The organism is Nonomuraea sp. JJY05 (genome assembly GCF_043496855.1).
Classification (GTDB): Bacteria; Actinomycetota; Actinomycetes; order Streptosporangiales; family Streptosporangiaceae; genus Nonomuraea.
Map to the genome: position 1 here is coordinate 57,672 of NZ_JBIEIS010000042.1, position 54,606 is coordinate 112,277.

Consider the following 54,606-nt stretch of genomic DNA (forward strand, 5'->3'; position numbering starts at 1 on the left):
GTTGACTATCTCCGGCCGCGAGATGTGCTCGGAGAGCGTGTCGCAGTCCAGGTGCCGGTCATAGTTGATGACCGTCGAGTTGTGCGGCTTGTTCTTCGACAGCGCCATCTCGATCATGGCCTTGCTCCAGATCTTCTGAGCCTCGTCGGGCTCGTAGAGATCGAAGGGGCCAACGTAGCCGTTGTCCTTGAAGAACTGGACCTGCTCGGCCGTGAGGCCGTCGGTCAACGATGTCATCTGCCTGTGCCCTTCTTGTCGAGGAGCCGTTTCGCGTTCTTCCACATGAACAGGTCGCGGTCGGCCTGGGTCATCTCAGCCGGGAAGGCTCCTTCGGCCGTGAGTCGTTCCACGAAGTTCGTCTGCTTGCCCTGCAGCCGGAAGATCGGCCAGTCCGTTCCGAACAGCACCTTGTGGTTGATGTTGCGGCGGAAGAACCGGTTGAGCCCGGCCACGCCGTCGGGGGCCTCGTAACCGCTGGCGTCGATGTAGACGTTCGGCCGGTTGTTGCAGAGCATCGCGCACTCGTCGGGATAGTGGACGCTGCCGTGCGCGAGCACGAAGTCCACGCCGGGGAAGTCCCGCGCGGGCCGGTCCACGTAGATGGGCAGCGCGATCTCGAAGTCGAGCGCCGGGGAGGTCGCGCCGATGTGCGACAGCACCGGCAGCCGGTGCTGCGCGCAGATCTCGTAGAACGGGTAGAGCGCCCTGTCGTCGAGGCGGTAGCCGCACGGCGGGTAGAGCTTCATGCCGTCGAAGCCGTACTCGACGACGGCCCGCTCGAACAGCGCGATCCCGTCGGCCCCCCAGCGCGGGTCGACGCCGGCCAGGACGCGGAAGCGGCCGGGATGCCGGTCGACCACCGCCTTGTGGTGATCGATGATCTCCTCGATGGAGTGCGTGCTGTCCTTGAGCGCGTAGGTGAAATCCGGCAGCAGCAGCACGGCCTCGTCGATCCCCGCCTCGTCCATCTCCTTCACGAGCTGGTCGCACAGCGGGTCCTGCAGGGTCGCGTCGTGCATGCGGCGCAGCCGCTCCTTCGTCGCGGGCAGGCCGCGCGCCTGCATGGCCGCGGCCATGTTGTCGAGGACCCCGTCGCGGAACGAGGGCGGGAAGCACATCTCGGCCGCGACGTGGCAGTGGAAGTCGATGATGGTCATGAGCCGGCCCCCAGGCAGATGCCGACGATGTCGTGCACGTACTCGGCCTCGATGAACTCCCCTATGTGGCTCATGGTGTCGATGCCGGTCTGCTCCTCAAGGACAAACACGATGCTCATGAGCCCGATCGAGTCGATGCCGAGGTCGTTCCTGAGGCTCATGGACGGCGCCACGTCGCGGCCGGGCAGAACGCTGGCGATGATCTGGCAGAGCGCCTCCTCGGTCACCTGTCGCCACTCCCCCAGACGGCGCGCACGACCGCGCCACGGTCGATCTTGAAGTTCCGGGTCAGCAGACCGCTCTCCACGGTGAGCTCCTCGGCCGGGCGGACGAGAGTCGTCGCGATCCGGTGCGACGGCTCGCGGTCCGCGTTCAGCTGCTTGATGTACGCCTCGATCTCGGCCGCCCTGCCGGCATCTTCGATCCAGACGACGCAGGCGAGCAGCGCGGCGCCGTCCGGCAGGGCCACCATGGCGCGGACGCCGGGAAAGGCGCGTTCGATGTCGGCCTCCAGCTCCGTCGGGTTGATCTTCACGCCACTCCGGGTGATGATCACGTTCTTCTTGCGGCCGGTGAGCCGCAGGAACCCGTCCTCGAGGACCCCGAGGTCGCCGGTGGCGATCCTGCCGTCGGCGAGGAAGACCGCGTCCTGCGTCTCGACGCCTTCGTACACGTACCCGACGACCTGCGGCCGTTCGGCGCGCACGACGACCTCGCCGTCGTCGCCGAGCTCGACGGCGATGCCGTCCACGGGCCGTCCTGCCGTGCCGGTCCGGGCCAGACCCGGTACGTTCATGGCGATCCAGCCGATCTCGGTGCTGCCGTAGAGCTCGTAGAGCGGCGCGCCGAGCTCCTGGAACATGGCGACCATGGCCGGCGGCACCGGCGCGGACCCGGTGTACATGAGCCGCACCCGCGACCCGTACATCGACAGCCACCCGCGGCCCCTGTCCAAGCGCTCGGCCGGGTCGGCGGCCATGACCCGGTTGTAGAGCAGTTCGTAGAAGGACGGCGGGCCGAGGATGATCGTGGGTTCCACGGCCTTGAAGGCCTGGAACATGATCTCCGGCGGGACGACGGTGGCCGCGCAGCCCGTCCAGATCGCGAGGTAGGTGAGGTAGCGCTGCTGGAAGTTCGAGTACGGCATCACGATCACGATGTCGTCGTCCGGCGTGACCTGCCACGCGCGGGCCGACAGCTCGACGGTGTTGGCGATGCCGTCGTCGGTGAGCAGCAGGCCCTTCTGCGTCCCCGCGGTCCCTGAGGAGAACGCGATCGTGCGCACGCCGGGCGGCAGCGCCGGAGCGTCGCCGTGCCGTACCGGGTCGAGCTTGACCGGCCGGTTCGTCAGGATCGCGGTGGCCGCGGGCAGGCCGGCCTCGTCCGGGAGCGCCCGGGTCACCAGCAGCGCGGCCAGCCGGTACGTGTCGACGAGCGCACCGATCTCCGCGGGATCGTGACGGTTCTCCGCGGGGATGGCGACGGGGACGCAGCCGAGGGCGAGCAGCGCGAGGTCGGCGAGGATCCACTCGTAGGAGTTCGGGCCGAGCACGCCGACGAGGTCACCCGGGCCGAGGCCGCTGTCGCGCAGCTCGGTCATGAGCCGGCCGGCGTCGTCGTGGATCTCGGCGTACGTCCTGACCAGCGTGCTCCCGTCCCGCGCCAGGAACCGCATCCGCTGCCCGGGGTGCTCGGCGAGCCTGTCCACCAAGGAGTCAACGAACATGGAGGTGTTCCTGGACGTACTCGACGGACTGCATGGGCCTGCGGCGTAACTCCTCGACCAGCGGTTCGAGGGGGCCGAGGCCGGCCGGGCCGTACGCGGCGTGGAAGGCGAGCGCGGGCCCGGGATCGGGCAGCAACAGGGTCTCGGCGAGGACGCGGGCCAGCGAGCGCAGCCCGGCGAGCACCGCGTCCGGCTCGCCGACGAGGACGGGACCGTCGAGCGCGAGCGCGCCGAGTTTCGCGAAGTAGGACAGCTGGAGGAACATGCCGTCGCTGTCGGGGAACGTGCCGAGCCCGCGGTCCACGTAACGCAGGCATTCGGCCAGGTAGTACGCGATGACGTCGGCCTGGTCCAGCCCGAGCGGCCCGGCCCACACCTCGGCGAGGACGAGGACGCCGAACACGTCGGCGGCCGTCTCCTGGAGCACCCCCACGACCCACGGGTCGGCCGTCCACAGCGGGGTGAAGTCCGTGGCGGGCCGGTGCACGAAGTGGCCGAACTCGTGGCTGAGCACGCCGAGCGTCGGAATGCCCGCGAACCGCTCGGCCGCCGGGTCGAACCCGTTGCCCACCCGCGCGTACCGGGCGGAGAGCGGCCCGGACACCGCGTCGAGGACGGCCCGGTGGGTGTTGCGGAAGTAGTAGGTCTTCTTGTACGGCGACTGGTCGACCCCCTCGTCCTCCGGCAGGAAGTACGCGATGTGTTTGGGGTGCAGGTTGCCCTCCCCCGCCATGAAGAACAGCCGGCTCGCGCCGAACGCCGGGAGGTCGCCGAGCCGCAGGTCCGCCATGAGCGCGGCAGGTACGGCTCGACCTTGTCCCGCTCGGCGAGCGCGGCGGCCACGTACTCCTGCCCCACGTCATCGCGGCGGCAGGCGAACGCCGTGGGCAGCCCGCCCGGGTCCTTGCCCGACCAGGTGCCGAGATGGCCCGCGACGAGCGTCACGTCCTCACGCAGTTCCGCGAGCTCGCTCAACGCCTCGGGCGGGTAGCCGTGCTCGACGGCATCGGCGCGCAGCGCGAGCGCGCGCCGATCGGCGTCGCCGGGCAGGTGCTTGGCGATGTCCCGCATGGCGGAGGCGACCAGCGCCGGGGCGTGGAAGCGCCGCCTTTCCCCCGAGTCCTCGGGCGGCCCCGCCGTCTCCTTGACCCGTTGCCAGTCGGCGTCGACGGCCGCCCGCAGCGTGGCCAGCCCGGCGAGGAAGCCGTCGCCGAGGTCCGGGGTCTCGGCCGCGAGGTCGAGGCAGGCCAGCTGGTAGCCGCCGGACGGCGGCCAGAAGGCGCTGCGCCAGTCACGGTAGGTACCGACGGCGGCGAGATTGCGTTCGTAGTCGAACCTCATGCGTTCTCCAGGGAATCGGCGATAACGAGCGCTGCGCCTTTTTCGCCGATCATCATGCTCGCGGCGTTCGTGTTGCCCGAGACCATGGTCGGCATCACCGAGGCGTCGATCACGCGCAGCCCGGACAGGCCGTGGACGCGCAGCCGGTGGTCGACGACCGCCATCGGGTCGGCGCCCATCCGGCACGTCCCCACCGGGTGGTAGGACGTGTCGCCGTTCTCCCGCGCGTAGGCGACCAGCTCGTCGTCGGTCCGGACGTCCGCCCCCGGGATCAGCTCGAACGCGCGGTACGCGTCGAGCGCGGGATCCTCGACGACGCGGCGCGCGATGCGCATCCCGGCGACCAGCCGGGCACGGTCGGCCTCGGCGGCGAGGAAGCGCGGCCTGATCGCGGGCGGCGCCATGGGGTCGGCGGAGCGGATGTGGATGGACCCGGCCGACTCGGGCCGCAGCGGATAGACGCCGACGGTCATGCCGGGAGCCGTGTCCAGCCGCCGGGTCGCCCCCGCGCCGTAGCTGGCCGGGGCGAAGTGGAACTGCAGGTCCGGCCGCGACTCGGCGTCGGACGAGCGGACGAACCCGTGGCCGAGCGCGATGGGCAGGCTGAGCAGCCCCCGGCGGCGCGTCACGTACGCCACCACCTCGCGGGCCAGGCGCGGGCCGCGCGAGCGCTCGTTGAAGGTGATGGGACGGCGGACCCGCCAGCGCAGCCGGGTCGCGTAGTGATCGCGGAAATTCTCGCCGACGCCGGGCAGATGGCGCACGACCGGCACCCCGGCCGCGGCGAGCACGTCGGCGGAGCCGATCCCCGACAGTTCGAGCAGCTGCGGCGACTGGACGGCTCCCGCGCTGACGATCACCTCGCGCCCGCAGCCGGCCTGCCGGGCCCGGCCCTGGTGGCGGAAGCTGACGCCGACGCAGCGCGAGCCCTCGAACCGCAGCCCGGTGACATGCGCGTCGGTGAGCACGAGCAGGTTGGGCCGCCGCAGCGCACGGCGAAGATACGTCCCCGCGACCGACGAGCGGCGGCCACGGTCGTGGTTGACCTGGTAGTAGCCGAAGCCCTCCTGGTCACCGGAGTTGTAGTCGGGGTTCTCCCGGTATCCGGCCTTCTGCGCGGCCAGCAGGAACGCGTCGCACAGCTCGTCACGCTCGCGCGGCAGGCCGACGCTGATCAGCCCGTCGCTCCCCCGGCTCGGCCCGCCGATCCCCGTGCTCTCCAAGCTCCTGAAGTACGGCAGGACGCCGGCCCACGACCAGCCGGGGTTGCCGAGGCGCTCCCACTCGTCGTAGTCCTCGCGCTGGCCGCGCACGAAGATCATGCCGTTGATCTGGTTGGATCCGCCGAGCAGGCGCCCGCGCGGGATGCGCAGGGTCCGGCCGCCGATCGTCGGGTCGGCGTCGGTCTCGAAGCACCAGTCGTACCTGGGGTTGCCCATGAGGATGGTCTCCGCGGCCGGGATCGACAGCAGCGGGCTGCGCCGCCGCGACCCCGACTCCAGCAGGAGCACCCGCGTGCCGGGGTCCTCCGACAGCCGCGACGCGAGCACGCACCCCGCCGCGCCCGCCCCCACGATGATGTAGTCCGCCCGCATCTAACCGGCCGCCGCGAGGGTGGTCCGGTGCATCAGGCGCCGGTGGTTGACGTGGTCGTAGGGGGTGGCCCGGTGCATGGCGCTGCGGTTGTCCCACAGGACGATGTCGCCGGCCCGCCACCGGTGGCGATAGGTGAACCGCGGCATCGTGGCGAACTCCTGCAGGAACGTGATCAGCGGCCGGCTCTCGTCCTCGGACATCCCCTCGATCCGCCACGGCACGTTGCCGCCGACGTACAGGGCCTTGCGTCCGCTCACCTCGTGCACCTTCACGATCGGGTGCGCGACGTCCGCCCACTCCTCGCGTTCCTTCGCGGTGGGCGGCGGCCGGTCCGGGTAGTTGTAGGGCCGGGACCGGACCCGGCTGATGATGACCTTGAGATCGGCGATGCGGGTCTTGACCTTGTCCGGGAGCGCGTCGTAGGCGGCGAACATGTTGCCGTACCACGTGTCCCCGCCGACCGGCGGCACCTCGCGCGCGTACAGCATCGACCCCGCCGGCGGGGAGGTCAGGTACGCGCCGTCGCTGTGCCACACCCGGCCGCTGTACGCCGAGCCGATCGGCTTGCCGTCGCGGGTCAGATTCGACAGGACGAGGATCTCGGGATGGTCGTCGGCGTTGAACTGGGACCGGGTGTAAGTGACCACCTGACCGAACCTGCGGCTGAACTCCACCTGTTCGCCCGGAGTCATTTCCTGGCCTCTGATCAACAAAATCGTCGTGTCGATCCAGGCGCGATAGATGCGCTCGAAATCATCGTCGGAAATGTAACCGGTGACATCGATCCCACGGACTTCAGTGCCAATACCCGCCGTGATGGGAATCAACTCAAGCACGGCCGGAGCATACGGGGCGGCCGCCGCGCGGCGCAAGGAGCCGGGAAACTTTCATTTGCCGTAATCGGCCCGGCGAGCGGCCCTAATAAGTGTTGCGACAAAAACCGCACACCGGCACTGAACAGCGAGTTTACATGTTACAAACTTCTCACACCCAGCCGATCGGCGTGCGCCCGCTCCCGATGCGACCGGAATTGGACAGAAGCCTTTGCCCGCCGTCGGCCGCGTGTTACGCTCCTGCCGCTTGTCCGACGGCCGGAAACTCAACGGCGAGAAATCCGCCCCGCCGGCACGGCTTTGACACCGGTCAACCCAGGGAGGGAAAGGGTGCCGCAATCCAGACCGGAGCTGGCGAGCATTCACGACTATTATTGTCTGCCCCGCTCCGTCGGCTCCGCCTCGCAGAGCATCTACGACATTTGGGAGAGCGGTGGCGCTTTCAACGACTCCATCACCCCGTCGACCTACGTCCCCGAGTACCGTTCGCACATCGTCCTCAAGATCCTCATGCTGACCGCGCCCGAGGCGGCGGTGCTGTCGCTCGGCTGCGGCAACGGCTTCGTCGAAGGCGACCTCGCCGCGCACGGCTGCGACGTGCGCGCCATCGACTGCAACGCCGAAGCCGTCGAGCTGACCAGGAAGAAGGGGGTCGACGCCCGCACCGTCGACTTCTTCGACCTGCGTCCGGTCGACACCGCCGACGTCTCGGCCGTCTACGCCGACGGCCTGCTCGGCCACCTCTTCGACGCGGCCGGGGAACTGGCCCCCGCCCTCGGCAAACTGCGCGACCTGGCCCTGCGGCCGGGAACGTACCTGGTCCTGTCCAACGACGCGCCCCGCGACGCCAAGGCCGACTTCGCGCCGCACGAGCACGTGGCCGGGTTCTGGTTCATCGCCAAGGACTATCTGCACAAGAGCCTGATTTCTTTCGGCTTCGAACCGGTGGAAAGCTATTATTTTCCGTATCTGCGGCCGGTGAGCGGAATACGCAACCGGACGATCTGCGTCGCACGCGTACCATGAGGATCGGATCCCGCCGTGCCGATGTCGGCTGAATTCTCCGAGCGACTGCTGCCGCTGCTCCCCGATCTCGTCGCGGATTTCGGCACGCCATTCCACATCTACGACGCGCGCGGCATCGTGGCCACCCACGAGTCGATGGTGCGCGCATTCGGCGACGCCTCGTACCGGCAATATTTCGCGGTGAAGGCGTTGCCGAACCCGAATGTCCTGGCGTTGCTGCGCGCCGCCGGAAGTGGTTTCGACTGCTCGTCGGCAGTGGAAGTGCGCCTTGCCGAGACGGTCGGCGCGCAGGCCGGCGACATCGTGTTCACCTCCAACAACACCGCGCTGCCCGAATATCGGCGGGCCCGCGCCGCGGGCGCGCTGATAACGTTCGACGACAGGTCGTTCGCGGAGAAAGTCGACGAACTTCCCGGGACCGTCGCCTTTCGCATCTCCCCCACCGGTCTCGCCGCCGGTTGCGCGCTCATGGGCAACGCGGCGCACAGCAAGTTCGGCGTGCCCGTGCACGAGCTCGCCGGCGCGTACGAGGGCGCCGTCGCCCGTGGCGCGCGACGGTTCGGCATCCACGGCATGACCTGCGCCAACGAGCTCGACACCGGCCGCGCCGCGCGGGCGGCCGCCGACGTCATCCGGCACGGCGCGCGGGTCGCCGAGGTGGTCGGGATCGAGCTCGAGTACGTGAACGTCGGCGGCGGGCTCGGCATCCCTTACCACGAGGACGACAAACCCATCGACTTCGCCGCGTACGCGGACGAGATCCTCGCCGCCCGGGAGGAGTTCTTCGGCCCCGGCGGGCCGCGCATCCTCACCGAGATCGGCCGGTACGTGACCGGCCCGCACGGCGTCCTCGTCACCCGCGTCATCAACCGCTGCCGCAAAGGCCACGAGATCGTCGGCCTGGACGCCTCGATGTCGTCACTGATGCGGCCCGCCATGTATGGCGCGTACCACCACATCTCCCTCCCCTACGCCGAGGGGAGGGAGCTCGGCAGGTTCGACGTCGTCGGCGCGCTCTGCGAGAACCTGGACAAGTTCGCCGTCGACCGCGAGCTGCCCGAGCCCCGCGACGGCGACATCGCGCTCATCCACGACACCGGAGCCCACGGTCACGCCATGGGCTTCACCTACAACGGCCGCCTGCGTCCCGCCGAGCTGATGCTCACCGACGGCGGCGACGTGGTGGAGATCCGGCGGGCCGAAACCTACGACGACTACATCGCGACCGTCCGCTGGGGAGTGTGACCTTGAACAGGAGCTTGGTCGAGAGCGCCTTCGAGCGGCGGGAGTCGTTGTCCGAGGACGAGCTGGCGGCCCTCGCGCCGCACGTCGCCGCCGGACTCGCGGCCCTCGACCGGGGCGAGCTGCGCGCGGCGCGCCCGGAGGGGCCGGAGTGGGTGGTCGACACGTTCGTGAAGAAGCTCATTCTGCTGTCGTTCCTGATCAGCCGGAACGAGGTCGGGTCCGGCGGGGCGCGACGGCCGAAGAGCTTCGACAAGATCGCGCTCAAGTTCGAGACCTGGGACGACGCCGTCTTCCGCGACGCGCGCCTGCGCGTGGTGCCCGGCGCAGTCGTCCGCCTCGGCGCGTACGTGGCGCCCGGGGCCGTGCTGATGCCGTGTTTCGTCAACGTCGGCGCCTACATCGGCCCGGGCACGATGATCGACACGTGGGCCACCGTCGGCTCCTGCGCGCAGATCGGTGCACGCTGCCACATCTCCGGCGGAGCCGGTATCGGCGGCGTCCTCGAACCCCTCGGTGAGCAGCCCGTCATCGTCGAGGACGACGTCTTCGTCGGCGCGCGCTCGGAAATCGCCGAGGGCGTGGTCGTACGGCGTGGCGCCGTGATCGGCATGGGGGTCTTCCTGGGGAGATCCACCCCCATCGTCGACCGCGCCACGGGAAAGGTCACCTACGGCGAGGTCCCCGAGAACGCGGTCGTCGTCCCGGGCTCCCGCATCGACGCAAACAATCCCGATATATCGGTGTATGCGGCGATCATCGTCAAGCACGCCGACGACCGCACCCGCGGCAAGACGGCCCTCAACGACCTCGTCCGGGACTGAGCCCCTTCCTTCATGCCATCGACTCGATCAACCTCGTCGCCGAGCGCCTTCGACCGGCTGCGCGCGCTCCTGGCGGGAATCCCCGCACCCGCCGGCGTCACCCCGATCCCCCTCCACCTCGGCGAGGCCCGCCTCGTCACGCCGCCGGTGGACGGCCGGCTCCTGGGTGACGTGGCCGGCTGGACGCGATACCCCCCGCTCGGCGGCACGCCCGAACTCCGCGCCGCCTACACGGGCTGGCTGGAACGCCGCTTCGGCAGCCACCTCGGCGCCGCCGTACGCGAAGGATCGCTCGCGATCGAGCCGTCCCCCGGCACGAAGCAGGCCGTCGCGGCCGCCATCGCCCTGGCAGTCTCCGCGGACATGCACTCGCCCGCTCCGGCGGTCGTCCTGCCCAATCCGTTCTATCCCACCTACCACGCGGCGGTGGAGGCGGCGGGAGGCCGGGCGATCTTCTACGGCGACGCGTCGGAGGTCGCCGCCGCCGTGGCCGCGCGGCGGGACGTCGCGGCGGTCGTCGTCTGCTCACCGGGCAATCCGCGCGGCGAGACGCATGCCCCCGGCAGGGTGCGCGCGATCAGCGCCGCGACGCGGGCGGCCGGTGCGCTGCTCATCGTCGACGAGTGCTACATCGACCTCGTCCACGGCTCGGGCGCGGGCGGCGGATTCCTGACGTCCGGCAGGGCGAGCGACGCGGGACGCTTCCTGGTGCTCCACAGCCTGTCCAAGCGATCCGGGATGCCGGGCCTGCGGTCCGGGTTCGTGATCGGGGATCCGGCGAGCGTGGCGGCGTACGCGAACCACAACCGAACCTGCGGCGTCTCGCCGGCCGAGCCGGTCTGCGCGGTGGCGGCGCGGTTGTGGGCGGATGACGCGCACGTCGCGCGCCTGCGGTCGGCCGTGAGCGCGAACTGGGATATCGCGGATGAACTGCTCGGCGAGCTCACCGGTTATGAGCGGGCCGAGGCGGGCTTCTTCCTCTGGTTCCCCGTACCGGACGACGAGGAGGCGGCGCGCCGGCTGTGGCGTGAAGAAGCGGTGACGGCGATGCCGGGGCGCTACCTCGGCGCGGCCACCGACTGCGGGGCCAACCCCGGCGCGGGTCACCTGCGCATCGCGCTCGTCCACGCGCCGGAACGCACCCGCGAGGCACTGACCCGCGTACGGCGGGTGCTCGGACCTACTACGACTGCAGGGGAGCTGACCAGATGAGCGGCGGTCTCATCGGATGGATCGACCTAGGACGCGATCTCACGGAACGGGCGGACGTCGTGCACGCCATGACGGACACGATGCGCGATCGCGGGCCCGACGGCGGCGCGGCCCACATCACCCGGCACGCGGCGCTGGCCCATCGCCGCCTCACGACCCCGGGCACCGCCCAGGGCCGTCAACCGGCGCTGTTCTCGCCGCGCCGCGACCTCTCCTCGGACGAGGAGAGCGTCATACTCGTGTACGACGGCGCGATCTACAACCTGGCCGCTCTGCGCCGCTCCCTCGGCCTGCCCTCCGTGGCCACCGACACCGATGTGCTGCTCCACGCCTACCTGACGCGCGGCGCGGACTTCGTCGGCCGCCTGGTCGGCGCGTTCGCGATGGCGATCTGGGACGGGCGGGAGCGGCGGTTGCTGCTGGCACGGGACCACCTGGGGCTGAAGCCGCTCTACTACCACCCCTATCCCGGCGGGATCCTGTTCGCCTCCCTCCCGAAGGGGATCATGGCGAATCCGCTGTTCACCCCGCGTCTCGACCGGTCGCTGATGACGATCGCACTGCAGCCGCGCCTGACGCTCGCCGGTGAGACGCCGCTCGTCGGCGTGCATGAGGTGAAACCCGCGCACGTCATCACGTACACGCCCGATCACGGGCCGGTTTCGCGCGCGTACTGGCGGCTGACGAGCGAGCCGCACGACCACACGCCCGCCGAGACCGCCGAGCGCGTGCGGGAGCTGTTCCATGACGCCGTGGCGGGCCAGTTGCCCGCGTCGGGGCCGTGCGGCGCGATGCTGTCCGGCGGCGTCGACTCGACGTCGGTGGCGGCGCTGGCGGCGCGGCTGCTGCCGCGCACGCTCGATACGTACTGCGTCGAGTTCGACAGCGACAAGGCGCACTTCGCGCCGACCGAGCTGCGACCGGACGTGGACGCGCCGTACGCCGCGGCGGCCGCGGAGTTCATGGGGAGCAGGCACACCACGCTCACGGCGACGATGCCGGACCTGCTCGCCGTGATCCCGGCGACGCGCCGCGCGCGTGACCTGCCCGGGTGGGGGCAGTTCGACGCGTCGATGTACCTGCTGTTCCAGCGGATGCGGCAGGACACCAAGGTGGCGCTGTCCGGCGAGGCGGCGGACGAGTTCTTCGGCGGGTATCCGTACCTTTTCAAGACCGAGCTGATCCGGCGCGACACCTTCCCGTGGCTCGGGGACGGGCCGAAACTCGCCGACTTCCTCGTGCCGGAGCTCGCGCGGGACGGCGACGAGAAGGCGCGCTACGCGCAACTCCTCGGCGAGGTGCCGCGCCTGCCCGGTGAGGAGGGGCTGGACGCGCGGATGCGGGAGGTGCTGTATCTCGGGATGGCCGGGCCGCTCGCCGTCGTGCTCGACCGCAAGGAGCGGATGAGCGCGGCCCAGGGACTGCACGTGCGGCTGCCGTTCTGCGACCACCGGCTCGTCCAGTACGTCTGGAACGTCCCCTGGTCGATGAAGTGCGCGGGCGGGTTGAAGAGCCTGCTCAAGGACGCGATGGCCGACATCCTCCCGCCGACGACGCTGACCCGGCAGAAGAGCGCGTACCCGCACGTCCAGAACCCGGCTCACGATCGGGCGCTGGTGCGCGAGGCGAAGTGGATAGTGAACGCGAGCGAGTCGCCGCTGCGTCCGATGTTCGACACGCCGCGCCTCAACGGCCTGCTGAGACAGATCGCCGGCGGCGAGCTGCACGCGCAGCTGCCGGGCGGGGCGAGCGCCGCCCAGCTGCTGGTGCAGCTTGTGGAGCTGAACGCGTGGGTGCGTGAATATCGCGTGTCCGTATCCTGAGGGCCCACAGGGTCACCCGCCAGAGCGCCTCGAAGAGGACACCACCGCTCATCTTGCTCGCCCCGCTCGTACGGTCGACGAAGGTGATCGGCACCTCCGCCACCGCGCATCCGTGACGTACGGCTCGCAGCGTGAGGTCCACCTGGAAGCAGTAGCCCCGCGACTCCACACCGCCGAGCAGGATCTTCCTGAGCGCGGCCGCCCGGTAGACGCGGAACCCGCCGGTGGCGTCGGCGACGGGAAGCCGGAGCGCCACCCGTACGTAGCGGTTCGCGAGTCGTGAGAGCAGCTCCCGTCTGCGCGGCCAGTTCGCCACACGGCCGCCGGGCACCCAGCGGGAGCCGATGACGAGATCGGCCCGCTCCGCCGCGTTCAGCAGGGCGGGGAGCCGCTCGGGAGGGTGCGAGCCGTCGGCGTCGATCTCCACCAGCAGGTCGAACCCCCGGGCGAGTCCCCAGCGGAAGCCCGCCACGTACGCGGCGCCCAGCCCTTCCTTGCGGTCCCGATGCAGGACGTGCACGCCGTCGAGTTCGGCCGCGAGCCTGTCCGCGATCGGGCCCGTCCCGTCGGGGCTGTTGTCGTCGACGACGAGAACGTGGGCGGCGGGTACGGCTGCGCGGATCCTGCCGACGATGCCCGGGAGAGTGTCTCGTTCGTTGTAGGTCGGCGTGATGACCAGGACGTTGCTCATGATCGCTCCTCAGCTCGCGTGCCGGAAGTCGGGCCAGGCGGTCTTCCACGAAGTCCGCGGCGCCGAGCAGACCGTGATGGGCAGGCCCTGCTCCTCGTTCGCGACTGCGGTGCCGTGATCGATGACCCCGGCGGATTCACAGCGTGCGAAGCGCTGCCGCAACTGCTCCGGCGGCAGCCCCACGGCGACCACCGTCTGCGCCGTTTCCGGCGGCGGCCCCTGGTACCACAGCTCGTTGTGGCCGCTGTAGACGGCAATGTCGGGCGCGAACCGGTCCAGCGCACCGGCCTCGCCGTAGTTCGAGGTGAGCACGACCGTTCCGGACGGCAGCGCCCGGTACACCCCGGCCACCTGGGCGGCGAAGCGCGGCCAGCCCACCGACTCCCTGGACACCTCGTTGGGCGAGGAACCGAGCGCCGGCAGCGGGAGCAGCGGCAGCGCCACGGCGATCCCGATGAGCGAGCTACCGAGCAGTCCCCACCACACCACTCGACGCCGGGCGGCCCGGCTGTCCATCCACGTGGCGGCGGGCACGCAGCCGGCCACGAAGGCGAAGATCACGCTGCCGGCGACATAGTCCGCCCGGCCTCCTGACGCCCAGCCGAGCAGGATCGTCATCAGGGCCGCGATGGCCAGCGGCCGGGTCTGCGGCCGCTTGCGCAGCCAGAGCCACCCGACGACGGCGATCGCGAACGCTCCCATGCTGAGCAGCGCCACCAGCATGGGCACGAACATGATCCGGTTCACGGACTCGCTGAGCGTGGCCGCCATGGTGAGCTGAGGCCAGCCGTTGGTGGCCTGGTAGAGCAGGTTCGGAGAGGCGATGAGGGCCGCCAGGAACGCCCCGGACCAGAACCACCTGTCGCTGAAGACGGCACGCGGCCCCTTCACCGCCATGCCGACGGTGATGAGCAGGCCGGTGGCCAGCCCGGTGATCAGCAGGACGATGAGATGCTTGTTGAACGTGGCGGCTCCCGCGACGGCGCCGGCCGCCATCCACCATCGCCCGTCGCCGCGCAGCAGGGCACGCAGCACGAACAGGATGCAGACCGTCCAGAACACGAAGTCGGCCGACTGGGTCAGCAGGGTGTGCCCGGCGAGCAGGGGGAACATCCCGGTGCCGAGACCGGCGGCGGCGAGCGTCTGCGCGTTCGCGCGGCCGCCGAGTTCGCGGGTGATCGCGGCACCGATGAGGATCAGCAGTCCCGCGCACAGCGCGGGGACGACCCGCAGCCCGACGATGGTGTCGCCGAACAGCTCCGTGGACAGCCGGGCCAGGAGCGGGGTCAGCGGAGGCTGGTCGAAGTACCCCCAGGCGGGAGTCTGACCGAGCATGCGGAAGTAGAGCTCGTCGCGGTGGTAGCCGTACCACGGGCTCAGCACCAGCAGGGTGACCACGACGACGCCCGCGATGGGAGCGATCGTCCGCCAGGCGATCGGCGGAAGCGAGGGAGCGGTGATCCGGAGACGGGGGGCTTGAAGAAGCATGCCTCCACGGTTTCCGATGGCGCCGCCGCTGTCGTCTGGCCGGGAACAGAACCTGGAGTCAGACCCCAGGCATAGGCGGCGACTCCCCGGGGCGGACCACACCGTGGTCGAACGCGAAGACGACCGCCGCCGCCCGGTCGCGTACCGCCAGCTTCGTGAAGATCCGGCCGACGTGGGTCTTGATCGTGCCCTCGCCGATCACGAGCCGGCGGGCGATCTCGGCGTTCGTGAGCCCCCGGCCGATGAGCTTGAGCACGTCGAGCTCGCGGGAGGTGAGGTCGCCGAGCCGCCGGACCGCGTCGGGGTCGGTCACCGGATCCGCGCGGTAACGCCGCAGGACCCGCCCGCAGACGCCGGGATCCAGCCAGCCGTCGCCTGACGCCACCGCCCGGACGGCACGCTGGATGTCCTCGGCCGGAGCGTCCTTGAGGCAGAATCCCGACGCGCCGGCCCGCAGGGCCGCCGCGAGAACGCTGTCCTCACCGAACGTGGTCAGCACCAGGATGCGGGACGCCGGATCCGCGGCCAGCAGCGCACGAGTGGCCTCCACCCCGTCCATCCGCGGCATGCGGATGTCCATGACCACGGCGTCGGGCCGGACGCGCGCGACCTCCGCCAGCGCGGCCTGGCCGTCGGCCGCCTCGCCGACCACGTCGAAGCCGTACGGCTGGCGCAGGATCGTCCGCAGTCCTGCCCTGGCGAGTTCCTGGTCGTCCACGAGCACCACCGAGATCATGCCGGCAGCTCCGTCCGCACGACCCACCGGTCGTCCTCGACGCCGGCGGTGACGTGGCCGCCGACCATGCGCACCCTGTCGGCCATCGCGCGAAGTCCCATGCCGCCATTGTGCCGAGTTGGGCCGTCGGGCAAGGAATTGGTGACCGTGGCCCGTACGGCGCCCTCCTCCGATACGCGCAGCCGCACCTCGACGGAGCTTCGCGGAGCGTGGCGGCCGGCGTTGGCCAGCGCCTCCTGAACCAGCCGGTAGAGCACCATCCCGGTCGTCGGGCTCACCGCCGTCAGCTCGCCGTCGACGCTCGTGTCGAGTTCGAGGCCCGCCGTCCGGTATTCCGCGAAGAGCTCGGGAAGGCGGGGCGCGGTGGGCTGGGGGGCGACCACCTCGGAGCCTTCTTCCGCGAGGACCCGGACCACCTTTCGCAGCTCCGCCATGCTCTGCCGGGCAAGGCGCTCGGCCTCGGCGATCCCCGCCGCCGCTTCCGTGGGATCGTGCTCCAGCGCCAGCCGCGCGCCCCCCAGGTGCAGCACCGTCACGGCGAGCGTGTGCGCGACGATGTCGTGCAGATCGGCGGCGAGCCGCTGCCGCTCGGCCAGAGCGGCGGCAGCGGCGGCGGCGCTCTCCGCGCGGTGCAACCGCTCCCCCACCTCGATGCGGTAACGCGCGGCCCAGCCGCTCCAGAAGACCAGCGTCACGGCGGCCAGCCAGTTGGGCCACCCGGGGTCCGGCGTGGTGAACGCCGCCGCGACCACCACGGAGAGCGAGGCGAGCCACATGACGACGCCCGGCCAGAGTCGCAGGTTCAGCGCGACGAACGCGATGTAGATCACCAGAACGAACCAGCCGATGCTGTTGACCGCGAGCCCCGTGAGCGCCGCTATGGCCGCGGGAGCCAGGAGACCGGCCACCTCGGCGGAACGGCCCGGCACCGTACGCACGATGACGAGGCAGAGAGCGATGAAGGCGCCCCCTCCGGCGAACGGCCACACGCAGTCGCAACCGAGCATGATCGTTTGCGCCCACGACAGGCCGACCAGCAGCATCAGCAGCCCGAGGCCGGCCGGTAACAGCCAGCGGGGAGTCACCACCACCCGCTCATCGTAGGAACAGCCGGTTCCACCCGCATCCACCCGGAGAGGGACCCGCCATCTGCCCACGGTCAGAGCGTGGATCCGGCAGGCGGTGTTGCCGCGGCCATGAAGTCACGCGGGTGCCGTCAAGGGCTGAGCGCCGCGGCGCCCATCGCGTTGCGGACCGCGGCGAGAAGGTTCGCGGCCCTCAGGTCCGGGACGCCTTCCACGAGGCGGTTCATGACGTAACCGAACGCGAGGCCGGTCGCCGAATCGGCGAAGCCGAGCGACCCGCCGCGGCCGGGGAATCCGAAGGCGGCCGGGGAGTACCAGAACGCGTCCGGGGTCGGGAGGCCGAAACCGGTGCCTATGCGGACGGGCACGCGCAGGATGCGGTCGATGCCACTGGTCTGTTCCGCGGTCGCGGCGGTCAGGGTGCCGGGGGCGAGAATGCGGTGCCCGTCCACCTCGCCGATGAGCGCGGCGTAGAAGCGGGCCAGCGCGCGGGCCGTGCAGATGCCGTTGGTGGCGGGCATCTCGGCGGCCTGCTCCTCCGGTCTGTTGTGGTCCAGCGGGGGCGTGACGACGGCGAGCGAGCGCCTGGTCAACGACGTGGGGTCGGCGAAGGCCGCCATGACCTCGCGCATGGGTTCGGGAAGGGCGTCCAGGTCGATGCGCGCCATGGCCTGGAAGTCGGGCGGGGTCTCGATGATCCGGCTGACCCGGTGCCGCTCGGTTTCCGGCAGCCCGATCCACAGGTCCAGTCCGAGCGGTCCGGCGATCTCGTCGGCGAGGAACGTGCCCAGGCTACGGCCGGACACCCGGCGGACGACCTCTCCGACGAGCCAGCCGTAGGTGAGCCCGTGGTAGCCGCGGTCCGTACCCGGCTTCCAGTACGGGCGCTGGGCAGCCAGCGCGGTCACCACGGGCTCCCAGGCGATCGCCTCCTCCGGGGTGACGGGGTGGTCGATCGCGGGTAACCCGGCCTGGTGAGTGAGCAGCCAGCGGACCGGGATGCGGTCCTTGCCGTTGACCGCGAACTCCGGCCAGTACTCCGCCACGGGCGCGTCGAGGTCCAGTTCGCCCCGCTGGGACAGCAGAAGGGCGCAGGTGGCCGTGACGGCCTTGGTGGTGGAGTAGACGAGCTGCAGGGTGTCGCGCTCCCAGGGGCGGCCGGTGGCGGGGTCGGCGGTGCCGCCCCACAGGTCGACGACCTTCCGGCCGTGCAGGTAGACGCTGACCGCGGCGCCTGTCTCCGGCTCGCCGGCCAGGTCGGCCGCGAACGCCTCGCGTACTGCTTCGAATCCCGGTGCGGTGTCTCCGCCGATCTCGGGCATGCGTCATCGCCTTCCGTGCTGATGAGGTTTCAGCCGCGCCATTTCCCGACGAGCCAGGCGCAGATCTCCGGCTCGGTCATCTCGGGGAACTCTTCGGCGAACGTGGCGAGCGCGCGGATGGCCTCGTCCCGGGTCAGGCCGCGCACCCCTGCCTCCTTGAGGTACTCCTGACGTGCGAGGGAAGGACGGCCCCCGCCCGCGCCGCGGCCGGGCAGCCCCTCACGCCACTGCACGATCTCCGCCAGCCGATCGGAGCGCCAGCCGGGAGCTCCGTCGACCTCGACGTCGGGCAGGGGGAACGGGTGATCGGAGTCGTCCGCATAGCGGCTGCGCCACTTGTGCACCGCATGACGGCTCACGCCCAGGGCCTCGGCGAGGCCGAGGACACCGAGGTAGCGCTCGGTCATGGGTGCACCTGCTTGTCTGTACGGCCTCCTTCGCGGATGTCCAGTACTACCACGACCGACGCGGAGGTCTCTCAACGTCGTCTCCAACGAAGACAACGTTAGCGCGCGAGAGAAACCTCGTCTACAGGCGAGACAAACTTTCCCGCCTTGCTGACGCCGCTGCCCCCCACGTGCCGGGTGTGCGGGGGCAGCGGCGTCGGTCCGGGCGGTCGCCCGGGAGACGCGGTCGAGACGCGTCAGCCCGTGATGACCGTGAGGTCGAACGTGCCCTGGTGCGGGATGCGGAGGGCGTGGAAGCGGCGGGCGCCGTCGCGGAAATACCGTACGGTGCCGGCCGCGACGGTCGCCTGCAGCGGAGCGCCCCATCGCAGGCGGATCGTGGTGCGGCCCCGCCGGAGGTCGAGGCCGTCGGCGGTGGCGGTGGTCGTGCCGCCGAACGCGACCGGGGTGCCGTCGGTGAAGGTGACGACGTCCGTGGGATGGAGGACGAGCGGGATCTGCTCGGTGGCCGCGGCGTTCGCCGTGACGGTGCGCCGGACCGTCCGGCGGGTGACCAGGACGTCCGTGGTGACGTTCGCGTTGCCGTAGCGGATGCCGAGGGCGGCGGGGGCATGGCCGCCGGTCCACTCGCGGCCGCCGGGGGCGCCGTGGAAGTAGGTGGCGGGCAGGGAGCCGTTGGAGTCGGGCGCCTGGCCGGGGAAGACGGTGGACCAGCAGCCGTAGTTGTTGTCGTTGAGGCCGCAGATGATCGTGCCGGCGTCGGGGTGCCACAGGAAGGTCAGGCCGGTACGGGCCCGGGAGGCGCGCGTGCCGAAGTAGCCGCCCAGGTACAGGCCGGGCTTGCGGACGTACAGGAAGTCCTGGCCGCCGTCCCTGCGCAGCTCGGCGAAGTCGTTCGAGCGCAGGTAGGGCAGGTCCGCGATGGCGGCGGCGCGCTGCCGCCTGCTGGGGAACCGCTCGCCGTACAGGCCGTGGGTGAGGATGCGGGGCGAGGTGTCCTGCTTGGCGAGCGGCGTCACCGGCTCGGTGGACGCCGCCCAGGCCGCGCGGGCCTCGGCCAGGTCCTCGCGGGCGGTCATGAAGGCCGACAGCAGCGGCACGTCGCGGATGAACGTCCAGTTGAGCGCGGTCCGGTCGGGGTCGGGCCGGACCTCGTCGTACCAGCGGGTGCTGGTGCGGGTGGAGGGGGCGACGTTGACCATGTATCCGGCGCCGTCGGGCTCGCGCAGCAGGTTGTAGGCCAGGAAGCCGGTGAACGCGCGGGCCATGTCCACCAGGTGCGGGTCCCGGCTGTGGTGGTAGGCGTCGGCCAGCTCGGGGAGCATGACCTCGAAGTTGTAGTTCATGTCGTGGCCGCCCTCCTCGTTGAAGAAGCCGGCGGGGCTCTGGCCGACCGCGGGGAGCCGGGCGAACGCCTCGGTCAGGCGGGTGGCGAGCGCGAGGTCGGGGTCGAGCCGGAGCGCGAGCCCGGCCCCCGCCAGGCCCGAGGAGGTCTGGTTCGCCCAGGTGAGGCGATCCTGCCAGACGACCCGGTTGCCGGGGTCCAGGAACCAGGTCATGGCCGTCCGTAACGCGGTGGTGAGCTGGGCCTGGCGCGCGGGCAGCGCCCCGGTCGCGCGCAGGATCCGCAGCGTCTTGGCCAGGTAGCCGATGCCGAACCCGGTGGGCGCCAGGCCGTGCTGGTCGCGGCTGTACTCGGGGAAGGAGCCGTCGGGGTGCTGGAGTGACAGGTAGTGGCCGAGCGCCGCGTCGAGCGCGGCCAGCAGGTTGGCGTCCCCGGCGTACGGGTTCCACGGGCGGGCGTTGGCGTGGAACCAGGCCAGCGTGAAGACGTGCTCCTGCACCCGCGCGTTGTACGGCGCCGCCGGCGTGCGCCACCAGCCGCCGGCGAAGAAGCCGCTGTCGGCCATGTCGTTGACCATGGGCGCGAGAGTGGCCAGGTACGGCGCGAAGCGCTGCTCGTGGGGGGCGAACGACGTGCGGTCCAGAGCCGCCGGCAGGGAGGGGATGGTGGCGGCGGAGGCGGTGCCGGGCGCGAGCACGGGGACGGCCGGGATCAGGGCGGCGGCGCGGAGCAGGGTGCGGCGGGAGAGCAGGGGGGAGTGCATGGTCAGCCTTTCAGACCGGTGTGCGCGAGCCCCTCGATGAACTGCCGCTGGGCCAGCACGAAGACGACCAGGATGGGCAGGGCGGTCATCGTGGCGGCGGACAGCTGCACGTTCCACAGGGGCGAGCCGTAGGCGTCGACGAACTGGGTGAGCGCCTGCGGCAGGGTGAACTTCGACGGGGTCGACAGGAACACGATGGGTTCGAGGTAGAGGTTCCAGGAGTGCAGGAACGTGAAGATGGCCACGGCCCCGAGCGCCGGCCTGGCCAGCGGCAACGCCACCCGGCAGAAGGTGCCGAAGCGGCCCAGCCCGTCGACCCTGGCGGCCTCCTCCAGCTCGCCGGGCAGCGTGATGAAGAACTGCCGCATGATGAACGTCGCCAGCACGCTGGGCGCGCCCAGGATCGGCACCAGGATCAGCGGCCAGTGCGTGTCGGTCATGCCCGCCGTGTGGAACATCTGGAACAGCGGGACGATCGTCACCTCGCTGGGGATCAGCAGGCCGACGAGCACGACCAGGAAGAGCACGTTCTGGCCGGGGAAGCGGATGCGGGCGAAGGCGTAGCCGGCCATCGCGGCCACCGCCATCGTGCCGACGGTCACCATCGCCGCGATGTAGAGGCTGTTGAGGTACTGCTGCCCGAACGGCTGCAGCTCGAAGACCCGGCCGTAGGTGGAGAAGTCGAACCTGGAGGGCACCAGCGCGGGCGGGAAGGCGAAGATGTCACTGATCGGCTTCACCGACGAGGTGACCATCCACCAGGTCGGGAAGACGAACGGCACGCACAACACGCACAGCAGCGCGTACAACGCGAGCTTGACCCTACGACTCATGGAAGACCCACTTCCGGCGCAGCCGCCACTGCAGCAACGTCAGCGCCGCGACGATCAGGAACAGCAGGACCGACAGGGTGGCGCCGTAGCCGAGGTGCCGGAACTGGAAGGCCTGCTGGTACAGGTAGTAGACGAGGACGGTGGTGGACATGCCGGGCCCGCCCTGGGTGAGCACGGCGATCTGGGCGAACACCTGCAGCGACCCGACCACGGTGATGATCGAGGTGAGCAGGATCGTCGGGCTGATCAGGGGCACCGTGACGCGCAGGAACCGGGTCCAGGCGCCGGCGCCGTCGAGCTGCGCCGCCTCGTACAGCTGGCGCGGCACGCCCTGGAGCGCGGCCAGGAACAGGACCATGTTGAGCCCCACGTTCTTGACGACCTGGACGACGACGACCGACAGCAGGGCGGTGGTATCGCCGCGCAGCCAGTTGGGGCCGTCCACGCCGGCCACGCCGAGCAGGCCGTTGATGCCGCCGTCCTGCTGGAGCAGGAACTGCCAGACGATGGTCCAGGCGACCAGCGACACCAGCACCGGCGAGAAGAACAGCGTGCGGAAGAACGTGGTGCCGCGCAGCCGCTGGTCGAGCAGGATGGCCAGGGTGAGGGCGAGCGCGAGGTTGAGCACGACCAGGCCGACCGAGAAGAGCGCGGTGCTGGTCAGCACCTGTCCCATGTTCGGGTCGGCGAGCAGCTTGGCGTAGTTGTCGCCCCCGACGAACTCGAACGTGCCCGCCAGCACGTTCCACTCCTGGAGGCTGTAGTAGACGACCAGGCCGAGCGGCAGCAGGACGAACAGCGCGCTTCCGGCGAGCTGCGGCGAGATCAGCAGGTAACCGACGAGGGCGTCGCGCCGGGGAATGGTCCAGAAGTGGCGGGACCGGGTGGCGGCGCGCTCGGCCACCCGGTTGCCGAGATCCGTCACCGTCACGTCATCCGCCCAGCAGCGGCTGGATCTTCGCGCACACGCCGTCCAGCACCGCCTTGACGTCGGCGTCCGGCTCCCACAGCGGGTCGAGCGCGGCCCTGGCGGTCTGCGCGAGCTCGGCCTGGCCCTTGTGGCTGGGCTTGACCACGCCCTTCTCGATGCCGTCGATCACCACTTTCTGGAGCTGATCGCCGTTCAGCATGGGGCTGGTCTTGGCCATCGTGTCGGCCGTCAGCAGAGAGCCACGCGCGGGCGGGAAGTACGCGGCGAGCTTGGCCGAGTTGGCCACGTTGGTGAAGTAGGCGAGAAAGTCGGTGGCCTGCTCGGCCCTCGGCGACTTCTTCAGCACGCCGATCCCGGCCTGGCCGATGACGGCGTACTCGCCCTTGGGCCCGGCGGGCAGCGGCACCAGGTCCCACTTGAACGTCGCGTCCTTCAGCATGGCGGCGCGGGAGATCTGGGCGACGGCCATCGCGGTGTCGCCGGAGAAGAAGTCGACGGCGGTGCCCGGTCCCGGCATGGACTTGTCGGCGAAGATCGCCTTGTGCATGAACGTCATGGCTTCGACCATCTCGGGCGCGTTGAACTGGCACGTGCCGCCGTCGTCGCTCCACGCCTTGGCTCCCCAGCCCTGCCAGACGGTCGCGAGGTTGTCCCAGGCCTTGTAGTCGAAGTTGAGGATGGTCAGGCCGTTCTTGCCCTTCGCCGCCACGGCCTTGTTGACCTCGTTGGCGTGCTCCCAGTCCCACTGGCCAGCCTTGATCAGCTCGCGCGGCGTCTTCTGGCCTGTGGCCTTGACCAGGTCGGTGTTGACGAAGACGCCGAAGGGCGAGGTGGAGAACGGGTAGGCGTACAGCTCGCCGTCGCGCTCCCACAGCCGGGTGGCGGCGGGGACCAGCTCGCCCGCGTTCTCGACCTTGCTCTTGAGCGGGACCAGGGCGCCGGAGCCGACGAAGTCGGGGGCGGAGTTCTCGAGGATCCATGCCAGATCGGGGGCGTTGCCGCCGGCGATCTGCGTGGTCAGCGTGGTGGTGTAGTTCTCGAACGGGATCGGGTCGAAGGTGATCTCGCCGGCCGGCGGGTGGGACTTGCGGTATTCGGCGGCGATCTCCTTGAACAGCTTCAGGTGAGCCTCGTTGGAGGTCCAGATCGACATGCGCAGCGGCTGCGGGCCCTGCGCGGCCGGCGCTTCACCGCCGCCACAGGCCGTGACCGTAAGGAGGGCGGCCAGCGCGAGGGCTGCCAGGGGTGCTTTCATGGGGGTACTCCTTCTGGCGTCAGTAGCCGGTGACGTCGGGCCAGCGCAGTTCCACGCCGTCGCGGACGAGCCGGTGCTGGTAGTCGGCCAGGAGCCGGCCGTCCGCGTGCACGGCGTGCGGCGTGGTGGCGCGGTCCAGGCAGAAGGCGGCGAGCGCGCCGGCCGCCTCTCCGACGTTCCACTCCACCGGGTGCAGGCGGTAGGCGCCGTTGGTGATGTGGGTGGTGCCGATGTTCTTGCAGGCGGGCAGCAGGTTGCTCATCCGCTGCGGGATCAGCGCCCCGAGAGGGATCTCGAACGGGGAGCAGGCGACGTCGATGTAGTTGTCACCGCCGGTCGACGGGTGCAGGTCGATGCGGTACATGCCCACGCCCACGGAGTCGTGATAGGAGACGGCGCCCTTGTCGCCGCGTACCGCCACGGACAGGTCCTGTTCGGTGACGGTGGTCACGGCCCGGACGCGCCGGGACTCGCGGATGTAGGGGGCCTGGGCGAGCCCGTCGGCGCCGCCGGTGACGTCGCCGCGCAGCCGCAGGCCCGGGTAGCCGGTGCCGCCGTCGTGGCGGGGGGCCTCGGTCTGCAGCCAGTACAGCACCGACATCGACAGCTCGCGGGCCGCCGCCACGTGCCGGTCGGCGTCCGGCACGTCGATGACCGGCCCCTCCAGATAGTCGATCATCGGCCAGTTGACCAGCGCGATGTCGCTGCCGTACGCGCCGGGCACGAAGTTGTCACGGGCGGCGATCCTGCGGAACGTCCACAGGTTGCCGTCGCCCGGGTTGACCCGCTGGTCGGCCGCCACCAGGCGGGGGTCGTCCCCCGGGTTGGGGGTGAAGGAACGCTCCACGATCTCCAGCGTCCGCGGGCTCGGGCAGCGCCACGACAGCAGCCGGTCGCCCCAGAAGGGCGGCTGGTAGGCGCGCCAGAAGTCGTACGAGGCGGGCTTGTCCACGGTGTGGTCGCCGTCCACGTGGTCGATCGCGAAGCACACGGACACGGCCTGCATGTTCATCGGCTGCGCCGTCGCCGGGGCGCTCGGCTCGCCGGTGTCGCCCTGCGCCTCGAACCCGGTCACGTACTCGGTCCCGGTCAGCGGCAGCAGCTCGCCGGTCTCGGTGGCGTCCAGCACGTACGGCGCCACCGCGAGGATCTCGTCGCCCCCGTCGCGGTGCGCGAGCCGCACGGCCGTGACGCGATCGCCGTCCACCTCGGCCCCCACCGGCCGGTACGGCTGGAGCACGCGCAACCTGCCCGACCCCCGGTACGGGGCCAGCATGGCCTCGATGACCGCGACCGCGACCCTGGGCTCGTGGCACAGCTTGCTGACGTGCCCGGCGCCCGGGTTCAGCTCCGGCCACGCCCGCGCCCGCTCGGTCAGCGGGTAATGGTCGCGGTAGTAGCGCCGGATGCCGTCGCGCAGCGCGCGGTAGCTCGCCGTGACGCCGAACCGCTCCACCCAGGTGTGCTCGTCCGGCGGCACCGCCTGGCTGGTGAGCTGGCCGCCCAGCCATTCGTACTCCTCGGTGAGCACCACCGATCGCCCGGCCCGCAGCAGGGCCAGCGCGGCGGCCACGCCGCCCAGCCCGCCGCCGACGACGAGGGCGTCTGCCGATATCTCAACCACGTGGGGCTTACCTCTCCTCATGTACGGGTGCCAGGGTCGATCCCTCGACCAGCTCGCACACCAGCAGTTCCTGCGGGACGCCGCCGCGTTCCAGCACCTGGGTGAGCAGCTCGACGGCCCTGCGGCCCATCTCCCGCCGGGGAATGCGGAACCCGGCGAAGTCGATGTCGGTCGACACCGGCCTGGTGGGCGCGCCCAGCGCGACGATGGACAGGTCGCGCGGCACGTCCAGCCCGCGGGTCCTGGCGGCCTCGGCGATGGCCACGCCGTCGGCCAGCTCCTCGGCGAACACCACGGTCGCGCCGCAGTCGAACAGCCTGTCCGCGGTGGTCAGGTGCAGCCCTTCGACACCGGTCGCGGCCACGCCTTCGGAGAAACCACGCAGCCGGTCGGCGTAGGACTCCGGCCCCTCCCCCGCTCCGACATAGGCCATCCGCCGGTGCCCGAGCGCCGCCGCCCGCTCGACCAGCGCGCGCACCGCCGGCGGGTAGTCCGCTCCGACGTACGGCACCGGCCCGCCGGCGTCGTCGCGGCGGCCGACGGAGACGAACGGGATGCCCTCGGACAGCAGCCTGGACAGATCCTCCCGGTCGATCGTCCGGCCGAGCAGGACGCATCCGTCGGCCAGCCGGATCCGGCTCTCCGCGCTGAAGATCCGCCGCCGCTCCCCCTGTTGCACCTTGGCGCTGGTGAACAGCAGCAGGTCGCAGCCCGCCTCCTCGACGCATTCCTCGATCCCCACCAGGAAGGGGTGATAGAAGTCGGCGCTCTCCGCCGGGAAGACGGCCTCGTAGGTGAACACGCCGTAGATGCGGTTGCGCCGTTCGACGAGCCGGCGGGCCGCGGGGTCGGCCACGTACCCGGTCTCCCTGATCACCTGAAGCACCCGATCGCGGGTTTCGGGCGAGATCCGCACCTCGCCCTCGGCCCTTCCGTTGAGCACCAGGGACACCGTCGTCTGGCTCACTCCAGCCATGCGCGCGATGTCCTGCTGCGTCAGCCGCCGCCCTGAAGCCGTCACAGTGCGTATCACCCGTCGTGTCGATAATGCGTATTAGTTCGGTCATTCTGGGACGGGCCAGAACGGGGCGTCAAGAGATAATCGCTGGGTAATTCGTATTATCAGGTGGTATGGCTTCCTCCGTGCATGGCAACATACAGTGACGCCGGGGGACGGTCGTTCGAAGACCTGGCCGGCCGCACGGCGTCCATCGCCTTACGCGACCAGGATCGGAGGCAGGTTGACCATCCATCAATCAGGCCGGGACTCACGTCCGCTCACCCGGCGCGGAGTCTTACGCGGCGCCGCGACTCTGGGCGCCGTGACCACCGCCGGCCTCGTCGCCCGGCCCGCCACCGACCCGCGCTCGCGCTACTACCTCTGCTACGCCCCTCACGAGAACCCCGGCGGCATCTGCGTGGCCTACAAGCGCAACGGCACCCAGGGCGGGGTCGAGTACATGTTCTACAAAGCCGGCCCCCGGCTGCAGGCTCGCATCTGCATCGCCCGCGCCGTTCCCGCCTGACCTGTCGGGCAAGCCGGGCACTCACCCTCCTGCCCGTTGACGACCTCGCTGTCAGGCCGGGCTCACCGCCGGCTCCCGCCCTGAGACGACCGATGAGGGTCGGTCCGTACGTGCGAACGCACCCCTTGCAGGCCGAACAGGATGAGAAGCTCGACCGCGCCGCCATCGGCGCTGCCCAGCCAGTGCGGCAAGGACGTGTCGAACTCGGCAGCCTCACCGGGCGGCAACGTCAGGTCGCGCTCGCCGAGCACGAGCCGCAGGCGACCGTTGAGCACGTAGAGCCACTCGAAGCCTTCGTGGGTCTGCGGGGTCGGTTCGAGTGGCTCCGGCCGGGCGGGGATGATCATCTTGAACGCGTGCACCCCGCCCGGCCGCCGGGACAGAGGCACGAAGATCATCCCGAACCGCCTGATCGGCTTGAGATGTATCCGGGGGTCGCCGGTGCGTGGGGCGCCGACGAGGTCGTCCAGCGGAACGTCGTAGGCGCGAGACAGCGGCAGCAGCAACTCCAGGGTCGCCCGGCGCTGCCCGTTCTCCAGCCGGGACAGGGTGCTCTCCGAAACGCCGGTCGTCGCCGCGAGGTCAGCGAGGGTGATGCCGCGGTCACGACGCAGCGCACGAAGCCGCGGCCCCACCGCGTCCAGCACGTCGTCGTCCGTCCTGCGATCCACGAGGCCATCTTGCCAGAACAGCAAGATTTCGTGCCAAATCATGGCACGTCCGGCAAAGCTAAGCGCATCCCGACAGATGGAGTCTTGATGAGCACCACCAATGCGGTCACCTTCTGGGACGGCGTTTACGCGGCCCGACCGGCAGCCGCCGACCCGCAGCCGAATGTTCGCCTCACCGAGACGATCACGGGCCTGCCGCCCGGCGACGCGCTGGACCTCGGATGCGGCGACGGCGGAGACGCGTTGTGGCTCGCCGGCCAGGGGTGGCAGGTCACCGCCACCGACCTCTCGGCCGTGGCGGTCGAGCGGCTTGCCGCCCTCGCCCGCTCACGCGGCCTGGGCGACCGCGTCATCACCGTGCGGCACGACCTGCACGAGTCCTTCCCGCAGGGCGTCTTCGACCTGATCTGCGCCCACTACCTGCACACCCCCTTCGACCTGGACCGAGCAACCGTCCTGCGTTCCGCCGCGCACGCGCTGCGCCCGGGCGGGCGGCTGCTGGTCGTCGACCACGGCTCGGCCGCGCCCTGGTCGTGGAACCAGGATCCCGGCGCCCGGTACCCGAGCCCGCACGAGGTCGCCGCCGGTATCGATCTGGACCCGGCCACATGGGCGGTCGAGCAGGCCGCCACACCCCGCCGGATCGCGACCGGACCGGGCGGGCGCACCGCCGAGGTCATCGACCACGTCCTGCTCATCCGCCGCACCGCCTGACACGGCGGGCCGGCGGCGCCCCCGACGAAGTGAGGAGACCCCTGTGCCCAGCACCAGCCCCAGTACGAGTTCCGGCCCCGGTCCTGGCACCAGCACCGGCCCCGGCACCACGCGCCGCAATCGCAGCGGCGACACCCCGCCGCCCCGGACCGGAAGCAACGAGACCGAGGTCCTGCGCGGGTTCCTCGACTACCTCCGGACCTCGATCGCCGCGAAGGTCGACGGTGCCCCCGAACCGCAGGTGCGAACGGCCGCAGTGCCGTCGGGCACGAACCTGCTCGGCCTGCTCAACCACCTGACCTTTGTGGAACGCTCGATCTTCCTCGGGGACGACGTCACCGACTGGCCGGCGACGTTCCAGGCCGCACCGGCGGACAGCGTGGCCGACGTCGTCGCCCGCTACCGCGAGACGGTCGGACGCGCGAACGACGTGCTCGACGGGTGCACCGATCTCGGCGCCCCTGTCCCTCGGCCGCGGCCGGGACGCCCCGCTCCCAGCATCCGCTGGGCACTCACCCACCTGATCGAGGAGACCGGCCGCCACGCGGGCCACGCGGACATCCTCCGCGAACTGATCGACGGCACGACCGGCCGCTGACCCCGCCTGCCGGCGGCCCGCCGGCACCGCTCAGCGCAGTTCGCGGGCCTCGAAGTGCCTGCCGTCGAAGGTGCCGGACAGTGCGGGCCGTTCCTGCGCGGTGAACGCCTCCCATGCCAGCTCCACCCCGTACGCCCGCCCGTCCGGGGAGCCGGCCGCCAGGACGGTGAGCGAGGCCGTGGCCCTGCCCTGCGGCGTGAGCGCGATCTGCCCGCTCACCGCCACCCTGGGGACGAAGGCGGCCTCGTCCAGCGTGATGGTCCCGTTCCCGAAGGTGACGCGCCCGCCCCGCAGCCCCGGCTGCTCCGTCAGCCGGCCGTGGAAGAGGTTGTACGGGTTGCGGCGGGCGACCGCGTCGGCGGCGGTGGCGAAGGCGGCCGCGAGCACCCGCCGCCGCCCCGCGTCCAGCCCTGCGGCGGGCACCGGCGCGACCTCGGCCAACGACAGGGAGAACGCCCCGAGCGCGCGGTAGTTCTCCGCGGTGCACCGCCCCTGCGGCACCCGGCGATCGGTCACGAACGACCGCAGCGCCGCGCGCACACACTCGCCGGCCTCGCCGCCTCCCCAGGCGAGACTGTGCGTGCCGAAGGGGACCCGTACGAGCGTCGCGTCGGGGAAGACCCGCAGCGCGGCGCCCACTTCCGCGGGCGTGTGCGTGTCGAAGTCGCCGCCGACCACCATGACCGGCACGTCGGGCAGAGCCGCGCCTGGCGGCAGCACCGGGCTGCGCCGTGGCGTCGGCCAGTTCACACAGAATTCCAGGCTCTTGCGCACGTCCAGCCCCAGGTCGGCGGGCGTGTACGGTGCCAGCGGCCGCTCGCGCAGGTGGTACCGCTCGAGCTGGTCCAGCCGCTCGGCCGGGTCCGCGTCCCGGTCGAAGGGGAAGCTTCCGTCGCCGCATCGGTAGGCCAGGTACCCGGCCCACTCCGCGCCCTCGACGGGCTGGCTCGGCGCGCCGGCCAGCACGCGGGCCAGCCTCCGCAGCGGCTCGGGATCGCCGGCGAGGTACGCGGTGGCGGCGGCGTTCACCTCCCGGCCGAACACCGGCTCGTTCACCCGCTCCACGCTCCTGAGCGCGATGAGGGGCACCTCGGGGTCAGGGTGTTCGCGCAGACGCGCCACCAGCCGCGCGTAGGTGCGGCGTGCGTCACCCGGGAGCGCGCGGCAGGCCCGCGACCGGTCGCAGACAAGGCCGAGCAGGTCAGGGCGCGACCGCATGGGCCACAGCGCGTACCCGTCCGCCGAGGTGACCATCGTGCTGTCCAGGAACGCCGCGGCCAGACCCTCAGGGTGGCGGGCGGCGTACGCCTGGGCGAAGGCGGTGCCGTACGAGTTGCCGTAGAAGGTGACCGGGCCTGCGCCGAGCGCCCGGCGTACCGCCTCCATGTCGTGCACCGCCTGGTCGGCCGTGAAGAAGCGAGCACGCGAGCCGAGGTGGGCCGAACAGGCCGCGATCGTGTCCGGCTCGGTGAGCTTCAAGCCCGGGCAGAGCAGCGGGGAGGACTCGCCCAGCCCGCGCGGATCGACGACGAGGAGGTTCTGGTGGTCGAGCACGGGGTCGAGCACCTGCTGGATGCGCGGCACGTCGGGCAGCGCGGGCAGAGGGCCGCCGGGGTTGGCCAGGATCGTGCCGGTCGCGCGTTCGGCGGCCGGGATCCAGGCGAAGGCGACCTCGATGCGCTCGGAGGAGGAGTCGCTCCAGTCCAGTGGCACCGCCAGCGTGCCGTCGCACCGGGCCACGGCGCGGGCGCACTCATGCGGCTCCTCCGGTGAGGATCGGACCTGGACGCGTTCGAGTGAAGATCGGGCCTGGACAGGTGGAGCGGCGGGCAGGAGTGTCGCGGACAGGGCGAGACTCGCGACCACGCCTGTGAGGGTGGCGGAGATCATGGCTCCACCCTCGCCCGCGGAATCCGGCGGGTCTTCCGCCTGAGGGAGGAATCCGCCTTGGGAGCAGGGTCCTACTGTCCTGAGTAGCTCCGCCCGCGACGGGGAGTTACCGGGTATGGATGGAACCATGATCTTTCTGAGACGGACGATCCTCGTGGCCGTGCTCACCTTCTTGGTCCTTCCGATCACCGCCATCCCGCGCGGGGCGGCGGCCGACACCCGCCAGCGGCCGCAGGCCGAGGCCGGTGCCGCGCTCGCCCGCCGGATGTTGTCCCAGTTGAAGGTCGCCAAGGCATTATCGATGCGCGGCTATGCCCACCGGCGCTTCCTGCCCCGATGGGCGCACCACAGGGGTAAGTGCGACACCCGGGAGACGGTGCTGGCCCGCGACGGGCGACGCGTGCGCAGGAACACGGCCTGCCACCCGGTCAAGGGCCTCTGGTACAGCCCGTACGACGGCAAGTGGCTGAAGAGCGAGAAGCATGTGGACGTCGACCACGTCGTACCGCTGTCGTACGCCTGGCGTTCGGGCGCCAGCAGATGGAGCCAGGCGCGCAGGCGCGCCTTCGCCAACGACCTCGCCCGGCCCGAACTGATCGTCGTCAGCCACTCCGCCAACATCGCCAAGGGTGGCCAGGGGCCGCAGAGCTGGCGTCCGGCACGCCGCGCCTATTGGTGCCGCTACGCGACCTCGTGGATCACCGTGAAACACCACTACCGGCTCTTCGTGACAAGACAGGAGAAGAAGGCTCTGCTCAACATGCTCCGCACCTGCCGGGGACGCTGACACGTCGTCCACGACCTGGCCCGCTGCCGGCGTCCGCCGGAACGACGCCCGGGCCGCACCGTGGGGATCCGAATGAACGACGTGTTAGCCGGCGCCCTCACGGCCGGCGGGTGGGGCGGTGCTCTCCCGGACCGTGAGGGTGGTGGCCAGTTCGAGCCCGGCCTGGTAGACGCCGATCGCCTGCCGGTCGTTGCAGGCGAAGATCGCCGAACGGCGCGAAAGTTCGGCTCCGTAGTCGTACGCGCGAGGCCCAGGAAGGCGTCCCGGTCGGCGAGGAACGAGGGACCTCGGTCCGGTGGTGCGCGCGCCGATCATGCCCAGCCCTCCGGTGGCGAGGATCAGCGGACCACCTCGTAGTGCAGGTGGGTCACGCCCGGTGCCGGGACGGCCTCCCGCAGACGGAGGTGCACATGCTTCGGAAGCTCCTGGAAGAAGCTGCGACCGCCGCCCAGCAGGACGGGCACCTGGTGGAGGATCACCTCGTCGACGAGCCCCACCTTCAGGGCCTCGGTCGTGACGCCGCCGCCCATGAGGCCGACGTCCTTGCCGTCGGCGGCCTCGCGAGCCGCCGCGATGGCGTCCTCGATGCCGGTGGTGATGAGGGTCTGCCGTTCGGTCATCTCCGGCGCCGCCCGATGGCTGAGGACGAACAGGGAGGCCGCCGGGTGCGGGCTGCCGCCTCCGAAATGGTCGGAGTCCTCATAGGTGTTGCGGCCCGCCACGACCGCGCCCGCGCGGCCGGCGAGGGCGTCGAAGACCCGGGCACTGGGCTCGCTCAGCTTGAACCCGTCGAACACCTGACTGGGCGTGTCGCCGTTGAAGTACCAGTCGAACAGCATCGTTCCCTCACCCAGCCCGCGCCCGGCGCCCGGGTCGCGGCCGGTGATGTAGCCGTCGACCGACACGGCGTGGGCGGCGATGACCTTGCTCATCTCGACGATTCCCTTCTCGAGTTCCTTCAGGAGACTTCACGACCATAACGCTCGGAGTTTCTTCAGGGAACCCCAGTTGCTAGACTGATCTCATGCAACGCACGAACTTCGGCGAGATGGCCTGCTCCATCGCACGCACCCTCGACGTCATCGGGGAGCCCTGGTCGCCCCTGATCCTGCGTGACGTGTGGGCCGGCATGACCCGCTTCGACCAGCTCCAGGCCGACCTCGGGATCTCGCGCAAGGTGCTGACCGAACGGCTCAACCACCTCGTCGACCAGGGCGTGCTCGAGCGCCGCCCCTATGACAAGCGACCGCGTTACGAGTACCACCTGACCGTCAAGGGCGCCGATCTGGTCGACCTGCTCATGGTCATGGCCGGATGGGGCGACAAGTGGCTCGCCGGCGAGGCCGGGCCTCCAGTGCTCTACCGCCACCACGCGTGCAACGAAATCAGCCATGTCGACCTGCGCTGCGCCCACTGCGGCGAGCCGATGCACGCGGGCGACGTCGACCTGCTGGCGGGCCCCGGCGCGGCCACGTGATCGCCGGAAGGTCTCGCGTCGTCGCCGCTCGACCGGCAGCTGCCGATGTGGACTGTCAGCGGTGACGAACGCCGTCGCGAGCGCTGTTCCCGGAGGCCCGCCGGCGTAGGGCCGGCTCGGCACTTCCGAGAGTGGCGGTCAGGCGGCAGGCGGGAACGGGGCTCAGCGGGGAGTCCGGCCGGTCGGGTGGAGGCGGACGCAGCAGTGTTCGGGGGCGGGTTCCAGGCGGGCGGTGACGCCTGTTGCGGCGAGACCTTCGAGGAGGCCGGTGAGGAGGCAGAGGTTCATGCCGCAGACCAGTTCGGTGTGCTGCCGGGCCAGGCTGTGGAAGGGGCAGTTGACCAGGGTGATGGTGTCGCCGGCGGCGCGGGGCTCGAATCCGAGGGTTTCCAGGGCCGGCATGACCCCGGCGCGGGGGTCGGTGGCAGAAGAGGTGGGGCGGGCCGCCCGGCCGAGCTCCCTGCCCAGTTCGCGGGCGCGCCGGTCGAGTACGACACGTGGGGGCTCGCCTGAGACCTGCGCTTCCTGAAGAGCGTCGGCGAGCAGGTGGGCGGCGGTTTCGTAGCGCCGGTCCGGCAGGGAGACCGTGATCTGCCCGGGCGCGCGCCGGTAGAGCTTGGACGGGCGGCCGGCACCGGGGCCGGTGCGGCCGGTGCGGCGCTGGTAGACGGCTTCGAGCAGCCCTTCGGTGACCAGTTTGTCCAGGTGGAACGAGACCGTGTTGCGTGGCGCCTGCACGGCGTCGGCGGCCTCGTCGCGGCTCACCGGCGCGGCCTGTCTCACCACGAACTCATACAGGCGGCGCCGGGTCGGCTCGTCCAGCGCCGCGACGGCGGAGACACGTGCCGGCCATGCCTCGTCGACCTCGCTCATTCTAAAACCCATTCCTGTTGACTAAATCGGGGAGCTCCTTCTAATGTTAACGAAAGTTGTCAATAGAAGGAGGGGTCCATGATGCGGTGCGCATCCGACGACTGCGGGCGGCCGGCATGAGCGAGTCCGTGGCGCAGCCGACCGGCGATTCGTCTTCCGCCGTGTCGTCAGAGCACCAGCAGCGACGCTTGCGGGTGGTCCGCGGACGCGGCGGTGTGGATCTGGAGGCCGCGCAACGGGCGGTGACCGACCTGCTGATCGCGCTGGGCCGGGACGCGGAGTCCGAGCACCTGGCCGACACGCCGAGGCGGGTCGCGAACGCCTATGCCGAGTTGCTGGCACCGCGCGAGTTCGACCTGACGACCTTCCCCAACGAGGAGGGGTACGACGAGCTCGTCGTGGCCCGCGACATCCCGGTGCAGTCGCTGTGCGAGCATCATCTGCTGCCGTTCCAGGGTGTGGCGCACGTGGGCTATCTGCCCGGCGACCGCATCCTGGGGTTGTCGAAGCTCGCCCGCGTCGTCGAGCTGTTCGCCCGCGATCTGCAGGTGCAGGAACGGCTGACCAAGCAGGTGGCCGACTGGTTGCAGCGGCACCTGGCGCCCAAGGGCGTCGGCGTGGTGATCGAGGCCGAACACCTGTGCATGTCGATGCGCGGCGTGCAGGCCCGCGGGTCCCGCACGGTGACCTCTGCCCTGCAGGGGCTGCTGCGCGAGGATCCGCGCTCCCGCCAGGAGTTCTTCGCGCTGGCCGGGGTCCACGCCTAGCCCCTCGTACGAACCCCTTCTTCCACCGACCCGTTGCCGAACGAGCAGACAGGAGACTGACGATGCCGCCACCAGCCACGTTCGTGATCGCCGGAGGCGGCCTGGCCGCCGCCAAGGCCGCCGAGGCCGTGCGCGCGGAAGGGTTCGACGGTGCGATCGTGCTGGTCGGCCGGGAACCGCACCTGCCCTACGAGCGGCCCCCGCTGTCGAAGGCCTATCTGCAGGGCGGCGACGAACGACAGAAGATCTTCGTGCACGACGCGGGCTGGTACCACGACCACGCCGTCGACCTGCGCACCGGCGTCGCGGTCACGGAGATCGACCGGACCGCTCATCAGGTGACGCTGTCCGACGGTGAGCGGCTCCACTACGACAAGCTGCTGCTGGCCACCGGGGCCCGCCCGCGCCGCCTGACCGTCCCCGGTCACGACCGCGACAACGTGCTGTACCTGCGTACCGTCGACGACTCCGACCGCCTGCGCGCCACGCTGTCCGCCGCCACCAGGATCGCCGTCGTCGGGGCCGGCTGGATCGGCCTGGAGACCGCCGCCGCGGCCCGCGCCGCCGGCGTCGAGGTCACCGTGGTGGAACAGGAGCGGCAGCCGCTGCTCGGCGTCCTCGGCCCCGAGCTCGGCGCCGTCTTCGCCGGCCTGCATCGTGACCATGGCGTGGACCTGCGGCTCGGCGCCCGCCTCGCCGCGGTCACCGAGGCCGGCGTACGGCTGGCCGACGGCACTCGCATCGACGCGGACGCCGTGGTGGCCGGTATCGGCGCCGTCCCCGACGCCGATCTGGCCGCCGCCGCCAGGCTGACGGTCGGCAACGGCGTCAAGACCACAGCCGACCTGCGCACCAGCGATCCCGACATCTTCGCCGCCGGCGACGTCGCCAACGCCTACCACCCCCGCCTGGGCCGGCACCTCCGGGTCGAGCACTGGGCCAACGCGCTCAACCAGCCCGCCGTGGCCGCCCGCGCCATGCTCGGCCGGCAGGCCGCCTACGACGAGCTGCCCTACTTCTACACCGACCAGTACGACCTGGGCATGGAGTACTTCGGTCACGTTCCGCCCGGCCTCGCTCACGACGTCGTCATCCGCGGCGACCTGGCCAAGCGGGAGTTCCTCGCCTTCTGGCTCCGGGACGACACGGTGATCGCGTCGATGAACGTCAACATCTGGGACCAGACCGACCAGCTCAAGGCACTCGTCCAGGCCGCCTCCCCGGTCGACCGTGCCGCACTCGCCGATCCCGCGGCCCCGCTGGACCAGCTCATCCGTTCCTGACCAACCCGGTCACAGCCGCTTTCGACTCGTTCACCGGCTCGGCATCGCCTGGCAGAACATCGGCTACAGACGATCCCCCGCATACGAGTTTCTGCCCGGGCGACAGATGGCACACCTCCCGGCTGAATGCATTCAATTCTGGGCGCCTCCGCGCCCACTCCCCCACTTTCTCCGGAGAGACTGCGGCGGCCCGCAATCGTGCTGCTGGCGGGGCCCTCACGCCCCACCTGCTCCGGGGGCATTTCTGAACCGCCGGCCGATTGCCCTGCACTGTCCATGCAACCATCTGACTGGCCGCTTGACACGATCGCCATCGATATTTAAGGTCGCGTTGCAAGGCGACGTGAAACGTTTTTATCGAGGTCAAGACACGCCTGGTGGCAAAACGCGGCCGCCATCTCCCCACCCCGTCAACGGGAGAAACCATGCGTATCAGCAAAGCGCCGACCGCCCGCATCGCGGTGACGCCGTCCGCTCGACGGCCGCGTTCGGCCGCACCACCGCCGCCGTGACGGTCAGAGTCACCGGCCAACACCCACTTCTCCGAGTACGGCGCCGCCAGGATGGCGGAACTCGTCCCGCAAGGCGTGCGCTCGTCCGCCCCCCTGCGCTGAAGGCGCCGGCCGATGCCGTCACCTGAATCGCGCCACCGCCAACCGAGCACCCCCGCGGAGATCCCATGACCACAGCCACCACCGCTGCGCCACGCCCGCTCAAGGGACAGTGCCGTCGTCTCACCCGCATCGTCGCCGCGCTCGCCATCCTGTCGGCCGGCGCCGGGGCCGGTGTCGCGCTCGGCCCTCCCCCGGCGTCCGCCGCCGCCTGCGGGGAGGGCACCTTCCAGTCGCAGGTGACAGTCAGCGGCAGCACCTGGACCGCCCGCAACAGCGCCGGCAGCAGCGTCTACACCGGCACCGACTTCCGGGCGGCGGTCCAGGCCGGCATCGGCAGTCTCACCGCCGGACGTACCTCGATCCAGCGGGTGGTCGTGCGCGGCAACGGCACGATGAGCGCCGGCAGCCGGATCTCGCTGCCGAGCTACACCTCCCTGTCGGTCTGCGGCACGATCAACGTAACCGGCTCCGGCTCCGGCGACTACGCGCCGATCTACTCCCGCGGCACCTCGAACATCGAGGTCCCCTACCTCAACGTGACCGGCACCCCGATCTACGGCATCTTCCTGCGCAACGTCACGAACGTCTGGCTCGGCCAGATCGACATGCGGCTCGGCGCGGGCCTCGGCGTCCGCATCGACAACCGCGGCGACACCAGCCAGTGGACCCGCAACGTACGGGTCGACACCGTGTACGTGCAAGGAGCCAGCTCGCACGCGATGGAGACCTACGGCGTCGACGGCCTCACCGTCGGCACCGTGACGGCACGCAACGTCGGCGAGTCCGGTCTGCTGCTCAACCAGACCATCAACGCGACGGTCGGCACCGTCGACGCCGACAACGCCGGCACCGGCACCGGGTACGCGGCCTTCCGCATGGCCAACCGCAACGGCCGGGTCGGCAGCGCCTACCCGAACAACATTCGAGTAGGCACCGTCAAGGCACGCGGCGGTGGCCGGGGCGTCTTCTGCGTCTCGGAGAGCGGCGGCGCCACCATCGACCGGGTCGACATCGCCAATACCGGCAACAACTCGGTTCTGGTGGAGAACTGCTACAACGTCGTCATCGCCGGAGTGTCGGGCACGATCAGCGGGGGCGGCGAGGTCCGCATCGCGGCCCGTACCGAATTCGCGCCGTCGTCGGGCATCAGGTTCCAGAACCTGACGGTCACCAACACCAACATCAGGTGGAGCCCCTGCACCGGCAGCAACAACACGATCAGCAACGTGACCCGGGTCAACTCGACGCTGACCTGGTGCTGACCCATCCGCGGTGATCGGCCCGGCCGCCTGCAGCGCGCGGATCGTCGCGGTGGCCACCACCGCCGCCGCGACCACGACCACGACCGTCTGGCTGGCCGGCGGCTCGACCATGGCAAACCCCCTGGCTCTACGAGGGGAACGTCACATCGACCATCGGCTCGGACGGCGAGTGCGTCGGCAGCGCCGGGTCGCGCGGGATGGCGCAGGTCGTCGCCGGTCCACAGGCCGTCGAAGCCCGCCCTCCTCGGCGATGGAGTGTCAGTGCGCGGCGTCGAGTCTCGCCCGCTGTTCCACCGTCAGCTCCAGGTCCGCCGCGGCCAGGCTCTCCTCCAGTTGCTCGACGGAGGAAGCACCGACCAGCGGGATCACCGGAATCTCGCCGCCTATCAGCCAGGCGAGCACCACCTGGTTGACGGTCGCGCCCGTCTCCTTCGCCACTTCCCGCAGCGCCGCAAGACGCCGAGGTGTGCCCGGATGGTCGAACGCTGCGTCGAGCGGCTTGTCGTCACGTACGTAGCCGCCGCCCAGCAAGGGCGAGTAGGCGACCAGCGTGAGCTCGGGCTCGGCTCGCAGGTAGCTGAGCAGGTCCCCGCCGACCACGCCGAGGTTGCCGTCCTTGGACCGCAGGGTCGGCAGATCGGTGCGCGGTCGCAGGTAGGAGTGGTGATACTGCAGGACCTCATAGCCGGGGAGCCCGGCCGCGGCCGCCAGGTTCCTGGCCCTCTCGAGCCGCCACGACCAGTGGTTGCTCGCTCCGAGAAGACCGACGGTGCCGTCCTCCACCAAACCCGCGAACGCCTCGACGGTCTCCTCCAGCGCCACGTTGGAACCCTCGAGGTAGACGTGCGCGTACAGCAGGTCCAGCTTGTCCACACCGAGCCGCTCCCTGCTCCGCTCCGAGGATTCGCGGATCACCTGGGCGGACAAACCCTCAAGGTCGTGGCTCAGGCCGGTCGCCGGAGCGTTGGGCCGCCCTCCGAGCTTGGTGGCGATGACGATCTCGTCGGTGATGTTGCGGCTGCGTCGCCAGCGGCCGAGCAGCGCTTCGCTTTCACCTCCCTGAGTGCCGTTGACCCAGTAGGCGTAGTTGTTGGCGGTGTCAATGAAGGTGCCGCCAGCCTCGACGAAGCGGTCGAGGATGGCGTACGACGTCGCCTCGTCCGTAGCGGTGCCGAACAGCATCGCCCCGAGGCTCAGCACGCTGACTTCACGGCGAGTCTTCGAATCGCTGCCAATCATGCGGTACTTCATGCGGAATCCTTTCCTGCCCATCCCTGTCGGGCGTCGGGCGGAAGGATTATTCAACCTAGAGTCGACTCGAGGTCAACCGGGCGGCCGCCTTGTTTGACGCGGTACCGGCCAGATAGGCGCCGCCGCGGCTCATCGCACGACCCGGGCGAAAGGCATTCGAGGGCACTCGACACCCACTCAACACATACTCAACACGCTCCGCCTTACCTTCTCGTTCAGAAGCAGAAAGGTCAGGGCCCAATACATTCCGTTGAACGGAGGAACAGGGTGAACCGCCCCAAACGCGCACTCCTGGCAGTGGTGGCCGCCGGCCTGCTCACCTCCTGCGGAGGAGGCTCGGGAAGCGATGATCCGGGAGCGCCGCACGGGCCCCGCACCGGCACGGCAACGCCGTCGCCGTCCACTTCTCCTGAGCGGGTCACGCCGAAAACACAACTGTCGGTGCCCAGCGTCTACGACACCACCCGCGGCTGGGAGTCAGACCTGCCGGGGACCCAGATCCCCCTGCCGCATTCCGGGGCGGTCGCCGTCTTCCGGGAAGGCGGCAGGAACGACGGCACCTTCACTGTCTTGGACGTGACCAGCGGCAAGACCTTGTGGAAAAGCGAGGTGAAAGGCTTCGGCCTCGTGTCGGCGTTCTCGGTCACCGTACAGGGAAAGGACTATCTGGTCGCCTCCGCGTCCGGCGCCAAGGGCGCCGACATCGTCAGCAAGGGCCGGGAGGTCACCACGATCGACATCTTTCCCGCCCGTGCCGCCGGTGACAACGTCACGCCCGCACACCATCTCGAACTGGACGGCGAGGGCGGGGTCAGCAACGGCGGCGGCGGACTGCTGGCTCATTTCGACGAAGACGTGGTGATGACCGTGGATCCGGTCACCGGCGCGACGAAGACGTACGACCTGCGCAAGATGAAACCCCCAGCCAGCGAGTGCACGCTGTGTCTCGGCTCGACCAAGGCCGTAGCGGTCACGCCGCGCGGGCCGCTGCTGGCCACCAACACCCAGCCCCGCCGCCACTACTGGGTGCCGGGAGCCTGGTCAGGCGGAACTCTCACCACCGACCGCGAGAACAAGATCTTCATCGCCCCCGTCAAGGACTCCCTCGTCGCGCAGTGGCGCGACGAGGGCGCGCCCAACGACACGTGGGCCGTCCTGGACCCCGCCACGGGAAAGATCCGCGCCAAGGTCGACTGCGCGCCGGATCAGCGCGTGACGGCCGACGACTCCAAGGGAGCCTCCCTCTCCGCCGGCGGACGCTATCTCGTCCGCAGCCACACGGCCTTCGACCTGGACAAAGGCACCGGCCACTGCTTCGAGGAGACCGACCAGGACAAGCCTGTCCATCTCACCGGTGTGACCGATGACGGCGTCGCCTTCGGCATCGGCGCCTCGACTGCCGACCAGGCCGACCCGCGGGTCACCATCGACCTCGCCACGGGCCAGGTTCAGCCCGGCGACTACATCGTGGCTCCCTTCGCCGACTATTCCGGATACGGTCTGTTCTGGGACGACGCCACGAACACCATGGTCGCCTATCCACACGCCAAGTGACCTCACGCGTAGGAGCGCCGCAGGGGACACGCGTCTTGTCCCACAAGTGATCCGGGGGGGTGAGGTTCTCAAGGGTCCGGGTGAGGGGTGTCGCGCCTCCTCCTCTACCGCGATCACTCGCAAGGCGACGTAGATCACAGCTCATAACGTGAACTCGCGTCGGCCGTCCGGACGAAAGCCGGCGAATCGATGCGTAGGGACGGGAGGAGCATATGATCGCCAACGAAGCCGGCAGGGCCGATGACGCCGAGCTGATACGGCGCTCGGAGCGCGATCCGGAGGCCTTCGCCGACCCGTTCGAGAGGCACGCACCCGCTGGCCAAGGTCACGGGTGACCGCCACTGGATCGAGGGAGCCCGCGAGGAGGGGGTTCCCAAGACCGTGTGCAGCACGGCCCTACTGGCATCGGTGATCGTCGACCGCCCCGGCGAGCGGGGCTGAGCGCCCATCGCAGATCATGTCGAGGAACGATCGATTCTTCGGACACGACCATCGCCACGTCGCTCTCTCGAAGTTCCCGGGTCGCTGACGATCCGGCGGTCAGGCCGACGTCGGTGAAATAGACCCCTCCAGGAGGGGGTCGACGGCCGTGTCGCATCACTCAGGAACGGCCGATCGATTCGATTCACGGGGAAGAGGCGGGCAGGTCTCGGGCGGCCGTGGCGTTGTGACGCTGGTAGTGGCGTGCCGCCCGGGCGCGGTTGCCGCATGACGGCTTGCACCACTCCTGCCGCCCGTGGCTCTTGACGAAGTAGCGTACGCAGCGCGGCGCGTTGCAGGCCCGCAACTGCTCACGCTGCGGACCGCTCAGGAAGTCGATGGCAGCCCGCGCCAGGCCGGCGATCAGCCGGACGTCGGCGTCGCGCTCGGCCGACAGCACTCCCGCACGAGGTGTCCCGCCCTCGGGCCAGTCGAGTCGCGGGACGATCGCCTCACGGGCAGCCGCCGCGTTGAGGTGCGCCAGCGCCTGCTCGGCGGGCATCAGCCGATGGGCGTCGGCCCGGCTGGGCGGCGCCGGGCTGACCGCCTGCGCGAACAGCGCCCGCACGGCCCGGCGCAACTCGACGATCTCGCTCCTGAGCTCCTCGCCCATCGTGAGCCCTGCCAGGTCGACGTGGCCGGCCAGCAGTTCGGCCTGCTGGTGGACCCAGCGGGTCGCGCTCTGCAAGCTCGCCAGGTCGTCGGCGACCCCGCCGTTGCCGTCGTGACGGATCGTGCTCGCCAGTTCCAGGGCCGGCCAGCGCTCCACTCGAACCTCCCGGTTGCCTACGTCCTGTTCATACCTTATGGTCCTAACGCTAAATCTCATTTAACCATTAGAGAACTGGCGGGAGATCGCACGATGACGTTGCTGCTGGCCCAGATCAGCGACCTGCACCTCGACGGCACCGACAGGGCGACCCGGCGCGCCAGCCTGGTCATGGACCACCTGAGGGCCCTGCCCCGCCCGGTCGACGCCCTGCTGGTCACCGGTGACATCGCCGATCACGGCGAGGAGGCCGAGTACGAGCAGGCCGCCGAGATCCTGGCCGCCCCCTTCCCGGTGCTCGCCTGCCCCGGCAATCACGACGTCCGCCCCGCCTACCGCAAGGCACTGCTGCGCCGGCCGGCCGGCCCCGGCCCCGTCAACCAGGTGCACCACATCGCCGGCACCGCCATCCTGATGTGCGACTCCACCATCCCCGGCCATGACGAGGGCCGCCTGGATCCCGAGACTCTCGCGTGGATGCGCACCACCCTCGACGGGCTCGCCCCGGACACGCCCGCGCTGATCGCCTTCCACCAACCGCCCGTCGTACTCCACCACCCGTTGCCCGACTCCGGGCGGCTACAGGAGCCCGACGACCTGGCCGCGCTGCTCCGCGCCCACCCCCAGGTCGTCGCCGTGCTCACCGGCCACGCTCACACCGCGGCCGCCTCCACCTTCGCCGGCCGTCCCCTGATCGTCGCACCGGCTGTCACCTGGACCCTGCGCCTGCCGTGGGAGGGCGACCAGCCCGCCGACCGCGAGCAACCGCCCGGCCTCGCCTTCCACATCCTGGACGACGACCTGCGCCTCACCACTCACTACCGCGTCGTGCTCCCGGCATGATCCACCCGTACGCGGTCGCCGCGTTCCTGCTGGCGGTCCTGCCCCTCATCGCCACGCCGGGCGCCAGCCTGACCCTGCTGATCCAGCACGTCACGACCGGCGGCCGCCGCCAGGCTCTCCCCGTCGTCCTCGGTACGGTCAGCGGCCTGTACGCGCACGCGACCCTGGCCATCGCCGGCCTGTCGGCGCTCGTCATGCATTCCAGCCAGGCCTTCGCCGTCGTCAAACTCCTCGGCGCGGCCTACCTCGTCGGCCTGGGGCTGTGGACCTGGCGCCGCACCGCCCAGCCTCCACCTGCCACGCTCGCGCCTCAGCCGAAACGGACCGGCTCCGTCTACACCCAAGCCCTGCTCGCGAACGTGCTCAACCCGAAGGCCGCCTCCATCTACCTGACCCTGGTCCCGCAGTTCATCCAGTCCGGCCGTCCCATCGGCGGGCAGATCCTCACCCTGGCCACCGCCCACGCCCTGCTGATGGCGGTGTGGCTGCTGACCTGGACGACCCTCATCCACCAAGGGGCGCACCTCGTGCGCAAGGCCCGCTTCAGGCGCGCGGTCGGCAAGGTGTCGGCAGTGGTGCTCGTCATCCTCGGCGTCCGGGCCGCCGCGACGTAGGCGGCGTCAGGGTGACGGCCTTCCTGTTGTCCCTCGTGACCCCGGCTATGTGAAGGCGGTGACGCCCTCGTATGCGCCCTGGCGTGCTTGGCCGGTCACCTCGTACTCCAGGAGCAGCAGGCCGTTCGGCGTGGCCTCGTGGTGGAGCAGGCGGAGGCCGGACGGGGTGCCCATGCCGGTCAGCAGCCGTCGGCCGGTCCGCAGGACGGCGGGGGCGACCACGAGGCGGAGCGTGTCGATCAGGCCCGCCGACAGCAGCGAGTCGCCGAGGCGGGCGCTGCCGTGGATCTGGAGTTCCCGGCCTTGCCGTGCCTTGAGTTCGGTGACCGCGTGGACCGGGTCGCCCTTGAGGACGATCGTGGGGTTCCAGGTGCCTTCGGTGAGGGTGTTCGTCACGACGTACTTCGGCAGGGTGTTCATCCGCTCCGTGAACGGGTCGGCCGGGTCGGTGATCTTCGGCCAGTCCCGTGCGAACGCCTCGTAGGTTCGCCTTCCGAGCAGCAGGCCGTCGGCGAGGTCGAGCCAGTCGGAGGCGCGCCGGACGAACGTCCCGTCCAGGTGGGGAACGAGCCAGCCGCCACGCGTGAATCCGTCGCTGGTGTCCTCTTCCGGCGAGCCGGGCCCCTGGCTGACCCCGTCGAGGGTGAGGAACTCGGTGAGAGTGATCTTCATGGCGTGCCCTCGGCGAGTGCGGCCAGCTGGGCGGTGGCCGTCCCCCAGCCCTCGGCGAAGCCGAGCTTGTCGTGATGGGCGCGGGCCTCGGGGTCGCCGTGCTGGACGACGATCCGGTAGTCCGTGCCGTCCGGATGGTCGTCCAGCGTGACCGTGGCGGTCATCGCGACCGGGACGGGGCTCGCGGGACGCCACGCGCTGTCGATCGCGTTGGTGAACACGATCCGCTCGAGCTCGTCCACGGCGAGAAAGCACGCGTCCAGGTGGGGGACGAACTCGGCCCCGCCGTCGCTCAGCCGGGTCACGAACGCCCCGCCGGGCCGCAGGTCCAGGCGGTCCACCCGGCAGCGGGACGGAGCCGGAACCCACCACCGCTCAAGCCGGGACGGGTCCGTCCAGGCACTCCACACGATCGCGCGCGGGGCGCGGATGATCCGTTCCAGAGCGAGGTCGAGATCGGGATTCACTGCCTGTTCTCCTCCGGGTCGGTGACGAACCGTTCGAGGCGGTCGGTGCGTTCCTCCCAGATCCGGCGCTGCTCGGCGAGCCAGTTGTCGACCAGGGCGAGCCGCTCGCGGTTGAGCACACAGGTGCGCACCCGGCCGGACTTGACCGTGCGGATGAGCCCGTTCGATTCGAGCGTCCGTACGTGCTTCATGAACGAGGGGAGGGTCATCGGGAACTCGCGGGCGAGATCGCCGACGCTCGCGGGCCCGTGGCCGAGGCGCCGGACGACGGCGCGCCGGGTCGGGTCGGCGAGGGCGACGAAGACCCCGTCGAGCTGCACCGAATACTGTGCCATGCGGCTAAGTGTGGCGGTTCCGCAATAGTTAGCGCAAGGGCTAAGTATCGAGGCTGCGCGGATGAGCACGTTGCGGCCGTGAAGGCCGGCCGCGCCGGTACGTCGATCTTGGAGGCCGTCCGGCGGAGCAGTTACGCTTTGACCATGAGCCGTCGGGGTAATCGATCCTTGCCGACCAGCAAGGACGTCGCGGCGCTCGCGGGGGTATCACAGAGCACGGTCTCCTACGTGATGAGCGGCAAACGCTCCATCTCACCGGAGACGCGCAAACGGGTCGAGGACGCGATCGCCCGCCTGACGTACGAGCCCAACGCGGGGGCCCGGGCGCTCCGTGAGCGCCGCTCCAATGTCATCGCCCTCGTGTTGGGGTTGAACGTGACGCGCAGGTTCGAGTTCGGTGAGGGGAGCGTCCTCCTGAGGCAGGACGGCGCGCCGGTGTCGTTCGAGCACCCCGCCGACCCTGGCCGGGTCTATCTCCTGGACGAGGCGCTGGACGCCTGGCACGGCCCCCACCACTCCTGGGGAGCCGGTTTCGTGATCACTCCTGAGGGATCCGGCCGCTGGGCCTCCCCGGTCGACCTCGACTGGCGCGTCGACGGTGTGACAACCCGGCACCGGCCGCTTCCCGGGCTCGGGCTGGAAGTCATCCGGCGGGCGGCCGACGGGCATCTCACCGAGACCTACACGTGGACCAACACCGGCGACCACGAGATCGCCATCACGGGGCTGGCCGTCAACACGCCGATCCGCGACCTCTACGACGGGGCGGCGACCTCGCTGGCGCGCAGCTGCCATGCGCACGTGTTCACCGGAGGCGCGTGGTCATGGCTGCTCGCCGAGCCGATGTCGGGGACCGCGCCGCTGCTCGGCGTGATCGTACGAGAAGGCAGCCTGTGGGCGTACTCGGTGGAGTCCCGCAACAGGCACACGTCCTCGGACGCCCGGGGGCACCTCCTGGTGCATCCCACCGACCATGCGCGGAACCCGGAGGCGTTCGGCGGACAGCCGGTCCTGACGCTGGCGCCCGCCGAGAGATACACGCTGACCTGGGAGATCGCCTGGTACGACAGCCGCGAAACCTTCCTCGACGGCACGGACGCGCCGGCGATGTTGCCGGCGTTGACCGCACCGGCCGGCGACGCCCTACGGGTGGAGCTCGCCGACGGGGTGCGGCTCGTCCCCGGGGACGGCGTCACCGGCGACGGGGTCGTCGCTTCTCGTCACGGCGTCAGGTACATCGATCTCGAGCGTGACGGGCGGCGGAGCCGGGCCGGGGTCGCCTTCCTGGCGCCGACGCGTGACCTGGTCGAGGCTCGGATCAAGCGCATCCTGCGCGACCACCGTCCGGAGGAGCGACCTGAGCCGGATCGGCACGCGTTCGTACCCATTGACACCCGCAGCGGGCTGCGGCAGACCGAGAACGCCTGGCCGGACTGGGGCCATGGGGGCGAGCGGGTCGGCATGGCCGTGCTGCTCCAGCAGGCCCGGCTCCGAGGCTGGGGCGACCAGCCGGCGATCGACGATGCCCTGCGCGGGTTCGCCAGCTTCGCCCGCCGGCGTCTCGTGCGGCCGGACGGCTCGGTGGGACGGACCGCCAGAGTGGGCACCGAGCCGCTCCGGCTCTACAACACCCCGTGGCTGGCGCACTTCTTCCAGACCCAGTTCGACCTCTACGGCGACGCGGCGGATCTGGATTTCGCGGCGTCGTTGCTGGAGGCCGGCTACGCGCTGGGGGCGTCCGATCACCTCTCGATCGGGCACGCGGAGGCGATCGCCGCGGTGGCGGCGGCCCTCTCGGAGGAGGGCGACCTGGAACGGGCGGCCTCGCTGCGCAAGGCGTTGATCGGGCACGCTCGCCGGTTCGCCGACCTTGGAACCGACCTGCCGGCCCACGAGGTCACCTACGAGCAGTCAATGGTCGCGCCGCTCGTCAGCCTGCTCGCGATCGCGTACACGTTCCAGCCCGACGACTCCTTCCTCGCGGCCCTGCGGACGGCTGTTCGGTGGCTGCGCGCCTTCGGCGGCCCGCAGCCGCACGTACGGCTGCGGGACATCGGCATCCGCCACTGGGACGGCTACTGGTTCGGCGTCGACCGGCAATGGGGCGACACCTTCCCGCACTACTGGAGCGTCCTCACCGCCGTCGCGCTGCGGCAGTTGCCTGACGAACTGGCGAACGAAGAGACCCGTCGCACGGCGGACGCAATCTTCGCCGCGAACCTCGTCGACTTCACCACCGACGGCAATGCCACGTGCGCGTTCATCATGCCCAGTTGCGTCGACGGCCGACCGGCCCACCGAGCCGACCCGCTGGCCAACGATCAGGACTGGGCGCTGGCCCTGCTCCTGAGATCCGACAGCAGCTCACCACGAACCACCTCCCGGACCAAGGACGGCCACGACGTGTGATCATGTTCGCCTTCGTGGCCGTCAGGCGGGGTGACGGTTCTGGTTGGCGGGGCGCCACTCGGGCTGCCACTCCTGGATGTGCGCCCGTAGCCAGATTTCGGGCGGCGTACTTCGGTGAGCTCCAGCATGGTCTCGCCCCGGAGCAGCTCGACCGCCTCGGCGATGCCTTCCTGGAGGAGGAGGCGCGGCTCCAGGCTGGTGACGTAGGTGCCGCTGCCACGCCGTACTTCGAGGACGCGCGCGGCCACGAGCGCCTGTACGGCCTCACGCATCAGATTGCGTCCCACGCCCAGTTCGGCCGCGAGTTGCTGCTCTGGGGGCAGCTTCGAACCGGGCGCCAGCTCGCAGGACTGGATGAGCTCCCGGATCCGGGCGATGGCCTTGTCGGTCAGCGACATGCCCGGAGAGTAGCAGTAATCCCATGTCTCCACCGAAGACATCCCATGCCTTGGGGTCCCAATTCGCATGAACCGGTCGTTTCAGCTACATCTCTAGACCAGATGCGGAAGGTGAGCTATAAAGACATCCCATATCTACGAGATGCCTTCCACATGTCAGACGCGGAAGAGGGCCCGCATGACCCATGCGCGAGAGGTCATCACAGCAATCGAGGCGGTCGACGTCCGCTTCCCCACCTCGCAGGAGCTCGACGGTTCGGATGCGATGAACCCTGAGCCGGACTATTCGGCCGCCTACGTCACCACCCGCACCAGCGAGGGGCGGGAGGGGTACGGCCTGGCGTTCACGGTCGGGCGCGGCAACGACGTACAGGTCGCCGCGGTGCGGGCGTTGGCACCCCTGGTGACCGGCCTGCCACTCGACCAGATCCGCTCGGACATGGGCGGGTTCTCCCGGCTGCACCCCGGATCGGTGGAGACCTACCGCCACGTGGAAGCGCCATGAGTTCCCTGAAGCAGGAGGCGGTCCGCAGCTTCCGCCGTCGCTGGCAGCTCTACCCGCTCATCCTGATCCCGCTCAGCGGCAGCACCTCCGACACGCCGCTGTCGTACTTCATGAACGCCTTCCTGTACGACAGAGTTCGGCGAGGAACGCGCAGGTGCAGTCGACCGACGTCTACTCCCCCGACGGTTACGAGCGCAGGCTGTTCGACGCCACCAAGCTGTATGAGGGCAAGGAGCCGAAGGACCAGATCTATCCCTACTGGAACGTCTGGATCTCGCCGGACGTCGCCGGCGAGGTGGCCACCCTGCAGACCAACATCGAAACCTCCGCCACCCAGTCCAGCCTGCAGTTCGTCACCGGACAGAAGAACATCGACGACGACGCCGCCTGGAACGCCTACCTCAAGGGCCTGAACGATCTGGGCCTCCCCCGCTATCTCGAACTTCAGCAGCAGGCCTACCAGGGCCAATAGGCACAGAGGGAATCCCATGTCCGCACGCCACCTCATTCAGCTGCCCGCTCCCGCCGCCCACTTCCACGACGGCTTCCCCCTGGGCAACGGCGCCCTGGGCGCGATGCTCCACGGCAGGGCCGGCACCGAGCGCTTCGACCTCAACCTCGACACGCTGTGGTCAGGTGGCCCGTTGCCGGCCGAGGAGGGGCCCGCGCCCAGCAGGCTCCTTCCGGAGCTGCGGGAGGTCATCCGCAAGGGCGACTTCCTCCAGGCGGACGCCCTGGCCAGGCGCATGCAGGGGCCCGGTTGGACCGAGTCCTACCAGCCGCTCGGCCGGCTGGACTGGTGTTACGCCGCCGGCAGCCGGGGCGACGCCTACGGCCGGGAGCTCGACCTCGCCCATGCGATCGCCACCACGCGCTACCACGGCGACAGCGGCCCGGTCGAACTCTCCGCCTTCGTCTCGGCACCCGCCAACGTCCTGGTCGCGTCGGCGACCGGTGACGGCCCGCTCGCGTTGCCTTCGTTCACCAGCCCCCACCCCGGCGTCCACGTGTCCGAGTTCGACGCGGATGGTGCCCGGTGGCTGGTGGCCACGGGAAGGGTGCCGGCGCACGTCGTACCCAACTATGTGGACCGGCACCCCGCGACCGTCTACGCCGACGACGAGCCCGGCCAGGACGGGACGGTCGCCGCCGGCATGGGCTTCGCCGTCGCCGTGGCGCTGCAGCGGACCGCCTCCGGGGAGGTCCGCCTCATCGCCTCGGCGGCCGGCGGTTTCCGCGGCTTCGACCAGCGTCCCAGCGCCGATCTCGCGGCGCTCGCCGAGGAGGCGCGCGGGCATGTCGCATCCGCGCTCACCAGCAGCACGCAGGAGCTGCGGGCCGGGCACATCGAGGACTACCGGGGCTACTTCGACCGGGTGGACCTGGACCTGTCGGACTCTCCGGAGGCCGCCCGCGCCGAGCTCTTCTACCACTACGGCCGCTATCTGCTGATCTCCAGCTCGCGCCCGGGCACCCAGGCCGCCAACCTCCAAGGCATCTGGAACGCCGACGTCCGCCCCGGCTGGAGCAGCAACTACACCACCAACATCAACGTCGAGATGAACTACTGGCCCGCCGAGCCGACAGGGCTGCAGGAGTTGCACGGACCGATGCTGGACCTGATCCGCGACCTGGTCACCGCCGGCGCGACCACGGCGGACCGCTACTACGGGGCCGCCGGATCAGCCGTGCACCACAACACCGACATCTGGCGCTTCACCACGCCCGTGGTCGGCGAACCGTGGTTCACCACCTGGCCTTCCGGGCTGCTGTGGCTGGCCGCCCACGCGTGGGATCACCGGGAGTACGGCGGTGACGGCGACCTCGCGCTCCCGGTCCTGCGCGCCGCGACCGAGTTCGCCCTCGACCTGCTCGTCCCCGACGAGAACGGCCGGCTCGTGATGAGCCCGTCGACCTCGCCGGAGCACCGCTTCCTCGTCGAGGACTCCCACGCCGCCACCTCCGAGGGCGCGGCGATGGATCAGGAGCTCATCCGCGAGGTGCTGACCCGCTACACCCGGCTGGCCTCTGACGCCCTCGCCGAGCGCGCCCGCTCGGCGCTGGCCCTGCTGCGTCCGGTCGCCGTCGGCGACGACGGCGCGCTCCTGGAGTGGTACGACGAGCGGTCCCCGCACGAACCCGGGCACCGGCACGTCTCCCATCTCTACGGCCTGTATCCGGGCACGCGCATCACCGAATCCGGCACTCCACGCGACTTCGACGCCGCCCGGCGCGCGCTGCGCACACGGCTGGAGAACGGCAGCGGCCACACGGGCTGGAGCCAGGCGTGGATCCTGTGCCTGGCCGCCCGCCTGCGCGACGCCGAGCTCGCCGAGCGGTCGATCTCGATCCTCCTGGACGAGCTCAGTTCCGAGTCCCTTCTCGACCTGCACCCTCACCCCAACTGGCCGGGCGGCAACATCTTCCAGATCGACGGCAACTTCGGCGCCGTCGCGGGCATGACCGAGCTGCTCGTCCAGAGCCACGAGCAGCTGATCGGCCTGCTCAAGACGCTGCCACCCAGCTGGCACACCGGATCCGTACGCGGCATCCGCTGCCGTGGCGGCCACCGCGTCGACCTCACGTGGACCGACGGCACCCTCACCGGCGCCACGATCACGGTCGGCGACGTCGAGGAGGTGGTGGTCGAAGTCCCGGACTCCACCCCACCGCTCATCGTCACCGACGGCCGCCGGATCCCCGTCCATGAGCTGCCCGGCGCTCCCGCAGGACGGCGACGCCTCAGCTGGGCCACCACTGCGCACGCCCGTTACCACCTCGCCCCCGAATGAGCCGATCGGCACAGGCGGTGTCCGGGAACCTCAGGGCCCAGGTTCCCGGAGCTGTGATGATCGTTACATAATCTGGCGCATCAACACGAGAGCGGCACATACTCCTGTTCCATGCCAAATCACATGATCAACCGGCGGGCACTCCTGCGCGCCGGCATCCTCACCGGGGGCCTCCTGACCGGGGCGGCCTCCGCGGGAACCGCCGTATTAGCCCGCACCACTCCACCGGCGAACGGGACCGCGCCGGACCAGCCTCCCGCCACCCCGGACCAGGCCTGGGCGACCCTGCGCGAGGGCAACCGCCGCTGGGTGGACGGCGCCGCCACCCACCCGCACCAGGACGCCGCCCGGCGCAAGGAGGTCGCGCAGAAGCAGGACCCGTTCGCGGTCGTCTTCTCGTGCATCGACTCGCGGGTCTCCCCCGAGTTGGTCTTCGACACCGGGCTGGGCGACCTGTTCGTGGTCCGCACCGCCGGGCAGACCATCGACCCGCTGGTGACAGGTGCCGCCGAGTACGGCCCGGCCGAACTCGGCACCCCGCTCGTCGTCGTGCTCGGCCATCAGCGCTGCGGAGCCGTCACGGCCGCCGCGGAGTCGCTGCACGATCACAAGAAGCTGCCCGGCGAGCTGAACACGATCGCCTCCGCCCTGCGTTCGGCCTACACGCGTTCGGGCGGCGACGTCGACAAGATGATCCGCATCAACACCGTCGACGTGGTGAAGCAGCTCAAGAAGGACACGCTCTTCGCGCCTCGCATCGCCAAGGGCGAGCTCAAGGTCATCGGCGCGTACTACTCGATCGACACCGGCGCGGTCACCCGCCTCGTCTGACCGGGCGCGCCTCGGCGTCCGGTTCCAGCGCCTTCACCCCGGCTCGGCCGATGCCGGCCGCGGTGAAGCCGCCGTTGGCCGCTTGAGCGTGGCAGGCGTTCTCCCCACCCTGCCCGTGGTGGCCCGCACCGGCTCGCCTTCTGGAAACCGTCCGCCCCGGCCATGTCCGCGCGTACGGCGGCCGGCAGCCCACGGTAGGTCTCGCACGCACGCTCGAACGCCAACCCGTAGCCGATCCGAAGGAATCCATAACTCCACAGCCCCAGGGTGAGGGTCAACCGATCGCCGCACCGCGGTGTTCTTTCCGACGTCCCTCCCCCGGTCCTCTGGAGCCCTTCATGACTACCCGCCGCTGGGCGGCACTGCCCGTGCTGCTGATCGCGGTGTTCGTGACCACGCTGGACTTCTTCGTCGCGAACCTGGCCGTCCCGTCCATCCGCGCCGACCTGCGGGCCGGTGACGCCACGGTGCAGTTCGTGGTCGCCGGGTACGGGCTGGCGTACGCGGCCGGGCTGATCACCTCCGGGCGGCTCGGCGACCTGTACGGGCACCGGCGGATGTTCCGCACCGGGCTGGCGCTGTTCACGCTGGCGTCGGCGGGGTGCGGCCTCGCGGACGAGGCGGCCTGGCTGGTGGCCGCCAGGGTCGCGCAGGGCGCCGCGGCGGCGCTGCTCGCGCCGCAGGTCCTCACGCTGATCGGGGAGCTCTACCGGGGCGCCGACCGGGCCACGGCCTTCCGCTGGTACGGCACGGCCGTCGGCCTGGCCGGGGTCGGCGGCCAGGTCATCGGCGGTGTGCTGGTGGCCACCGATCCGCTGGGGCTCGGCTGGCGGGCCTGCTTCCTGGTGAACGTACCCGTCGGCGCCGCGGCGCTGGCCATGACGGGACGCCTGCTACCCCGGCCCCTGCCGTCGCCGCCCCGGCGAGTCGCACCGCGCACTCCCCGGGCCGGGCTCGACCTGGGCGGGGCCGGGCTCGTGACCGCCGGGCAGGTGGCGATCGTGCTGCCCCTGATCGAGGGCCGCGAACAGGGCTGGCCGCCGTGGGCCTGGTGGTGCCTGGCCGCGTCCGGCCCGCTGATGGTCGCGTTCGTCCACCGTCAGCGGCGGCTGGCGACCTGGGGGCGGATCCCGCTGCTCGACCTCGACGTGTTCACGGACCGGACGTTCGCCTGGGGCCTGGTCGCCGTGGCCCTGCTGTTCGGCACCTCGGCCGGGCTGTCGTTCGTGCTCGCCCTCTACCTGCAGGACGGCCTCGGCCTCGACCCGCTCACCGCCGGAGCCGTGTGCACCGCGCTCAACGCGGGCTTCTTCGCCGCCTCCCTCCGCCCTGGACGCTTCGGCGCGCCCGTACTGCTGCTCGGACTGTGTCTCCTGTACGACGTCGTGGCGCGCGCGGCGCAGCCGTACCAGGTGGCCATGGCCCTCCTCGTGGTCGGAGCCGGGATGGGACTGATCATGTCGCCGCTGCTCTCCTCGGCGCTGTCGGCCGTACGCCCCGAGCGGGCGGGAGCCGCGGCCGGGGTGCTCGGAACCGTTCAGGAGACCGGCGGCGTGCTCGGCGGCACGATCACCGGCACCGTCTTCTTCGGCACGCTGGACGGCGGCGACTGGCGGTCCGCGACGCTGGCGGCGCTGTCCGTGCTGGTCGCGGGCGCCCTGGGCGTGCTGGCCCATGCCGTGCTGCGTCCCCGCCCCCGACCCCCGGCGACGACGCCGGCAGAGCGGCACGATCGCCAACTGGATGGCCTGGAATGCCCGCGACCGTAGCTTGAGCCGGCTGCCGGCCGAGGGAATCGCCGAGGCGCCCGGCGACGCCGGCCCGCTCGAGGCGATCGCCGCCGGTCTCGAGCGCGCCTCGCTCGCGATGGGCCCCATGAATCGCGAGCTCGCCGGGTACGTCCTGGCGGCCCTGGCCGAGCTGCGTGCGGCGAGCGCATCGCTGGGCTGACCGGACGACCTCACCCGCTCATCGGCTGCTTGCGCACCGACCGAGACATCAGGTTCAGGAACGACATGAGCATCGACGGCGTCCCCTCCCTGCCCGTCAACTGGTGACCGGAGGACACTTCATGGCCGACCTCAGGTTCGCGGCAGGGTCGCGAAGGTGGTGGTCAACGACATCGGCGTCGCCGTCGGCTTCATCGCCTGGGTGGTGGTCGAGTTGCGGGTTCGCGCGGCGCTGGTGGACCGGCGCATGCTCGCCGGCAGGGGCGTGTGGACGACCGACATCGCCGCAATCGCTCGCGCGGGCACGCTCGTCGCCGCCCTCCGCTCCCCGCCCGCAGACGTCCATGCCGAATACGGGCTGTTCACCCACCATGACGGCGCGTTCCCCTGCGCCGGGCCCCTTGCGGAACACCCGTTGAGTGCAGCGTTCAAGGTAGAAGGGCTTTTGTAGCTCTTTTGGATGTTCTTTGTACGTGGGGCTCCCAATCTTGATCACCGCAAGAGCGCTTTGCAAGGTCAATGGTCAAGATTCGCGGCGCCAGCCGGGGCATCGCCCCTCCGGCGCGCGCAGAAAGGTATCCGCATGAGAACCAGAGGGGTGCTTACGGCCGGGTTCGCCCTGCTCTTCAGCCTCACGACCGGTCCGATCGCGGTGGCATGGGCCGCCCCGACCCCGTCTCCGTCGCCGACCTCCTCCTCCACCGAGGACGAGGGCGAGATGGGCAACCCGGCCAACCAGGTGGACGTCCCTCCGGTCTCCACCCTGGCGGCGCCGAGCTTCCAGCTCCCCTTCCCCTGCGGCCAGACCTGGACGGGCAACTCCAGCAACAGCAGCGCGCACAAGTCGTACGAGATCGACTTCAACCGGGGCAGCACCGCCGATGCCGATCGCGGTGACACCGTGGTCGCCGCCGCGGCCGGCACCGTGGTCATCTCCGCCCACCAGGGCTCGACCAACGGCTACGGCAACCTGGTCAAGATCGACCACGGCGGCGGCTGGAGCACCTACTACGCC

General features: G+C 70.6%; 54 protein-coding genes and 1 pseudogene (1 of these 55 cut by a window edge). 25 read left to right on the forward strand and 30 right to left on the reverse strand.

The annotated features are described in order from the left end of the window. From ACFKCF_RS46500 to ACFKCF_RS46530, 7 genes are all read right to left on the reverse strand, one after another. Positions 1-237, reverse strand: partial view of a chlorinating enzyme gene (locus tag ACFKCF_RS46500; protein ID WP_394501788.1) — the 5' portion only. 675 nt of this gene lie to the left of the window's left edge; only the first 237 of its 912 coding nucleotides appear in the window; the start codon lies at positions 235-237; its stop codon lies off the left edge, out of view. After that, positions 234-1,157: an amidohydrolase family protein gene (locus tag ACFKCF_RS46505; protein ID WP_394501789.1), complete on the reverse strand. Its 924-nt coding sequence runs from the start codon at positions 1,155-1,157 to the stop codon at positions 234-236. Before ACFKCF_RS46505 ends, ACFKCF_RS46500 begins: the two co-directional genes overlap by 4 nt. Then, the gene (locus ACFKCF_RS46510; RefSeq protein ID WP_394501790.1) at positions 1,154-1,384 is read right to left on the reverse strand and encodes an acyl carrier protein; all 231 of its coding nucleotides are present in this window, start codon (positions 1,382-1,384) and stop codon (positions 1,154-1,156) included. Before ACFKCF_RS46510 ends, ACFKCF_RS46505 begins: the two co-directional genes overlap by 4 nt. Beyond that, a complete protein-coding gene (locus tag ACFKCF_RS46515) occupies positions 1,381-2,883 on the reverse strand; it encodes an AMP-binding protein (protein ID WP_394501791.1) in 1,503 nt (500 codons plus the stop codon). Before ACFKCF_RS46515 ends, ACFKCF_RS46510 begins: the two co-directional genes overlap by 4 nt. Beyond that, positions 2,873-3,673 (reverse strand): hypothetical protein, encoded by an 801-nt coding sequence (locus ACFKCF_RS46520; RefSeq protein ID WP_394501792.1) that lies wholly within the window; start codon positions 3,671-3,673, stop codon positions 2,873-2,875. The genes ACFKCF_RS46515 and ACFKCF_RS46520 overlap by 11 nt, the downstream gene beginning before the upstream one ends. 547 nt (positions 3,674-4,220) lie before the next feature. After that, positions 4,221-5,819, reverse strand: coding sequence for a GMC family oxidoreductase (locus ACFKCF_RS46525; RefSeq protein ID WP_394501793.1), 1,599 nt, complete (start codon positions 5,817-5,819; stop codon positions 4,221-4,223). Next, the gene (locus ACFKCF_RS46530) at positions 5,820-6,656 is read right to left on the reverse strand and encodes a TauD/TfdA dioxygenase family protein (RefSeq protein ID WP_394501794.1); all 837 of its coding nucleotides are present in this window, start codon (positions 6,654-6,656) and stop codon (positions 5,820-5,822) included. It abuts the gene before it with no gap. Between the two features lie 327 nt (positions 6,657-6,983). Between ACFKCF_RS46530 and ACFKCF_RS46535 the strand changes: the two genes are divergently transcribed. From ACFKCF_RS46535 to asnB, 5 genes and pseudogenes are all read left to right on the forward strand, one after another. Then, positions 6,984-7,679 carry a class I SAM-dependent methyltransferase gene (locus tag ACFKCF_RS46535; RefSeq protein ID WP_394501795.1) on the forward strand — a complete coding sequence of 232 codons (696 nt, stop codon included), beginning with the start codon at positions 6,984-6,986 and terminating at the stop codon, positions 7,677-7,679. A 21-nt stretch (positions 7,680-7,700) separates the two neighbouring features. Continuing rightward, positions 7,701-8,924 carry a diaminopimelate decarboxylase gene (locus ACFKCF_RS46540; RefSeq protein WP_394501796.1) on the forward strand — a complete coding sequence of 408 codons (1,224 nt, stop codon included), beginning with the start codon at positions 7,701-7,703 and terminating at the stop codon, positions 8,922-8,924. A gap of 2 nt (positions 8,925-8,926) precedes the next feature. Further along, on the forward strand, positions 8,927-9,745 hold the full coding sequence (locus ACFKCF_RS46545) for a 2,3,4,5-tetrahydropyridine-2,6-dicarboxylate N-succinyltransferase (protein WP_394501797.1): 819 nt from the start codon (positions 8,927-8,929) through the stop codon (positions 9,743-9,745). Between the two features lie 12 nt (positions 9,746-9,757). Further along, positions 9,758-10,957: an aminotransferase class I/II-fold pyridoxal phosphate-dependent enzyme gene (locus tag ACFKCF_RS46550; protein WP_394501798.1), complete on the forward strand. Its 1,200-nt coding sequence runs from the start codon at positions 9,758-9,760 to the stop codon at positions 10,955-10,957. Then, positions 10,954-12,696: pseudogene (asnB, locus tag ACFKCF_RS46555) on the forward strand (asparagine synthase (glutamine-hydrolyzing)); the annotation flags it as partial. The gene ACFKCF_RS46550 and the pseudogene asnB, both read left to right, overlap by 4 nt. Here the strand turns inward: asnB and ACFKCF_RS46560 are convergent. From ACFKCF_RS46560 to ACFKCF_RS46615, 12 genes are all read right to left on the reverse strand, one after another. After that, entirely contained in the window at positions 12,644-13,471 is an 828-nt protein-coding gene (locus ACFKCF_RS46560) for a polyprenol monophosphomannose synthase (RefSeq protein WP_394501799.1), read from the reverse strand. The pseudogene asnB and the gene ACFKCF_RS46560 overlap by 53 nt on opposite strands. Positions 13,472-13,480: 9 nt before the next feature. Beyond that, positions 13,481-14,959: an ArnT family glycosyltransferase gene (locus ACFKCF_RS46565; protein WP_394501800.1), complete on the reverse strand. Its 1,479-nt coding sequence runs from the start codon at positions 14,957-14,959 to the stop codon at positions 13,481-13,483. Between the two features lie 58 nt (positions 14,960-15,017). Then, the gene (locus tag ACFKCF_RS46570; RefSeq protein ID WP_394501801.1) at positions 15,018-15,695 is read right to left on the reverse strand and encodes a response regulator; all 678 of its coding nucleotides are present in this window, start codon (positions 15,693-15,695) and stop codon (positions 15,018-15,020) included. Beyond that, a complete protein-coding gene (locus ACFKCF_RS46575; protein ID WP_394501802.1) occupies positions 15,692-16,786 on the reverse strand; it encodes a sensor histidine kinase in 1,095 nt (364 codons plus the stop codon). The genes ACFKCF_RS46570 and ACFKCF_RS46575 overlap by 4 nt, the downstream gene beginning before the upstream one ends. A gap of 125 nt (positions 16,787-16,911) precedes the next feature. Further along, on the reverse strand, positions 16,912-18,102 hold the full coding sequence (locus tag ACFKCF_RS46580) for a serine hydrolase domain-containing protein (protein ID WP_394501803.1): 1,191 nt from the start codon (positions 18,100-18,102) through the stop codon (positions 16,912-16,914). A 29-nt stretch (positions 18,103-18,131) separates the two neighbouring features. Then, positions 18,132-18,509, reverse strand: coding sequence for a hypothetical protein (locus ACFKCF_RS46585; protein ID WP_394501804.1), 378 nt, complete (start codon positions 18,507-18,509; stop codon positions 18,132-18,134). A gap of 236 nt (positions 18,510-18,745) precedes the next feature. Continuing rightward, entirely contained in the window at positions 18,746-20,617 is a 1,872-nt protein-coding gene (locus ACFKCF_RS46590) for a hypothetical protein (protein ID WP_394501805.1), read from the reverse strand. Positions 20,618-20,619: 2 nt separating this feature from the next. Then, a complete protein-coding gene (locus tag ACFKCF_RS46595) occupies positions 20,620-21,450 on the reverse strand; it encodes a carbohydrate ABC transporter permease (RefSeq protein WP_394501806.1) in 831 nt (276 codons plus the stop codon). After that, on the reverse strand, positions 21,440-22,381 hold the full coding sequence (locus tag ACFKCF_RS46600) for a carbohydrate ABC transporter permease (protein ID WP_394501807.1): 942 nt from the start codon (positions 22,379-22,381) through the stop codon (positions 21,440-21,442). Before ACFKCF_RS46600 ends, ACFKCF_RS46595 begins: the two co-directional genes overlap by 11 nt. A gap of 1 nt (position 22,382) precedes the next feature. Next, positions 22,383-23,636, reverse strand: coding sequence for an ABC transporter substrate-binding protein (locus ACFKCF_RS46605; RefSeq protein ID WP_394501808.1), 1,254 nt, complete (start codon positions 23,634-23,636; stop codon positions 22,383-22,385). Positions 23,637-23,655: 19 nt separating this feature from the next. Then, positions 23,656-25,260 (reverse strand): FAD-dependent oxidoreductase, encoded by a 1,605-nt coding sequence (locus ACFKCF_RS46610; protein ID WP_394501809.1) that lies wholly within the window; start codon positions 25,258-25,260, stop codon positions 23,656-23,658. A 7-nt stretch (positions 25,261-25,267) separates the two neighbouring features. After that, on the reverse strand, positions 25,268-26,293 hold the full coding sequence (locus tag ACFKCF_RS46615; RefSeq protein WP_394501810.1) for a LacI family DNA-binding transcriptional regulator: 1,026 nt from the start codon (positions 26,291-26,293) through the stop codon (positions 25,268-25,270). A gap of 289 nt (positions 26,294-26,582) precedes the next feature. Between ACFKCF_RS46615 and ACFKCF_RS46620 the strand changes: the two genes are divergently transcribed. Next, the gene (locus tag ACFKCF_RS46620) at positions 26,583-26,786 is read left to right on the forward strand and encodes a hypothetical protein (RefSeq protein WP_394501811.1); all 204 of its coding nucleotides are present in this window, start codon (positions 26,583-26,585) and stop codon (positions 26,784-26,786) included. A gap of 62 nt (positions 26,787-26,848) precedes the next feature. On the opposite strand, the gene ACFKCF_RS46625 is transcribed toward ACFKCF_RS46620, so the two are convergent. Further along, positions 26,849-27,457: a helix-turn-helix domain-containing protein gene (locus ACFKCF_RS46625; RefSeq protein ID WP_394501812.1), complete on the reverse strand. Its 609-nt coding sequence runs from the start codon at positions 27,455-27,457 to the stop codon at positions 26,849-26,851. Between the two features lie 87 nt (positions 27,458-27,544). Here ACFKCF_RS46625 and ACFKCF_RS46630 point away from each other — a divergent pair, with 87 nt between their 5' ends. Both ACFKCF_RS46630 and ACFKCF_RS46635 read left to right on the forward strand, forming a co-directional pair. Then, on the forward strand, positions 27,545-28,171 hold the full coding sequence (locus tag ACFKCF_RS46630; RefSeq protein WP_394501813.1) for an SAM-dependent methyltransferase: 627 nt from the start codon (positions 27,545-27,547) through the stop codon (positions 28,169-28,171). A 43-nt stretch (positions 28,172-28,214) separates the two neighbouring features. Next, complete coding sequence (locus ACFKCF_RS46635) at positions 28,215-28,769, forward strand: DinB family protein (RefSeq protein WP_394501814.1); 555 nt, start codon at positions 28,215-28,217, stop codon at positions 28,767-28,769. Positions 28,770-28,799: 30 nt separating this feature from the next. Here the strand turns inward: ACFKCF_RS46635 and ACFKCF_RS46640 are convergent, their stop codons facing one another. After that, the gene (locus ACFKCF_RS46640) at positions 28,800-30,659 is read right to left on the reverse strand and encodes an alpha/beta hydrolase (protein ID WP_394501815.1); all 1,860 of its coding nucleotides are present in this window, start codon (positions 30,657-30,659) and stop codon (positions 28,800-28,802) included. Positions 30,660-30,786: 127 nt separating this feature from the next. Between ACFKCF_RS46640 and ACFKCF_RS46645 the strand changes: the two genes are divergently transcribed. Next, the gene (locus tag ACFKCF_RS46645; protein ID WP_394501816.1) at positions 30,787-31,446 is read left to right on the forward strand and encodes an HNH endonuclease family protein; all 660 of its coding nucleotides are present in this window, start codon (positions 30,787-30,789) and stop codon (positions 31,444-31,446) included. A gap of 84 nt (positions 31,447-31,530) precedes the next feature. Here the strand turns inward: ACFKCF_RS46645 and ACFKCF_RS46650 are convergent, their stop codons facing one another. Continuing rightward, entirely contained in the window at positions 31,531-31,761 is a 231-nt protein-coding gene (locus ACFKCF_RS46650) for a hypothetical protein (RefSeq protein WP_394501817.1), read from the reverse strand. Positions 31,762-31,784: 23 nt separating this feature from the next. Then, positions 31,785-32,378 (reverse strand): dihydrofolate reductase family protein, encoded by a 594-nt coding sequence (locus ACFKCF_RS46655; protein WP_394501818.1) that lies wholly within the window; start codon positions 32,376-32,378, stop codon positions 31,785-31,787. Between the two features lie 92 nt (positions 32,379-32,470). On the opposite strand from ACFKCF_RS46655, the gene ACFKCF_RS46660 reads away from it, so the two are divergent. Further along, the gene (locus tag ACFKCF_RS46660) at positions 32,471-32,923 is read left to right on the forward strand and encodes a winged helix-turn-helix transcriptional regulator (protein ID WP_394501819.1); all 453 of its coding nucleotides are present in this window, start codon (positions 32,471-32,473) and stop codon (positions 32,921-32,923) included. A gap of 162 nt (positions 32,924-33,085) precedes the next feature. Here ACFKCF_RS46660 and ACFKCF_RS46665 read toward each other — a convergent pair whose 3' ends face one another. Next, on the reverse strand, positions 33,086-33,796 hold the full coding sequence (locus ACFKCF_RS46665) for a helix-turn-helix transcriptional regulator (RefSeq protein ID WP_394501820.1): 711 nt from the start codon (positions 33,794-33,796) through the stop codon (positions 33,086-33,088). Positions 33,797-34,011: 215 nt separating this feature from the next. On the opposite strand from ACFKCF_RS46665, the gene folE reads away from it, so the two are divergent. The 3 genes from folE to ACFKCF_RS46680 all read left to right on the forward strand — a co-directional run bounded on the left by folE (position 34,012) and on the right by ACFKCF_RS46680 (position 37,722). Then, complete coding sequence (gene folE / locus ACFKCF_RS46670) at positions 34,012-34,563, forward strand: GTP cyclohydrolase I FolE (RefSeq protein ID WP_394501843.1); 552 nt, start codon at positions 34,012-34,014, stop codon at positions 34,561-34,563. A gap of 62 nt (positions 34,564-34,625) precedes the next feature. Beyond that, a complete protein-coding gene (locus ACFKCF_RS46675; RefSeq protein WP_394501821.1) occupies positions 34,626-35,846 on the forward strand; it encodes an NAD(P)/FAD-dependent oxidoreductase in 1,221 nt (406 codons plus the stop codon). 679 nt (positions 35,847-36,525) lie between these two features. Then, positions 36,526-37,722, forward strand: coding sequence for a hypothetical protein (locus ACFKCF_RS46680; protein WP_394501822.1), 1,197 nt, complete (start codon positions 36,526-36,528; stop codon positions 37,720-37,722). 258 nt (positions 37,723-37,980) lie between these two features. Here ACFKCF_RS46680 and ACFKCF_RS46685 read toward each other — a convergent pair whose 3' ends face one another. Beyond that, positions 37,981-38,973: an aldo/keto reductase gene (locus tag ACFKCF_RS46685; protein ID WP_394501823.1), complete on the reverse strand. Its 993-nt coding sequence runs from the start codon at positions 38,971-38,973 to the stop codon at positions 37,981-37,983. Between the two features lie 267 nt (positions 38,974-39,240). Here ACFKCF_RS46685 and ACFKCF_RS46690 point away from each other — a divergent pair, with 267 nt between their 5' ends. Further along, on the forward strand, positions 39,241-40,527 hold the full coding sequence (locus ACFKCF_RS46690) for a hypothetical protein (protein ID WP_394501824.1): 1,287 nt from the start codon (positions 39,241-39,243) through the stop codon (positions 40,525-40,527). Positions 40,528-41,152: 625 nt separating this feature from the next. On the opposite strand, the gene ACFKCF_RS46695 is transcribed toward ACFKCF_RS46690, so the two are convergent. Then, on the reverse strand, positions 41,153-41,776 hold the full coding sequence (locus ACFKCF_RS46695; protein WP_394501825.1) for a CGNR zinc finger domain-containing protein: 624 nt from the start codon (positions 41,774-41,776) through the stop codon (positions 41,153-41,155). Positions 41,777-41,869: 93 nt separating this feature from the next. On the opposite strand from ACFKCF_RS46695, the gene ACFKCF_RS46700 reads away from it, so the two are divergent. Next, a complete protein-coding gene (locus ACFKCF_RS46700) occupies positions 41,870-42,619 on the forward strand; it encodes a metallophosphoesterase (RefSeq protein ID WP_394501826.1) in 750 nt (249 codons plus the stop codon). Beyond that, the gene (locus ACFKCF_RS46705; RefSeq protein ID WP_394501827.1) at positions 42,616-43,233 is read left to right on the forward strand and encodes a LysE family translocator; all 618 of its coding nucleotides are present in this window, start codon (positions 42,616-42,618) and stop codon (positions 43,231-43,233) included. Before ACFKCF_RS46700 ends, ACFKCF_RS46705 begins: the two co-directional genes overlap by 4 nt. 45 nt (positions 43,234-43,278) lie before the next feature. Here the strand turns inward: ACFKCF_RS46705 and ACFKCF_RS46710 are convergent, their stop codons facing one another. From ACFKCF_RS46710 to ACFKCF_RS46720, 3 genes are read right to left on the reverse strand one after another with little or no spacing between them, the layout of a single operon-like run. Next, complete coding sequence (locus ACFKCF_RS46710; RefSeq protein WP_394501828.1) at positions 43,279-43,905, reverse strand: dihydrofolate reductase family protein; 627 nt, start codon at positions 43,903-43,905, stop codon at positions 43,279-43,281. Continuing rightward, positions 43,902-44,372: an SRPBCC domain-containing protein gene (locus ACFKCF_RS46715; RefSeq protein ID WP_394501829.1), complete on the reverse strand. Its 471-nt coding sequence runs from the start codon at positions 44,370-44,372 to the stop codon at positions 43,902-43,904. Before ACFKCF_RS46715 ends, ACFKCF_RS46710 begins: the two co-directional genes overlap by 4 nt. Continuing rightward, positions 44,369-44,707 carry an ArsR/SmtB family transcription factor gene (locus ACFKCF_RS46720; RefSeq protein WP_394501830.1) on the reverse strand — a complete coding sequence of 113 codons (339 nt, stop codon included), beginning with the start codon at positions 44,705-44,707 and terminating at the stop codon, positions 44,369-44,371. The genes ACFKCF_RS46715 and ACFKCF_RS46720 overlap by 4 nt, the downstream gene beginning before the upstream one ends. Before the next feature lie 168 nt (positions 44,708-44,875). Between ACFKCF_RS46720 and ACFKCF_RS46725 the strand changes: the two genes are divergently transcribed. Continuing rightward, positions 44,876-47,116, forward strand: coding sequence for a LacI family DNA-binding transcriptional regulator (locus ACFKCF_RS46725; RefSeq protein WP_394501831.1), 2,241 nt, complete (start codon positions 44,876-44,878; stop codon positions 47,114-47,116). Here ACFKCF_RS46725 and ACFKCF_RS46730 read toward each other — a convergent pair. Then, positions 47,029-47,547 carry a FadR/GntR family transcriptional regulator gene (locus tag ACFKCF_RS46730; RefSeq protein WP_394501832.1) on the reverse strand — a complete coding sequence of 173 codons (519 nt, stop codon included), beginning with the start codon at positions 47,545-47,547 and terminating at the stop codon, positions 47,029-47,031. The genes ACFKCF_RS46725 and ACFKCF_RS46730 overlap by 88 nt on opposite strands. Before the next feature lie 145 nt (positions 47,548-47,692). Here ACFKCF_RS46730 and ACFKCF_RS46735 point away from each other — a divergent pair, with 145 nt between their 5' ends. The 8 genes from ACFKCF_RS46735 to ACFKCF_RS46770 form a co-directional block, all read left to right on the forward strand. After that, positions 47,693-48,019 (forward strand): hypothetical protein, encoded by a 327-nt coding sequence (locus ACFKCF_RS46735; protein ID WP_394501833.1) that lies wholly within the window; start codon positions 47,693-47,695, stop codon positions 48,017-48,019. 154 nt (positions 48,020-48,173) lie between these two features. Then, positions 48,174-48,491, forward strand: a complete 318-nt coding sequence (locus ACFKCF_RS46740) for a hypothetical protein (protein WP_394501834.1) — start codon at positions 48,174-48,176, stop codon at positions 48,489-48,491. Positions 48,492-48,507: 16 nt separating this feature from the next. Further along, positions 48,508-50,811, forward strand: coding sequence for a glycosyl hydrolase family 95 catalytic domain-containing protein (locus ACFKCF_RS46745; RefSeq protein ID WP_394501835.1), 2,304 nt, complete (start codon positions 48,508-48,510; stop codon positions 50,809-50,811). A gap of 111 nt (positions 50,812-50,922) precedes the next feature. Next, positions 50,923-51,642: a carbonic anhydrase gene (locus tag ACFKCF_RS46750; protein ID WP_394501836.1), complete on the forward strand. Its 720-nt coding sequence runs from the start codon at positions 50,923-50,925 to the stop codon at positions 51,640-51,642. 338 nt (positions 51,643-51,980) lie between these two features. After that, complete coding sequence (locus ACFKCF_RS46755) at positions 51,981-53,411, forward strand: MFS transporter (protein WP_394501837.1); 1,431 nt, start codon at positions 51,981-51,983, stop codon at positions 53,409-53,411. After that, complete coding sequence (locus ACFKCF_RS46760; protein WP_394501838.1) at positions 53,386-53,592, forward strand: hypothetical protein; 207 nt, start codon at positions 53,386-53,388, stop codon at positions 53,590-53,592. Before ACFKCF_RS46755 ends, ACFKCF_RS46760 begins: the two co-directional genes overlap by 26 nt. Positions 53,593-53,748: 156 nt before the next feature. Continuing rightward, positions 53,749-54,042: a hypothetical protein gene (locus ACFKCF_RS46765; RefSeq protein ID WP_394501839.1), complete on the forward strand. Its 294-nt coding sequence runs from the start codon at positions 53,749-53,751 to the stop codon at positions 54,040-54,042. A 132-nt stretch (positions 54,043-54,174) separates the two neighbouring features. Continuing rightward, positions 54,175-54,606, forward strand: a 432-nt coding sequence (locus tag ACFKCF_RS46770) for a peptidoglycan DD-metalloendopeptidase family protein (protein ID WP_394501840.1), incomplete at its 3' end; no start/stop codon positions are given.

Bases quoted from the DNA above. Each gene is read 5' to 3' on its own strand.
- ACFKCF_RS46505 (WP_394501789.1), bottom strand. From the start codon at position 1,157: ATGACCATCATCGACTTCCACTGCCACGTCGCGGCCGAGATGTGCTTC.
- ACFKCF_RS46515 (WP_394501791.1), bottom strand. From the start codon at position 2,883: ATGTTCGTTGACTCCTTGGTGGACAGGCTCGCCGAGCACCCCGGGCAG.
- ACFKCF_RS46520 (WP_394501792.1), bottom strand. From the start codon at position 3,673: ATGGCGGACCTGCGGCTCGGCGACCTCCCGGCGTTCGGCGCGAGCCGG.
- ACFKCF_RS46525 (WP_394501793.1), bottom strand. From the start codon at position 5,819: ATGCGGGCGGACTACATCATCGTGGGGGCGGGCGCGGCGGGGTGCGTG.
- ACFKCF_RS46540 (WP_394501796.1), top strand. From the start codon at position 7,701: ATGTCGGCTGAATTCTCCGAGCGACTGCTGCCGCTGCTCCCCGATCTC.
- ACFKCF_RS46550 (WP_394501798.1), top strand. From the start codon at position 9,758: ATGCCATCGACTCGATCAACCTCGTCGCCGAGCGCCTTCGACCGGCTG.
- ACFKCF_RS46560 (WP_394501799.1), bottom strand. From the start codon at position 13,471: ATGAGCAACGTCCTGGTCATCACGCCGACCTACAACGAACGAGACACT.
- ACFKCF_RS46565 (WP_394501800.1), bottom strand. From the start codon at position 14,959: ATGCTTCTTCAAGCCCCCCGTCTCCGGATCACCGCTCCCTCGCTTCCG.
- ACFKCF_RS46570 (WP_394501801.1), bottom strand. From the start codon at position 15,695: ATGATCTCGGTGGTGCTCGTGGACGACCAGGAACTCGCCAGGGCAGGA.
- ACFKCF_RS46580 (WP_394501803.1), bottom strand. From the start codon at position 18,102: ATGCCCGAGATCGGCGGAGACACCGCACCGGGATTCGAAGCAGTACGC.
- ACFKCF_RS46585 (WP_394501804.1), bottom strand. From the start codon at position 18,509: ATGACCGAGCGCTACCTCGGTGTCCTCGGCCTCGCCGAGGCCCTGGGC.
- ACFKCF_RS46590 (WP_394501805.1), bottom strand. From the start codon at position 20,617: ATGCACTCCCCCCTGCTCTCCCGCCGCACCCTGCTCCGCGCCGCCGCC.
- ACFKCF_RS46595 (WP_394501806.1), bottom strand. From the start codon at position 21,450: ATGAGTCGTAGGGTCAAGCTCGCGTTGTACGCGCTGCTGTGCGTGTTG.
- ACFKCF_RS46605 (WP_394501808.1), bottom strand. From the start codon at position 23,636: ATGAAAGCACCCCTGGCAGCCCTCGCGCTGGCCGCCCTCCTTACGGTC.
- ACFKCF_RS46630 (WP_394501813.1), top strand. From the start codon at position 27,545: ATGAGCACCACCAATGCGGTCACCTTCTGGGACGGCGTTTACGCGGCC.
- ACFKCF_RS46640 (WP_394501815.1), bottom strand. From the start codon at position 30,659: ATGATCTCCGCCACCCTCACAGGCGTGGTCGCGAGTCTCGCCCTGTCC.
- ACFKCF_RS46645 (WP_394501816.1), top strand. From the start codon at position 30,787: ATGATCTTTCTGAGACGGACGATCCTCGTGGCCGTGCTCACCTTCTTG.
- ACFKCF_RS46650 (WP_394501817.1), bottom strand. From the start codon at position 31,761: ATGATCGGCGCGCGCACCACCGGACCGAGGTCCCTCGTTCCTCGCCGA.
- ACFKCF_RS46655 (WP_394501818.1), bottom strand. From the start codon at position 32,378: ATGAGCAAGGTCATCGCCGCCCACGCCGTGTCGGTCGACGGCTACATC.
- ACFKCF_RS46660 (WP_394501819.1), top strand. From the start codon at position 32,471: ATGCAACGCACGAACTTCGGCGAGATGGCCTGCTCCATCGCACGCACC.
- ACFKCF_RS46665 (WP_394501820.1), bottom strand. From the start codon at position 33,796: ATGAGCGAGGTCGACGAGGCATGGCCGGCACGTGTCTCCGCCGTCGCG.
- ACFKCF_RS46675 (WP_394501821.1), top strand. From the start codon at position 34,626: ATGCCGCCACCAGCCACGTTCGTGATCGCCGGAGGCGGCCTGGCCGCC.
- ACFKCF_RS46680 (WP_394501822.1), top strand. From the start codon at position 36,526: ATGACCACAGCCACCACCGCTGCGCCACGCCCGCTCAAGGGACAGTGC.
- ACFKCF_RS46685 (WP_394501823.1), bottom strand. From the start codon at position 38,973: ATGAAGTACCGCATGATTGGCAGCGATTCGAAGACTCGCCGTGAAGTC.
- ACFKCF_RS46700 (WP_394501826.1), top strand. From the start codon at position 41,870: ATGACGTTGCTGCTGGCCCAGATCAGCGACCTGCACCTCGACGGCACC.
- ACFKCF_RS46705 (WP_394501827.1), top strand. From the start codon at position 42,616: ATGATCCACCCGTACGCGGTCGCCGCGTTCCTGCTGGCGGTCCTGCCC.
- ACFKCF_RS46710 (WP_394501828.1), bottom strand. From the start codon at position 43,905: ATGAAGATCACTCTCACCGAGTTCCTCACCCTCGACGGGGTCAGCCAG.
- ACFKCF_RS46720 (WP_394501830.1), bottom strand. From the start codon at position 44,707: ATGGCACAGTATTCGGTGCAGCTCGACGGGGTCTTCGTCGCCCTCGCC.
- ACFKCF_RS46735 (WP_394501833.1), top strand. From the start codon at position 47,693: ATGACCCATGCGCGAGAGGTCATCACAGCAATCGAGGCGGTCGACGTC.
- ACFKCF_RS46745 (WP_394501835.1), top strand. From the start codon at position 48,508: ATGTCCGCACGCCACCTCATTCAGCTGCCCGCTCCCGCCGCCCACTTC.
- ACFKCF_RS46750 (WP_394501836.1), top strand. From the start codon at position 50,923: ATGCCAAATCACATGATCAACCGGCGGGCACTCCTGCGCGCCGGCATC.
- ACFKCF_RS46755 (WP_394501837.1), top strand. From the start codon at position 51,981: ATGACTACCCGCCGCTGGGCGGCACTGCCCGTGCTGCTGATCGCGGTG.
- ACFKCF_RS46760 (WP_394501838.1), top strand. From the start codon at position 53,386: ATGGCCTGGAATGCCCGCGACCGTAGCTTGAGCCGGCTGCCGGCCGAG.